The sequence below is a fragment of the Nitrosomonas sp. genome, assembly GCF_019752095.1.
Lineage (GTDB): Bacteria > Pseudomonadota > Gammaproteobacteria > Burkholderiales > Nitrosomonadaceae > Nitrosomonas.
Genome location: NZ_JAIEMO010000014.1, coordinates 57,672 through 101,795 on the forward strand (window position 1 = coordinate 57,672; position 44,124 = coordinate 101,795).

Annotated in this window: 47 protein-coding genes (1 of these 47 cut by a window edge); 38 read left to right on the forward strand and 9 right to left on the reverse strand. The window is 45.1% G+C overall.

Going from position 1 to position 44,124, the window contains the following annotated elements:
* From atpB to cyoE, 25 genes are all read left to right on the forward strand, one after another.
* Positions 1-255 carry the end of a F0F1 ATP synthase subunit A gene (gene atpB / locus K2Q13_RS06010; RefSeq protein ID WP_292919967.1) on the forward strand. Its footprint begins 558 nt before the window's first position, so only the last 255 of its 813 coding nucleotides appear in the window; the start codon falls outside the window, past its left edge; it ends in the stop codon at positions 253-255.
* Between the two features lie 52 nt (positions 256-307).
* On the forward strand, positions 308-580 hold the full coding sequence (gene atpE / locus K2Q13_RS06015; RefSeq protein ID WP_013646518.1) for a F0F1 ATP synthase subunit C: 273 nt from the start codon (positions 308-310) through the stop codon (positions 578-580).
* Positions 581-620: 40 nt separating this feature from the next.
* Positions 621-1,094 carry a F0F1 ATP synthase subunit B gene (locus tag K2Q13_RS06020; protein WP_292919969.1) on the forward strand — a complete coding sequence of 158 codons (474 nt, stop codon included), beginning with the start codon at positions 621-623 and terminating at the stop codon, positions 1,092-1,094.
* Complete coding sequence (locus K2Q13_RS06025; RefSeq protein WP_292919971.1) at positions 1,094-1,630, forward strand: F0F1 ATP synthase subunit delta; 537 nt, start codon at positions 1,094-1,096, stop codon at positions 1,628-1,630. Before K2Q13_RS06020 ends, K2Q13_RS06025 begins: the two co-directional genes overlap by 1 nt.
* A gap of 12 nt (positions 1,631-1,642) precedes the next feature.
* Entirely contained in the window at positions 1,643-3,184 is a 1,542-nt protein-coding gene (gene atpA / locus K2Q13_RS06030; RefSeq protein ID WP_292919973.1) for a F0F1 ATP synthase subunit alpha, read from the forward strand.
* Positions 3,185-3,188: 4 nt separating this feature from the next.
* On the forward strand, positions 3,189-4,073 hold the full coding sequence (atpG, locus tag K2Q13_RS06035; RefSeq protein WP_292919975.1) for a F0F1 ATP synthase subunit gamma: 885 nt from the start codon (positions 3,189-3,191) through the stop codon (positions 4,071-4,073).
* Between the two features lie 30 nt (positions 4,074-4,103).
* Positions 4,104-5,483, forward strand: a complete 1,380-nt coding sequence (atpD, locus tag K2Q13_RS06040) for a F0F1 ATP synthase subunit beta (protein WP_292919976.1) — start codon at positions 4,104-4,106, stop codon at positions 5,481-5,483.
* A gap of 17 nt (positions 5,484-5,500) precedes the next feature.
* Positions 5,501-5,923, forward strand: coding sequence for a F0F1 ATP synthase subunit epsilon (locus tag K2Q13_RS06045; protein WP_292919978.1), 423 nt, complete (start codon positions 5,501-5,503; stop codon positions 5,921-5,923).
* Positions 5,924-6,229: 306 nt separating this feature from the next.
* Positions 6,230-7,603 carry a bifunctional UDP-N-acetylglucosamine diphosphorylase/glucosamine-1-phosphate N-acetyltransferase GlmU gene (gene glmU, locus K2Q13_RS06050; protein ID WP_292919980.1) on the forward strand — a complete coding sequence of 458 codons (1,374 nt, stop codon included), beginning with the start codon at positions 6,230-6,232 and terminating at the stop codon, positions 7,601-7,603.
* Positions 7,604-7,662: 59 nt separating this feature from the next.
* Entirely contained in the window at positions 7,663-9,519 is a 1,857-nt protein-coding gene (glmS, locus tag K2Q13_RS06055) for a glutamine--fructose-6-phosphate transaminase (isomerizing) (RefSeq protein ID WP_292919982.1), read from the forward strand.
* Between the two features lie 146 nt (positions 9,520-9,665).
* Complete coding sequence (locus K2Q13_RS06060) at positions 9,666-10,394, forward strand: YebC/PmpR family DNA-binding transcriptional regulator (protein WP_292919984.1); 729 nt, start codon at positions 9,666-9,668, stop codon at positions 10,392-10,394.
* 24 nt (positions 10,395-10,418) lie between these two features.
* On the forward strand, positions 10,419-10,937 hold the full coding sequence (gene ruvC, locus K2Q13_RS06065) for a crossover junction endodeoxyribonuclease RuvC (protein WP_292920052.1): 519 nt from the start codon (positions 10,419-10,421) through the stop codon (positions 10,935-10,937).
* Complete coding sequence (ruvA, locus tag K2Q13_RS06070; protein WP_292920054.1) at positions 10,934-11,515, forward strand: Holliday junction branch migration protein RuvA; 582 nt, start codon at positions 10,934-10,936, stop codon at positions 11,513-11,515. Before ruvC ends, ruvA begins: the two co-directional genes overlap by 4 nt.
* Before the next feature lie 22 nt (positions 11,516-11,537).
* The gene (ruvB, locus tag K2Q13_RS06075; RefSeq protein WP_292919986.1) at positions 11,538-12,584 is read left to right on the forward strand and encodes a Holliday junction branch migration DNA helicase RuvB; all 1,047 of its coding nucleotides are present in this window, start codon (positions 11,538-11,540) and stop codon (positions 12,582-12,584) included.
* 22 nt (positions 12,585-12,606) lie between these two features.
* Positions 12,607-13,047, forward strand: coding sequence for a hypothetical protein (locus tag K2Q13_RS06080; protein ID WP_292919987.1), 441 nt, complete (start codon positions 12,607-12,609; stop codon positions 13,045-13,047).
* Positions 13,048-13,164: 117 nt separating this feature from the next.
* The gene (locus K2Q13_RS06085) at positions 13,165-13,836 is read left to right on the forward strand and encodes a Bax inhibitor-1/YccA family protein (protein ID WP_292919989.1); all 672 of its coding nucleotides are present in this window, start codon (positions 13,165-13,167) and stop codon (positions 13,834-13,836) included.
* Positions 13,837-13,921: 85 nt separating this feature from the next.
* Entirely contained in the window at positions 13,922-14,101 is a 180-nt protein-coding gene (locus K2Q13_RS06090) for a hypothetical protein (protein WP_292919991.1), read from the forward strand.
* 468 nt (positions 14,102-14,569) lie between these two features.
* Positions 14,570-15,400: a cytochrome c oxidase subunit II gene (coxB, locus tag K2Q13_RS06095; protein ID WP_292919993.1), complete on the forward strand. Its 831-nt coding sequence runs from the start codon at positions 14,570-14,572 to the stop codon at positions 15,398-15,400.
* Between the two features lie 13 nt (positions 15,401-15,413).
* The gene (gene ctaD / locus K2Q13_RS06100) at positions 15,414-17,000 is read left to right on the forward strand and encodes a cytochrome c oxidase subunit I (RefSeq protein ID WP_292919995.1); all 1,587 of its coding nucleotides are present in this window, start codon (positions 15,414-15,416) and stop codon (positions 16,998-17,000) included.
* Positions 17,001-17,112: 112 nt separating this feature from the next.
* On the forward strand, positions 17,113-17,640 hold the full coding sequence (locus K2Q13_RS06105) for a cytochrome c oxidase assembly protein (protein ID WP_292919997.1): 528 nt from the start codon (positions 17,113-17,115) through the stop codon (positions 17,638-17,640).
* A gap of 30 nt (positions 17,641-17,670) precedes the next feature.
* The gene (locus K2Q13_RS06110; protein WP_292919999.1) at positions 17,671-17,880 is read left to right on the forward strand and encodes a DUF2970 domain-containing protein; all 210 of its coding nucleotides are present in this window, start codon (positions 17,671-17,673) and stop codon (positions 17,878-17,880) included.
* 35 nt (positions 17,881-17,915) lie between these two features.
* Positions 17,916-18,773: a cytochrome c oxidase subunit 3 gene (locus K2Q13_RS06115; RefSeq protein ID WP_292920001.1), complete on the forward strand. Its 858-nt coding sequence runs from the start codon at positions 17,916-17,918 to the stop codon at positions 18,771-18,773.
* Positions 18,774-18,973: 200 nt separating this feature from the next.
* The gene (locus K2Q13_RS06120) at positions 18,974-19,696 is read left to right on the forward strand and encodes an SURF1 family protein (protein ID WP_292920003.1); all 723 of its coding nucleotides are present in this window, start codon (positions 18,974-18,976) and stop codon (positions 19,694-19,696) included.
* A 28-nt stretch (positions 19,697-19,724) separates the two neighbouring features.
* Positions 19,725-20,246: a hypothetical protein gene (locus K2Q13_RS06125; RefSeq protein WP_292920005.1), complete on the forward strand. Its 522-nt coding sequence runs from the start codon at positions 19,725-19,727 to the stop codon at positions 20,244-20,246.
* Between the two features lie 76 nt (positions 20,247-20,322).
* Entirely contained in the window at positions 20,323-21,216 is an 894-nt protein-coding gene (cyoE, locus tag K2Q13_RS06130; RefSeq protein ID WP_292920006.1) for a heme o synthase, read from the forward strand.
* Between the two features lie 95 nt (positions 21,217-21,311).
* On the opposite strand, the gene K2Q13_RS06135 is transcribed toward cyoE, so the two are convergent.
* Both K2Q13_RS06135 and K2Q13_RS06140 read right to left on the reverse strand, forming a co-directional pair.
* On the reverse strand, positions 21,312-22,688 hold the full coding sequence (locus K2Q13_RS06135) for an FAD-linked oxidase C-terminal domain-containing protein (RefSeq protein ID WP_292920008.1): 1,377 nt from the start codon (positions 22,686-22,688) through the stop codon (positions 21,312-21,314).
* A 22-nt stretch (positions 22,689-22,710) separates the two neighbouring features.
* Positions 22,711-23,286, reverse strand: coding sequence for a BON domain-containing protein (locus K2Q13_RS06140; RefSeq protein WP_292920010.1), 576 nt, complete (start codon positions 23,284-23,286; stop codon positions 22,711-22,713).
* A gap of 100 nt (positions 23,287-23,386) precedes the next feature.
* On the opposite strand from K2Q13_RS06140, the gene K2Q13_RS06145 reads away from it, so the two are divergent.
* Positions 23,387-23,893 (forward strand): chemotaxis protein CheW, encoded by a 507-nt coding sequence (locus K2Q13_RS06145; protein WP_292920012.1) that lies wholly within the window; start codon positions 23,387-23,389, stop codon positions 23,891-23,893.
* 65 nt (positions 23,894-23,958) lie between these two features.
* Positions 23,959-24,861 (forward strand): acetylglutamate kinase, encoded by a 903-nt coding sequence (gene argB, locus K2Q13_RS06150; protein ID WP_292920014.1) that lies wholly within the window; start codon positions 23,959-23,961, stop codon positions 24,859-24,861.
* 104 nt (positions 24,862-24,965) lie between these two features.
* On the opposite strand, the gene K2Q13_RS06155 is transcribed toward argB, so the two are convergent.
* Entirely contained in the window at positions 24,966-25,691 is a 726-nt protein-coding gene (locus K2Q13_RS06155) for an RNA methyltransferase (RefSeq protein ID WP_292920056.1), read from the reverse strand.
* Positions 25,692-25,989: 298 nt separating this feature from the next.
* Here K2Q13_RS06155 and K2Q13_RS06160 point away from each other — a divergent pair, with 298 nt between their 5' ends.
* Both K2Q13_RS06160 and K2Q13_RS06165 read left to right on the forward strand, forming a co-directional pair.
* Complete coding sequence (locus tag K2Q13_RS06160; RefSeq protein ID WP_292920016.1) at positions 25,990-29,070, forward strand: site-specific DNA-methyltransferase; 3,081 nt, start codon at positions 25,990-25,992, stop codon at positions 29,068-29,070.
* A gap of 9 nt (positions 29,071-29,079) precedes the next feature.
* On the forward strand, positions 29,080-31,926 hold the full coding sequence (locus K2Q13_RS06165; RefSeq protein WP_292920018.1) for a BPTD_3080 family restriction endonuclease: 2,847 nt from the start codon (positions 29,080-29,082) through the stop codon (positions 31,924-31,926).
* Between the two features lie 66 nt (positions 31,927-31,992).
* Here the strand turns inward: K2Q13_RS06165 and trpE are convergent, their stop codons facing one another.
* From trpE to rpe, 3 genes are read right to left on the reverse strand one after another with little or no spacing between them, the layout of a single operon-like run.
* A complete protein-coding gene (gene trpE / locus K2Q13_RS06170) occupies positions 31,993-33,465 on the reverse strand; it encodes an anthranilate synthase component I (RefSeq protein WP_292920020.1) in 1,473 nt (490 codons plus the stop codon).
* A gap of 8 nt (positions 33,466-33,473) precedes the next feature.
* Positions 33,474-34,199: a phosphoglycolate phosphatase gene (locus K2Q13_RS06175; protein WP_292920022.1), complete on the reverse strand. Its 726-nt coding sequence runs from the start codon at positions 34,197-34,199 to the stop codon at positions 33,474-33,476.
* A gap of 41 nt (positions 34,200-34,240) precedes the next feature.
* Positions 34,241-34,918: a ribulose-phosphate 3-epimerase gene (gene rpe, locus K2Q13_RS06180; protein WP_292920024.1), complete on the reverse strand. Its 678-nt coding sequence runs from the start codon at positions 34,916-34,918 to the stop codon at positions 34,241-34,243.
* 155 nt (positions 34,919-35,073) lie between these two features.
* Between rpe and apaG the strand changes: the two genes are divergently transcribed.
* The gene (gene apaG / locus K2Q13_RS06185; RefSeq protein WP_292920026.1) at positions 35,074-35,457 is read left to right on the forward strand and encodes a Co2+/Mg2+ efflux protein ApaG; all 384 of its coding nucleotides are present in this window, start codon (positions 35,074-35,076) and stop codon (positions 35,455-35,457) included.
* 57 nt (positions 35,458-35,514) lie between these two features.
* Positions 35,515-36,219, forward strand: a complete 705-nt coding sequence (locus K2Q13_RS06190) for an SAM-dependent methyltransferase (protein WP_292920028.1) — start codon at positions 35,515-35,517, stop codon at positions 36,217-36,219.
* Positions 36,220-36,257: 38 nt separating this feature from the next.
* Here K2Q13_RS06190 and gloA read toward each other — a convergent pair whose 3' ends face one another.
* A complete protein-coding gene (gene gloA / locus K2Q13_RS06195; protein ID WP_292920030.1) occupies positions 36,258-36,653 on the reverse strand; it encodes a lactoylglutathione lyase in 396 nt (131 codons plus the stop codon).
* Positions 36,654-36,842: a rubredoxin gene (locus K2Q13_RS06200; RefSeq protein ID WP_292920032.1), complete on the reverse strand. Its 189-nt coding sequence runs from the start codon at positions 36,840-36,842 to the stop codon at positions 36,654-36,656.
* A 52-nt stretch (positions 36,843-36,894) separates the two neighbouring features.
* Here K2Q13_RS06200 and K2Q13_RS06205 point away from each other — a divergent pair, with 52 nt between their 5' ends.
* From K2Q13_RS06205 to hemL, 3 genes are read left to right on the forward strand one after another with little or no spacing between them, the layout of a single operon-like run.
* Positions 36,895-37,758 (forward strand): hydroxymethylpyrimidine/phosphomethylpyrimidine kinase, encoded by an 864-nt coding sequence (locus tag K2Q13_RS06205; RefSeq protein ID WP_292920034.1) that lies wholly within the window; start codon positions 36,895-36,897, stop codon positions 37,756-37,758.
* A gap of 4 nt (positions 37,759-37,762) precedes the next feature.
* Positions 37,763-38,374, forward strand: coding sequence for a thiamine phosphate synthase (thiE, locus tag K2Q13_RS06210; protein WP_365725397.1), 612 nt, complete (start codon positions 37,763-37,765; stop codon positions 38,372-38,374).
* 49 nt (positions 38,375-38,423) lie between these two features.
* Positions 38,424-39,704: a glutamate-1-semialdehyde 2,1-aminomutase gene (gene hemL, locus K2Q13_RS06215; protein ID WP_292920038.1), complete on the forward strand. Its 1,281-nt coding sequence runs from the start codon at positions 38,424-38,426 to the stop codon at positions 39,702-39,704.
* 124 nt (positions 39,705-39,828) lie between these two features.
* Here the strand turns inward: hemL and K2Q13_RS06220 are convergent, their stop codons facing one another.
* On the reverse strand, positions 39,829-40,506 hold the full coding sequence (locus tag K2Q13_RS06220; protein ID WP_292920040.1) for a c-type cytochrome: 678 nt from the start codon (positions 40,504-40,506) through the stop codon (positions 39,829-39,831).
* A 139-nt stretch (positions 40,507-40,645) separates the two neighbouring features.
* Here K2Q13_RS06220 and K2Q13_RS06225 point away from each other — a divergent pair, with 139 nt between their 5' ends.
* The 4 genes from K2Q13_RS06225 (at position 40,646) to rdgB (ending at position 43,471) form a co-directional block, all read left to right on the forward strand.
* Positions 40,646-41,239, forward strand: coding sequence for an SPOR domain-containing protein (locus K2Q13_RS06225; protein WP_292920042.1), 594 nt, complete (start codon positions 40,646-40,648; stop codon positions 41,237-41,239).
* A gap of 62 nt (positions 41,240-41,301) precedes the next feature.
* Complete coding sequence (map, locus tag K2Q13_RS06230) at positions 41,302-42,108, forward strand: type I methionyl aminopeptidase (RefSeq protein ID WP_292920044.1); 807 nt, start codon at positions 41,302-41,304, stop codon at positions 42,106-42,108.
* 27 nt (positions 42,109-42,135) lie between these two features.
* Complete coding sequence (gene rph / locus K2Q13_RS06235; protein WP_292920046.1) at positions 42,136-42,858, forward strand: ribonuclease PH; 723 nt, start codon at positions 42,136-42,138, stop codon at positions 42,856-42,858.
* A 7-nt stretch (positions 42,859-42,865) separates the two neighbouring features.
* Complete coding sequence (gene rdgB / locus K2Q13_RS06240) at positions 42,866-43,471, forward strand: RdgB/HAM1 family non-canonical purine NTP pyrophosphatase (protein WP_292920048.1); 606 nt, start codon at positions 42,866-42,868, stop codon at positions 43,469-43,471.
* Positions 43,472-44,124: the final 653 nt, after the last annotated feature.

Consider the following 44,124-nt stretch of genomic DNA (forward strand, 5'->3'; position numbering starts at 1 on the left):
TTACTATTCAATTTTATTGAATATGTATCAAAACCTTTGTCTCATTCTCTGCGGCTTTTCGGAAATATATATGCTGGCGAGATTATTTTCCTATTGTTGGGCATGTGGGCGGCAACCGGCGTATCTGGTACAATCTTTGGCGCGATATTGGGGGCGGGTTGGGCGATATTCCATATCTTGATTGTAACTTTGCAAGCTTTTATCTTCATGATGTTGACGGTTGTATATTTATCGATGGCGCATGAGTCGCATTAAATTCTAGATCTTTTTTTGTTGCATATTTTTAATCTTACAGAAGGAAATTAAAATGGAGAATTTGCAGTATTTAGCAATGATTCAGGCATATACTGGAATAGGTATTGGTTTGATGATCGGTCTTGGGGCAGCTGGTGCGTGTATAGGGGTTGGGGTTATGTGTAGCCGCTTTCTTGAAGGCGCTGCGCGTCAACCCGAGATGATTCCAACTTTGCAGGGTAAGGTATTTCTTTTGTTAGGTTTGACGGACGCATCATTTATTATTGCTGTTGGCTTGGCGATGTTATTTGCATTTGGTAACCCATTGCTGGCAGTAATTCAGTAATAATGTTTTTGCTGTTTAGATCAGATAATACAGGCTTGTCATGAATATTAACTTTACTTTAATTTCTCAGGCGATAGCCTTTTCAGTCTTCATTTGGTTTACTATTAAGTATGTATGGCCGCCCTTGCTGCGCGCGATAGAAGAGCGGCAAAAGACGATCGCTGACGGCTTGGCTGCTGGTGAGCGTGGTCGTCATGAATTGGAGATTGCAAGTCAACGTTCTTCGGATGTGCTGAAGGATGCCAAGCAGCGAGCTTCGGAAATAATTACGCAAGCTGAAAAACGCGCTACGGAAGTTATTGAAGAGGCGAAAAAAACGGCAAGAGAAGAGGGCGACCGAATCGTAGCTGGCGCAAAAGCAGATATTGAGCATGAAATTTTTAGTGCAAAAGAAGTGCTAAGACAGCAGGTTGCTGAATTGGCGGTCGCGGGAGCAGCGAAAATATTGCGTCGCGAAGTGGATTCCAAGGCGCATAATGATCTGCTTGTGGCAATACGGGAAGATTTAAAATAATGGCGGAAGCAATTACTGTTGCAAGGCCGTATGCAGAAGCGGCATATAAGTTTGCTGTTGAAAGCAAGGAGTTGTCTAAATGGTCGAAAATTTTGCAGCTTGCAGCTGCAATAGCGCAAGACGATCAAGTGAAACTCCTTATTGGAAATCCGCTGATATCAGTTAAGCAGTTAGGTGAGTTGATTCAAGAGATTGGTGGAAATAAATTCACGACTGAAGCGCGAAATCTTATTATACTGATGGCTGAAAATAAACGGGTGTTGGTGTTGCCTCAAGTAAGTCAACTATTTGAGCAATTGAAAGCACAGCATGAAGGTGTTTTGGAAGCTAAAATCATCAGTGCATTCAAAATGCAAGGCGATCAGATTAATAAATTAGTTGATAAATTAGAGCAAAAATTTAATCGAAAAATAGAAGCTCAAGTGAGTGTTGATCCTGAACTGATAGGTGGCATCAAAGTGGAAATTGGTGATGAAACTTTAGATGCATCAGTTCGCGGGAAACTAGAAGCTATGGCTGTTGCCCTTAAAAGCTAGGAGTTAAAATAAATGCAGTTAAATCCATCCGAAATCAGCGAATTGATTAAAAAAAGGATTGAGGGACTTGCGGATACGGCAGAGGTTCGTACGCAAGGAACTATTGTCTCTGTAACAGACGGTATTGTACGTATACATGGATTGTCAGATGTGATGCAAGGGGAAATGCTGGAATTTCCAGGCAATACTTTTGGTTTGGCGTTGAATCTTGAGAGAGATTCCGTAGGTGCAGTTATTATGGGTGCATACGAACATATCTGTGAAGGCGATATAGTCAAATGTACCGGTCGTATTCTAGAGGTTCCAGTCGGGGAAGGCTTGTTAGGACGCGTTGTAAATGCACTAGGTCAACCGATAGACGGTAAAGGGCCTATTACAGCTGTAAGGTCGGAGCCGATTGAGAAAATCGCACCAGGTGTGATCTGGCGTCAATCTGTTGATCAGCCAGTGCAAACTGGATTGAAGTCTGTGGATTCTATGGTGCCGATTGGTCGCGGCCAGCGCGAATTGATCATTGGCGACCGTCAAACAGGAAAGACCGCTGTGGCAATCGATGCGATACTTAATCAGAAAGGCCAAAACATGTTTTGTATTTATGTCGCGGTCGGTCAAAAAGCATCATCAATTGCAAACGTAGTGCGTAAACTCGAAGAGCATGGCGCAATGGAATATACCATTGTAGTGGCAGCAACAGCTTCAGAATCAGCAGCGATGCAATTTATTGCACCCTATTCAGGCTGCACTATGGGCGAATATTTTCGAGATAAAGGACAGGATGCATTAATTGTTTATGACGATTTAACTAAGCAAGCATGGGCATATCGGCAAATTTCACTGCTCTTGAGGCGTCCTCCAGGTCGTGAGGCATATCCGGGTGACGTTTTTTATCTTCATTCGCGTTTACTGGAAAGAGCGGCGCGAGTAAGTGCGGCTTATGTTGAAAAGGCGACAAATGGAGAGGTTAAAGGTAAGACAGGCTCTTTAACTGCTCTCCCAATCATCGAAACACAAGCTGGTGACGTAACTGCTTTCGTACCTACCAATGTGATTTCTATCACTGATGGACAAATTTTTCTTGAGTCTGATTTGTTTAACGCTGGTATACGTCCGGCAATTAACGCCGGTGTTTCCGTTTCTCGTGTAGGTGGTGCGGCACAAACTAAGGTGATTAAAAAGTTAGGCGGTGGTATACGTTTGGCTCTGGCGCAGTATCGCGAATTAGCTGCATTTGCTCAATTTGCGTCTGATTTAGATGAAGCAACACGAAAACAGCTAGAGCGTGGGAAAATGGCGACCGAGCTTATGAAACAATCTCAGTATGCAACCCTCAGTGTTTCAGAAATGGCGCTTACTTTATTTGCCATTAATAATGGTTATTTCGATGATGTGGAAGTTGGTCGTGCTTTAGCATTCGAATCAGCGCTGAAAAGCTACATTCGCAACCAACATGGAAAGATTCTTGACAATATAGAGAAAAACAAAGAGCTTGATGCTGGAACTGAAAAGGAATTGACAGCAGCAATTATAGAATTTAAGCAAAGCGGAACTTATTAAACAAATGGCCGGCAGCAGAGAAATACGCAATAAGATCAAGAGTGTAAAGAATACGCAAAAAATTACACGCGCCATGGAAATGGTGGCGGCATCAAAAATGCGTAAAGCTCAAGAACGTATGAAAAAAGCGCGACCTTACGGAGAAAAGATTAGAAATGTTGCCGCGCATATGAGCCGTGCAAATACCGAGTATAGACACCCATTCTTGATCGAACGGGATACGGTCAAAAAGATTGGAATTATTGTTATAACTTCAGACAAAGGCCTGTGCGGTGGATTGAACACGAATGTGTTGCGTAAGACTTTGAGTCAGATGAAGATATGGAATAACGAGGGAGAGCAGATAGAAGCCTGTTGTATCGGTAACAAAGGCTTGGGCTTTATGAGTCGGATTGGTGCGAATATTACCTCACAAGTTATAGGGCTTGGTGATACACCAGATATAGCGAGACTCATTGGCGCAGTTAAAGTGGTACTGGACGGTTATACACAAGATCAGTTTGATCGAGTGTTTATTTTTTATAATCGTTTCATCAATACCATGAAGCAACAGCCGGTTATGGAACAGTTGCTCCCTTTAACTGATGAAGTTATGCAAAGCGAAAATCAAATCGATGCAAAGGCAAAAACGTCATGGGACTATATTTATGAGCCAGAGGCGAAGTCCGTCATCGATGATATTATGGTTCGGTATGTTGAAGCTTTAATATACCAAGCTGTAGCTGAAAATATGGCGTCAGAGCAATCGGCAAGGATGGTTGCAATGAAAGCTGCATCGGACAACGCTGGTAATGTTATTGATGAATTGACATTGATTTATAACAAATCCAGGCAAGCGGCAATTACGAAGGAATTGTCTGAAATTGTCGGCGGCGCGGCAGCTGTTTAAAAATTTTTTGTATTTGTTTAGGGAACAACAATGAGTCAAGGAAAAATTGTTCAGTGTATTGGTGCAGTGATTGATGTGGAGTTTCCGCGCGAATCTCTCCCAAAAGTATATGATGCGTTAGTAATGGAAGGTTCTGAGCTTACACTCGAAGTGCAACAGCAGTTGGGTGATGGTGTGGTTCGCACAATTGCACTGGGTTCCTCAGATGGATTGCGTCGTGGAATGATGGTGCAAAATAGCGGAAAACAGATTCATGTGCCTGTTGGAATCAAAACGTTAGGACGTATCATGGATGTTTTGGGTCGCCCAATTGATGAAATGGGTGATATCGGTGCCGAGCAGCATATGTCAATACATCGTGAAGCTCCTGCTTTTGATGAACTTTCGGCATCAACAGAGCTGTTGGAAACTGGTATCAAAGTGATTGACTTGATTTGTCCGTTTGCTAAAGGTGGTAAAGTCGGATTATTTGGCGGTGCGGGTGTGGGCAAAACGGTTAATATGATGGAATTGATTCGTAATATTGCGATTGAGCACAGTGGATATTCAGTATTCGCAGGTGTGGGAGAGCGTACTCGCGAGGGAAATGACTTTTATCATGAAATGAAAGATTCTAAGGTTCTGGATAAGGTGGCTCTTGTTTATGGGCAGATGAATGAACCGCCTGGGAATCGTTTGCGTGTGGCATTAACTGGGTTGACAATGGCGGAATCTTTCCGTGACGAAGGTCGTGACGTATTGTTTTTTGTAGATAATATATATCGCTATACTTTGGCTGGAACAGAAGTTTCTGCTTTGCTTGGGCGTATGCCGTCAGCAGTTGGATATCAGCCAACTCTCGCTGAAGAAATGGGGCGACTACAAGAGCGTATTACATCTACTAAAACTGGGTCGATTACTTCGATACAAGCTGTGTATGTACCAGCTGACGATTTAACTGATCCATCACCAGCAACAACTTTTGGTCATTTGGATGCCACGGTGGTTTTGTCTCGCGATATTGCTTCACTAGGTATTTACCCGGCTGTGGATCCTCTTGATTCAACTTCACGTCAGCTTGATCCACAAGTTGTAGGGGAAGAGCATTACAATACTGCTCGCGCAGTGCAGCAGACCTTACAGCGCTATAAAGAATTAAGAGATATTATTGCAATTTTGGGTATGGATGAGTTGTCTCCTGAAGATAAACTTGCTGTGAGTCGTGCTCGTAAAATTCAACGATTTTTGTCTCAACCGTTCAATGTTGCGGAAGTATTTACCGGTTCTCCAGGGAAATATGTGTCTCTAAAAGATACTATCAAAGGTTTTAAAGGTATTGTTGGAGGTGAATATGATGATTTACCAGAACAAGCGTTTTATATGGTCGGCAGCATCGAAGAAGCAATCGAAAAATCGAAAACACTTCAATAAACTCTGAGAAAATAGCGATGGGTACCATTTTTCATCTTGATATAGTTAGTGCTGAGGAATCAATTTATTCTGGGCCTGTGGAATTTATGGTTGCACCGGCACAAATGGGCGAGGTAGGTATTTATCCGCGTCACACACCGATGTTGACAAAGATAAAATCTGGAATGGTGCGTATAAAAGCTCAGCTCAAGGAGGAGGAATTAATATACGTGTCTGGAGGTATGCTAGAAGTACAGCCAGATATTGTTACCATATTAGCTGATACTGCTGTACGCAGCCACGATCTAGATGAAGCCAAAGCGCTTGAAGCGAAGCGGGCCGCTGAAGAAGCGATGAAAAATAAGGAATCAGAATTGGATTATGTTAGAGCACAGGCTGAATTGATAGAAGCGATGGCACAGCTTGCGGCAATTGATAAACTAAGAAAACGTGGACATTAGTCAATATAAAAGATTGAGTTCCGATTATTTGTTGAAAGATAACTGAATACAAGTGAATCGAAGTATGCAATTGTTACTTTATTAGCTTGCCGTAACATTCTTTAAAATAAAGAAAGCACAAAAAAGGCGACATATGTCGCCTTTTTTGTGCTTTCTTTCTAAGCTTCTGCTAGTTTTAACCACTTGTAAAATTATAAATATTAAAATCAGCGATGAGTTAACTTACAAAGGCTATTATAAGAAAATACTGGAAATTATTGTTCATTCAATTAAATCGCAATATTTATTTCGAAATCATTCAGAATTATGCTGAAGCTAAATGTAGTAATTCTCGCAGCAGGTGCTGGAAAGCGTATGCACTCTTCTCTTCCAAAAGTATTGCATACTTTGGCGGGTCGACCATTACTGACGCATGTAATTAATACAGCGCGAAAGCTATCGCCTAATAAAATTTGCGTGGTTATTGGTCATGGCGGAGAGACAATAAGGCAAACGATCATTGGAGATGATTTGACGTGGGTGATACAGGAGCAACAACTGGGTACCGGACACGCGCTAATGCAAGCACTATCTCAGCTTAGTGATGATGGCTTGACACTTATTCTTTATGGAGATGTTCCATTAGTAAGTATGCAAACATTGCGTCAATTATTGGTCGTGGCAGATGGGAGAAACTGCGCTGTGTTGTCCACAATAATTGTAAATCCTTTTGGTTACGGAAGAATCGTGCGTGATATCGAAACCGGGGCAGTTACTGCGATTGTTGAACAAAAAGACGCGAGCGCTGAACAACAAGATATACATGAAATAAACACAGGTATTATGCTTATACCCAATGTTTATTTACATAAATGGCTGCCTACGATCAAAAATGAAAACACTCAACAGGAATATTATTTAACAGATCTCATTGAGATGGCTGTTAAAAATGGGATACATGTCGCATCGTCACAGGTCGAGAGTTTCTGGGAAGTAATGGGAGTTAATAACAAGCTCCAATTGGCAGAACTTGAAAGGCACTTTCAAAAATACTGTGCTAATAAGTTGTTGGATGAAGGTGTTAGTTTGATTGATCCGTTGCGAATTGATATACGAGGTGAACTCATTTGTGGAGCAGATGTTGAAATTGATATTAATTGTATTTTTGAAGGAACTGTTAAGCTAGGTAATCATGTGCAGGTAGGCGCTCATTGCATACTCAGGAATGCAACGGTAGCGACGGGAAGTATTATTCGCCCTTATAGCATGATGGAGGATGTAGAAATTGGTGAGAATTGCAAGATAGGTCCTTATGCGCGCATTCGCCCGGGTACTCGACTTGCCAGTGAAGTACAGATTGGTAATTTCGTTGAAGTTAAAAATAGCCAGATGGGTGTGGGGAGCAAAACGAATCATTTAAGCTATATTGGCGACTCTTGCGTAGGGAAGAATGTCAATATCGGCGCTGGAACAATTACTTGTAATTACGATGGCGCTAATAAGCACGCTACTATCATCGAGGATGATGTTTTTATCGGATCTGACACGCAGCTTGTCGCGCCTGTTAAGATATCAAAAGGGTCAACAATTGGCGCTGGATCAACGATTACCAAAGAAACGCCAGCGAATCAACTTACTTTGTCCAGATCGAAACAAGTCAGCATTGTTGGGTGGAGACGCCCTCCAAAAATCAAAAAATAGAGTAGCATTTATCATCCCGGTAGTATTTTTTGACAGTTTGAGTAGCAGGAAAATGCGATATGTGTGGAATAGTGGGTGCAGTAGCAAATAATAATATCGTTCCAGTGTTATTAGATGGATTATTGCATTTAGAATACCGAGGATATGATTCCGCTGGCCTCGTAGTGGCTTGTAATGGTTTGCAAAGATTGCGCACAACAAGCCGTGTAACCGAGCTACAAAAGCTTGCCTGTGAAAAGAATTTACAGGGCTCTGCTGGTATTGCACATACTCGCTGGGCGACGCATGGAGCCCCTTCCGAGCGTAATGCGCATCCTCATTTTTCTGAAACACCAGAATCTCTTGCCCGAATCGCCATCGCCCATAATGGAATAATTGAAAATCATGAAATAATGCGCAAACGCTTGCAGGTAGAGGGGTTTGAATTTATTTCCGATACTGATTCTGAGGTAATTGCGCATTTGATTGCTTTTAATCTTAAGCATACCGGTGATTTGGTGGCAGCGGTTTGCGCATCAATTGCTGAGCTACACGGCGCTTATGCGATCGCAGTTATAGAGGAAGCCCGGCCAGAAAGAATTGTTGTGGCGCGTAATGGAGCGCCATTATTATTGGGAATAGGTGAAAGCGGTAATTATGCGGCTTCTGATGCATCCGCGTTGCTAAAGGCAACTAGAAAGATGATTTATTTGGAAGAAGGTGATGTGGCTGAGCTTACCTGCAGCGAATATCGTATTGTTAACTGCCTAAATACGAACTTTGTAAAAGAAGTCAAACGTCCTGTTCACGAAAGTAATCTATCATGTGAGTCAATTGAATTGGGACCTTACGCGCATTTCATGCAGAAAGAAATTTTCGAGCAACCCAGCGCTGTGGCTAATACCCTGGAGATGGTTTTTAATGCACAATCAATTTCACCCAATTTATTTGGTAGCGAGGCTGAGAAAGTATTTTCCAAAACTAACGATATTCTAATTCTAGCTTGTGGAACAAGCTATCATGCAGGCTTAGTTGCAAGGCACTGGTTGGAAACTGTTGCCGGAATTCCCTGCAATGTTGAAATTGCCAGCGAATACCGTTACCGTAACCCCTTGGCAGATCAAGCTACCTTAGTAGTTGGCATTTCTCAATCTGGTGAAACTGCCGATACTCTGGCGGCAATAAGTTACGCTAAAAAGTTAGGTCATCAATACAGTCTTGCTATTTGTAATGTGCCAGAAAGTGCATTGATACGGCAAGCTGATTTATGCTTTCTCACACGTGCAGGCCCAGAGATTGGAGTAGCCTCGACGAAAGCATTTACTACACAATTGGCTTCACTATTGTTATTGACAGTGACATTGGCAAAGATGCGTCATAAATTATCCGCTCAGGATGAACAACGAATGATTATGGCGCTTCGCCATTTGCCGGTGGCTCTGCAACACGCATTGCAAATCGAGCCGCAGGTGAAGATCTGGGCAAGAAATTTTGCACAAAAACGTCATGCACTATTTCTTGGACGCGGAGTTCATTATCCTATCGCGATGGAAGGAGCGCTTAAGCTCAAAGAAATTTCTTACATTCATGCTGAGGCTTATGCAGCAGGAGAGTTGAAGCATGGGCCACTGGCTTTGGTTGATAATGAGATGCCTGTCGTAGCCATTGCGCCCAATGATCAGTTGATTGGCAAGCTTAAATCAAATTTGCAAGAAGTGCATGCTCGGGGTGGTGAGCTTTATGTATTTGCAGATGCAGATTCTCAAATGACGCAGAGTAAAAATCTGCATATCATCCGTTTATCTGAGCATGCAGGCTTGCTGAGCCCGATTCTACATACCATACCACTACAGTTATTGGCTTATCATGTGGCCTTAGTGAAAGGCACGGATGTTGATAAACCACGGAATCTAGCGAAAGCTGTGACTGTTGAATAACATTAATGGAGAATGGATTGTATGCAGCTGAAATTATTACATACCATTGAATAATCTATTTTATCTGTATTGCTACGAAGCTAGATACTTTATCCATAGAATATAGGGTGGTAATATCAACTTACTTTAGTTAAGGGTGTTAATAAATGGCTGGTCATAGCAAGTGGGCAAATATTAAGCATAAGAAAGCAGCGCAAGATGCCAAGCGCGGTAAAGTATTTACCCGACTTATCAAGGAAATTACGGTGGCTGCTCGGATGGGGGGGGGAGACCCAGATAGTAATCCGCGTTTGCGCTTGGCGGTGGATAAAGCATACGACCAGAATATGCCAAAAGATAACGTTGAGCGTGCGATTAAACGGGGCTGCGGTGCGCTGGATGGCGCTGATTATGAAGAAATTCGCTATGAAGGGTATGGAATAGCAGGTGCTGCGGTGATGGTGGATTGCATGACGGATAATCGTGTTCGAACCGTGGCTGATGTGCGCCATGCGTTTACCAAATTTGGCGGGAACTTGGGAACGGATGGCTCAGTTAGTTTTCTGTTCGAACACTGTGGTCAGTTAATTTTCGCGCCTGGAACGAATGAGGATAAAATCATAGAAGCGGCAGTGGACAATGGAGCTGAGGACGTGATTAATAACGAGGACGGTAGCATAGAAGTAATTACTGCCCCTTATGAATTCATAAATATAAAGGATGCTTTGGAGAAAGCGGGTTTTAAGGCAGAATTGGCCGAGGTAACTATGAAGCCAGGTAATGAAACAGTACTTTCGGGTGATGATGCGGTAAAAATGCAGAAATTATTAGACGCGCTGGAAAATTTGGACGATGTGCAGAATGTATATACTACAGTTGTACTTGAAGAGTCATAAACAAAGCTGCCATGAGGTGAGAAAATCCGTATTCTTGGTATAGATCCAGGATTACGCATTACTGGTTTTGGCGTGATAGACAAGAATGGAAGCGATTTAACCTACGTCAGCAGTGGCAGCGTTAAGACCTCGGAAGGTGAGTTGTCATTCCGTCTTAAGTTGATTTTAGATAATTTAACCGAAATTATTGCCTTATATCGTCCACAACACGTTTCCATAGAGCAGGTTTTTGTCAATATCAACCCTAGATCAACATTATTGTTGGGGCAAGCGCGTGGTGCGGCAATTTGTGCAGCAGTCATGAATAATCTAATGGTGGCTGAATATACTGCATTGCAAATTAAGCAAGCGGTTGTTGGAAATGGTCATGCAAAAAAAGATCAAGTACAAGAAATGGTGATGCGATTACTTAAACTGACCGGAAGTCCAGGTGCCGATGCGGCTGATGCTTTGGCTTGTGCCATTTGCCATGCGAATGGCGGGCTTGGCTTGGGAAGAATCGCGACAACTGGCTACCGAATGAAGCGTGGACGGTTAGTTTGATTGGGCGATTAACTGGTGCATTGTTAGAAAAACATCCGCCCCAGGTGTTGCTGGAAGTGCACGGAGTTGGTTATGAGATTGATGTGCCGATGAGTACTTTTTATGATCTTCCCGTGCTCGGAACGCAAGTTACTTTGTATACCCACCTTGTAATACGTGAAGATATGCACTTGCTGTTTGGCTTTGCGACAGAACTGGAGCGCCGGACATTTCGAATGTTAGTAAAAATTTCCGGTATAGGTGCAAGAACAGCATTAGCACTTCTATCTGGCTTGAGCGTAGCTGATTTGCATCGTGCGGTGGGTTCTCAAGATAGTGCGCGATTAGTAAAAGTGCCTGGTATTGGAAAAAAGACGGCCGAGCGTTTATTACTTGAATTGCGAGATAAATTGGACTTGGCAGTGTTCAATTCTGATCATGCTGCGTCGTCAACCAGTGAGAGTGACATTCTCAATGCATTGTTATCATTAGGCTATAGCGATCGTGAAGCCAGTTGGGCTATTAAGCAGATTTCTTCGAATACGATGGTGTCCGATGGCATACGCCAGGCGTTGCAATTATTATCTAAAGAGAGATAGTAGAAAATCACGAGGGTAATGAATGATTGAAACCGATCGGCTTATAACTGCTATTTCCTCATCTTCGCAAGAAGAAATATTAGAGCGGGCATTACGTCCTAAACAACTTGAGGAGTATGTCGGTCAGGAAAAAATTCGTGGGCAACTGCAGATATTTATAGAAGCTGCCAGGAATCGACACGAAGCGCTAGATCACGTTTTATTATTCGGGCCGCCCGGATTAGGTAAGACGACACTTGCGCATATTATTGCCAGAGAAATGGGTGTTAATTTGCGGCAAACTTCTGGTCCGGTACTGGAGCGTCCGGGCGATTTGGCGGCTTTATTGACTAATCTGGAGCCTAATGATGTTCTGTTTATCGATGAAATTCATCGCCTTTCACCCGTAGTAGAAGAAATTCTTTATCCGGCGCTGGAAGATTATCAATTAGATATTATGATAGGAGAGGGGCCGGCAGCGCGATCTGTGAAGCTCGACTTGCCTTCATTTACTTTGGTGGGAGCAACGACGCGTGCTGGCATGCTTACGAATCCACTGCGTGATCGTTTCGGTATTGTGTCACGCCTGGAATTTTATACGCCGGAAGAACTTGGCAAGATAGTTATTCGTTCTGCCGGGTTATTGAAAGTACAAATTTCATCCGATGGTGCGCTAGAAATTGCTCGCCGTTCGCGTGGCACGCCACGAATTGTTAACCGGTTGCTGCGCCGCGTGCGTGATTATGCCCAGGTGAAGGCAGATGGGCATATTACTCACCTTGTGGCGGATGCTGCTTTGAGCATGTTGGACGTTGATGCGATCGGGCTGGATGTCATGGACCGGAAATTGCTATTAGCCGTATTGGAAAAATTTAGTGGTGGCCCGGTCGGTGTTGATAATCTCGCTGCTGCGATTAGTGAAGAGCGCGACACGATTGAAGATGTGTTAGAGCCATACTTAATTCAGCAAGGATTCTTGAAACGCACATCAAGAGGACGTATGGCAACGACAGCGGCTTATCAGCATTTTGGTATCGCTCAGTTAAATGGTGGATTAAGCGGTGAACTTTGGGAAGAAAAAAATTTATAACTAACTCTATTGCTTACAGCCTATGCAGATTCAAACATTGCGATTCATTGTAGCCGTATTGCTGACACTAGTGGCTATGTTGTATTTTTATACCGGTCGTGAAAAAGATTTTTACAGTAAAAGTGCAGAACCTGCAATTGCCCAAATATTAACTGAAATTTCAAGCTGGGAAAAACAAGCGCTGCTGCTTCACTTGGCGCCAGAGGCAAGGCAAACAATAAGCGACGAACAGCTTGATCAGCTGATGGATCTGTATCGCAGTTTCGGTCGATTTCAATCTATCGAAGAACTTAATTTTTCTCGTACTGTTAGTGCATTCTCATTGGTCGGAGAAAAGCGCATTAATTATTCAGGTGCTGCTAATTTTGACGCAGGGCTAATTAGTCTGAATATTACATTAATCGAACGAGGAGGTTTTTTTCTTGTGTATAATTTCACATTGGCAAAAACTTCAAACGAGTAGGGCCTAAAAATACGGCATAATTCATGATATTATGCTTTGAACTATATTCTTCATATAGTAGTCTTATCGATCGTTAGAATAGTTTGTTATAAATTTCACAGTGGAGGCTATTTAATAATGAATCAAAATTTATCAACCGTTTCGCAAAGATCACCTTCTGCGATAGCAACGAATAAAGTATTACGTAACACATATATGCTTTTGTCTTTAACATTGTTATTCAGCGGATTTACTGCTGCCATATCAATGATGATGAACATGCCGCCTATGACTTATTTGATATCAATTATTGGTGGGATGGTTATTGCGATGTTTGTATTGCCCCGTTTTGCAAATTCGCCAGCTGGAATCGGAATTGTATTTTTGATTACTGGTTTGCTGGGATTTGGACTGGGACCGATATTAACTATGTATGCATCTCTTCCTAATGGTGGAAATATCATTATGCTGTCGTTCGCTGGAACAGGAGCTATTTTCATGGGACTGTCTGCTTATGTGCTGACTACTCGGAAAGATTTCAGCTTCCTAGGTGGGTTCTTGATGGTAGGGTTTTTGTTAGTACTATTAGCTGCCCTAGCTAACATATTCCTGCAAATACCGGCTATGTCATTGATGATATCTGCTGTTGTCATTATGATCATGAGTGGCTTTATTCTGCATGACACCAGTCGCATTATTCATGGTGGTGAAACCAATTACGTGCTGGCTACTATTGGTTTATATATGACAATTTTTAATATCTTCATTAGCCTGCTGCAAATACTGGGTATTATGGGCAATGACGATTAATTTCTGGATTTTAGAATAATCCATAAAACCCCGGTTAAACCGGGGTTTTTTTTGGATAAAAGAATTTCAAAGAGAGGAATTAATCATGGATTGGATGCAAATTATTGCTGCTTTGGCGCTAGTGATGTTTATTGTTGTCTTGTTTCCAAGAGCTCGGCATATGATAAAGAATAGTCCCAAAGGGACATCTTCCGATTGGATGAGTTTCGTCATTCCAATTGCTGCGGTAGTCCTGTTTGTCATGTTGCTGATTAAATTAGTTTGATCTGCTTGCCTTGGATGGCGATTAATTTCAGGTGCTGAGGTTCCAGGATTTAAATTCGTTTGAGATGAATTTAAGAAAAAGCAGTAAGCTGCATTGCGAATTGAGATAATTTTTTTACTTTACGCAATGTTTTTTAGCTGTCCTCTTATAGCAATACCATATTATAAGTATGGGAATATTCCTATAAAAATCATGAATTTTCCTTGTTTGAGCAACAGTGACATGCTAGAATTTCCACTTGATTAATTAGCATGTAGAAGGTATCTATAACTAAGAAAATCTAAGTTGCGGATAATAAGGAAATTCGGCCAAAGAAATATGATTATCGTCAATCATGGTGTGGTGTTAATAAAATTAGATTGTAACGTATGAAATTCATAAACTGGCTGAACAAGAAAATGGTTCAGGTTTGTAGCGTTCATAGTCGTACCTGAAGTCTGTAAAATTTGTAATCATGTAGGGGGAAATATGGGAAGTAAATCAGTAGTAACCCTGGCGGGGGTGTCCGCTCTTGCTTTGTACTCGAGCATGGCGGTGGGATCTCTGGGATCTAGATATAATTTTCCAGAGCCGCAAAGTATCATCGCAAAAGAAACATATGATATGCATATTTGGCTTATGTGGGTATGTTTGGTCATTTTTATCGGTGTATTTAGTGTTATGTTTTATTCCATCCTTAAGCACCGAAAGTCTGTGGGTCACAAGGCAGCAAATTTTCATCACAGTACTGCAGCAGAAGTTATCTGGACTATAATACCTTGTATTATTCTTGTAGTTATGGCATGGCCTGCAACCAAGACTGTTATTGCGATGAAGGATACTTCGAGTCCAGATATGACAATCAAAGCAACGGGCTACCAGTGGATGTGGGGTTATGATTATTTGCAAGGCGAAGGTGAAGGCATTAGCTTTTTTAGTAGAATCTCGACACCGCGGGCGCAAATTGAGAATAAAGAACCTAAGGGCGAACACTATTTGTTGGAGGTTGATAATCATGTGGTCGTTCCAGTCGGTAAAAAAGTACGCGTTGTGATAACTGCGAATGATGTGCTTCATGCTTGGTCGGTACCAGCGTTGGGTGTTAAGCAGGATGCGATTCCGGGTTTTATTCGCGATACATGGTTTACAGCAGATAAGGCTGGAATATATCGCGGGATGTGTTCCGAACTGTGTGGTAAGGATCACGCATTTATGCCGATCGTGGTAGAAGTCATGGAAGCAGATGATTATGCACAATGGGTGGCAACTCAATTAAGCGCGTCTGCAGTCAAGACATCAATGCATGTAGAAAATAAGTAAAAAGGAGATAGCTATGGCAGCAGTACACGGTGACACACATGGTCACGGACATGATGATCATCATCCCAGTGGGATAATGCGTTGGGTTACAACGACTAATCACAAAGATATTGGTACGATGTATCTTTGGTTTAGTTTTACGATGTTTTTGGTAGGTGGTTTTTTGGCTATGGGTATTCGGGCTGAATTATATCAGCCAGGTATTCAGATACTAGAACCTGAGTTATTTAATCAATTTACTACGTTGCATGGGCTAATCATGGTGTTCGGTGCCATTATGCCGGCCTTTGTGGGGTTTGCTAATTGGCAGGTACCATTGATGATTGGTGCGCCCGATATGGCTTTTGCGCGGATGAATAACTGGAGTTTCTGGTTATTGCCGGTGGCAGCTACTTTACTAATTGGATCATTTTTTGTTCCAGGTGGTGCCGCAGCGGGAGGATGGACATTCTATCCACCACTTTCGACACAGGGTGGCTTGGGCGTGGATTTGATGATTTTCTCTGTTCATATTTTAGGTGCTTCCTCTATTATGGGCTCAATTAATATCATCACAACCATCTTAAATATGCGTGCGCCTGGCATGACGTTGATGAAGATGCCTATGTTTGTATGGACATGGTTGATTACTGCCTATTTGCTGGTTCTGGTTATGCCTGTTCTGGCTGGTGTAGTAACTATGCTACTCACAGATCGCCATTTTGGAACAAGTTTCTTTAATGCAGCCGGTGGTGGAGATCCAGTTTTATTTCAGCACATTTTCTGGTTCTTTGGGCATCCGGAAGTCTATATTATGATTTTGCCTGCATTCGGAATTATTTCTGAGATAATTCCAACTTTCTCGCGCAAGCCGTTATTTGGTTATTCATCAATGGTTTATGCGACTGCATCGATCGCAATTTTATCTTGCGTTGTGTGGGCACATCATATGTTCACAGCAGGTATGCCGGCAGTCGGTCAATTGTTCTTCATGTATGCAACGATGTTGATCGCTGTTCCAACCGCAGTGAAAGTATTTAATTGGACGGCAACCATGTGGCGTGGCTCAATGACATTTGAAACACCGATGCTGTTTTCAATCGGCTTTATCTTCCTGTTCGTGATTGGCGGATTTAGCGGTGTGATTTGTGCGATTGTTCCAATTGATATTCAAGTTCAGGATACTTATTATGTGATTGCGCATTTCCATTATGTCTTAGTATCAGGCGCATTGTTTGCACTGTTTGCTGGCGCTTATTACTGGATACCGAAATGGACCGGTCGTATGTACAATGAAACGTTAGGTAAGTGGCACTTCTGGTTGTCCATGTTCTTCTTTAACTTAACTTTCTTTGTTCAGCATTTCTTGGGCTTGGCAGGTATGCCACGTAGAGTTCCTGATTATAATTTGCAATTTGCAGATTTTAATATGATTTCTAGCCTTGGCGCATTTGGGTTTGGACTGACGCAACTGCTTTTCCTTTACATTATGATTAGTTGTATCCGTAGTGGAGAAAAAGCACCGCAGATGCCATGGGAAGGTGCGAAAACATTGGAATGGACGCATTTGCCTACTCCGGCGCCATACCATAGTTTTGAGAAACCACCTGTTGTTAATTAAAGGTAGCAAAACGTATGTCACAAGACCCAGAATTAAAACGTAAGAAGCTTAGAACAGGAATTATTCTGTTAATTATGGTGCTAGCCATTTATTTAATGGTTATTTTCAAACAATGATAACTAGTAAATCAAAAGCTAATGTATTAATGCTGAAAAAATTATTAATTTTCACGTTAGTTATGTTTGTTTTTGGTTATGCTTTGGTACCGTTCTATGAAAAATTTTGCGAAGTAACCGGAATTAACAATCTGCTACAAGCGGACGTACGGGTGAAGGATAACTGGGTGGACGAGGAGCGCTGGATAACAGTTCAGTTCGATGCCAATACAAGAGGATTACCTTGGCAGTTTAAACCGCTGCAAACTAGTGCTCGCATTCACCCAGGTGAGCCAGTTAATGTGATGTACGAAATTACAAATGATTCAGATCGAGAAATTAATGGGCAAGCAATACCCAGTTATAGCCCACGTTTTCTAGATAAGTATCTGAAGAAATTTGAGTGTTTTTGTTTTACAAAACAGGTTCTTAAGCCAAATGAAACCAGGCAAATGCCAGTGCAATTCGTGATTGAGCCAAACCTGCCTACAGATATAGATACGGTGACTATTTCATATACTTTTTTTGAATTACCCGGTAGCTGAAGTTTTGTTGCAGAATAAGGAAGCTAAGGTATGGATAAAGTTACTGAAAAACAAACTAGCGTAAGTATTTGGCAAATTGCTAAGGCAGTATTTTCTGCCTTTATAGGAATTCGCAAAAAGAGTGGTCTTGAGAATGATGCGGCAATATTGAAACCAATTCATGTCGTCGTAGGTGGAATTATTGGAGGATTGCTTTTTGTGCTGGGTGTGATGTTGTTGGTGAAATTGGTTCTTAGTTAGAAATTGAATAAATCATAAAGTTGGAGGAGATAAGAATGAGTCAAGAGTCTGGACACTATTATGTCCCAGCGCCGTCGATGTATCCGATCATTGGATCGACCGCGGTATTATTTTTGGGATCAGGTGCCGCCCTAACCATGAATAAAATTGAGCTTGGTTACGGCTTGTTAGGAATCGGTTTTGCTATCCTGATTTATATGTTATTTGGATGGTTCGGTACTGTCGCCAGAGAAAGTGAAGGTGGACGATATAATCAACAAGTCGATAAATCATTTCGATGGGGAATGAGCTGGTTTATTTTGACGGAAGTGATGTTTTTTTGTGCATTTTTTGGTGCACTATGGTACATGCGAAATTTGTCCATACCATGGTTGGAAGCTGAAAGTTCTGCGTTAGGAAATGAATTCTGGACTACTTATGATGGTGCATGGCCAACCTCCGGCCCTGGTGAACATGAAGCCTTTACACCGATGGGAGCATGGGGATTGCCTGCTTTCAATACGTTGTTACTTTTAACTTCAGGTGTTACATGTACGATAGCGCATTGGAGATTGAAGGAAAATAGACGTGACGGGTTAAAACTGTGGCTGTTGGCAACGATAGCTTTGGGTACATTATTTATTGGCTGCCAAGCTTATGAATATGTGCACGCTTATAATGATCTTAATCTGAAAATGACTAGCGGCGCATACGGTTCTACATTCTTTATGCTGACAGGGTTTCATGGCTTCCATGTGACAATTGGTACAATCATGCTGATCGTGATTTATTTCCGCAGTGCCGCAGGACATTTTACACCGGAGAATCATTTTGGTTTTGAAGGCGTGGCATGGTACTGGCACTTTGTTGACGTGGTATGGTTGGGGTTGTTTATATTTGTTTACCTGATGTAAGTAGCCGATACCGCAGAATCAAGATTCCAGCTTTACGAAACTTAGGAAATATAGGTTTATCGTCCAAGTTGCCAGCGAAGCTGGAATCAATTAAAGGTTCAAGTGAATTATTAAGAATTTTACCCTAATTTCAGAAGCTTATTCGTTGCAAGAACCTAATCAGACAAAGCAGTACATCTCAAGTACTTAAGTAGATAAAAATGATTGTAATGGGATACCGCTTTAAACCAAAATTATGGTCAATTGTACTGACTATTTTGTTTGTAACAATTTTTGTCGAGTTAGGTAAGTGGCAATTGTCTCGAGCTGATGAGAAAAGTATGCAGCATGAGCAACTAGAAAAGTATGCGACGCAACCTGTGGTTACTTTGCCGGGAAGCCCAGTTAAATTAGCTGATTATCAATATCGCGATGTTGAAATACGCGGTGAATATCTCGCAGATCATATGATATTTCTGGACAATAAAACCTATCAGGGGCGCGCTGGATATCACGTTCTTAGCCCATTGAAAATCAAGAATAGCTCACTGCACGTGGTGATCAATAGAGGTTGGATAGCAACTGGGAATGACAGATCCGTTTTACCTCTGATTACAACAGATCCGGGAGATGTCATAATTACTGGCACGGTGATATCACCAGAGATAAGAACTTTTGAAATTTCTGGCGCAATAGAGGAAGGGCCAGTTTGGAACAGATTTAGTCTGGATAGATATCAAGAAATAACGGGCTTGAGAATGCAACCCATTATGATCTTACAAAAAGATGCAATTGAAGACGGTTTGAAGCGATCATGGGATAAGCCAGACTCCGGCGCATCGAAAAATATTGGCTATGCAGTACAATGGTTTTCATTAGCAATTACAACAATAGTTATTTTCATAATATTGAATGTCAAACGTACAACTACAGAAGTCAAATAGACGTAAGTTCTTATTATTGCTGGCTTTAATGTCTGCTCCGGTAATTGTGTCATATGTCTTGTTTTTTACGGAATATAGGCCAAAAAGCACACACTATGGCGATTTGATACCTATTGTCAAAGTCGCAGGAATAGGCACTAATCAGAATGATAATACTATCCTTCGCATGAAAGATCTTCATGGTAAATGGGTTCTGGTAACGGTGGATTCTGGGCAATGTGACGAAGCTTGCATTAAAAAACTTTATTTCATGCGTCAAGTGCGCTTAGTACAAGGTAAGGAAAAGCATAGAATTGAGCGTCTCTGGTTAATCAATGACGATGTTAGACCAGACGATGAATTGATTAAGCAATATGAAGGCACTTACTTTGTCAGTGCAAAAGATAGCGAAATACTCGGGTATATAGAGACTCAAGAAACGCAAACAAAGCATATCTATTTAATTGATCCAATCGGAAATTTAATGATGCGTTTCCCTGAGGATGTGGATGGCACCAAAATGGGCCACGATTTGAAGCGGTTGCTACACGTTTCACAAATCGAACACTAACACTTAATGCGTCCTGCGCTAGCAGGGTGCTACAAGACAATGAAAATATTTAAGAATAAACATAGGAGATAATGACATGGCTACCAGTATAGCTTGGCATGAAACGGCTTCGCGAATTAATCAATTTTATCGATTGACAAAACCTCGCGTAGTATCGTTGATTGTTTTTACAGCGGTAATCGGAATGTTTTTGGCTGTTCCAGGCGCCGTACCAGTCGATATTTTGTTATTAGCTACTCTAGGCATAGCATTAGTGGCAGGTGCTGCTGCCGCTTTGAATTGTCTTGTAGAGCAAAAAATGGATGCTGTAATGGCACGTACTAAAGGTAGGCCATTGCCACAAGGGAAAGTAAGCGTTCCCGAAACTTTGTTCTTTCTGCTACTGGTTGGCGGATTAGGTCTATTCATTCTGTACTACTGGGTAAACGAACTAACAATGTGGCTAACATTGGCAACATTTGTGGGGTATGCCATTATTTACACAGTGATCCTGAAACCTCTAACGCCACAAAATATTGTTATTGGAGGCGCATCAGGCGCAATGCCTCCGGTATTGGGATGGGCTGCAGTAACCGGAGATGTTACTAGTGATGCACTGTTGTTATTTCTAATTATTTTTGCTTGGACACCGCCGCATTTTTGGGCCCTTGCACTCTATAGAAAAAAAGAGTACGCCTCAATTGGCATGCCTATGTTGCCAGTTACCCACGGTGATCAATTTACAAAATTGCATGTAGTGCTATATACCATTATCTTGTGTTTGGTAACTACGTTGCCTTATATTACGCAAATGAGTGGCTTGATTTATTTAGTCAGTTCTATTCTGCTTAATGGTGTTTTTATGTACTACGCGATAGAAATTTATCGTAACTACAGTGATCAGCTGGCACGAGATGCATTCCGTTATTCAATCCTTTATCTGGCGCTACTGTTTGTCGCGTTATTGGTAGATCACTACTTCTTTTTCTAGATTAATGTAATAAGAAGCTGATGCTGCGTTTACAATACTTGCTCGGGAAATTGGAATAATCCAGGTATTGTAAACGCAGAAATAAAAGTCAAAGTTTAAGTCTTAGTTGGGAATAATTTTCCCGGATTCAAAATGTTGTTTGGATCGAATAGCTGTTTAATATTTCTCATTAAGTCCAACGTTACACCATCAATCTCTTTCGTCACAAAAGCACGCTTCTCGCTGCCGATACCATGTTCGCCCGATAGTGTGCCGCGCAGTCTGATCACTAAATCAAATATTTCATCCAGGCAGTGCTCAGCACGAGCCACTTCTTCTGCATCGTCAGGATTGATTAACAGATTGACATGAATGTTCCCATTGCCTGCATGGCCAAAATTGACATTATGTAATTGATACTGATCGTTAAGTTTTGTCAGGCCTGCTAGAAATTGCGGCAAGGTGTTTACCGGTACTACTACATCTTCGTTAATTTTCTTCGGGGCAATTTCCTTCAACAACGGTGATAAGGCTTTGCGTGCTTGCCACAGTGCTGCCGTATCGTTGGCTTGCTGTGCGCGAATTAATCCATCGCTGCGACATGCTTCCAGGATGGCGGCAATTGAAGTGGTAATGTCTTCGCCAAAGCCATCGACTTCAATCATCAGCATGGCATGGGTATTCATCGGCAACATATCCGGATAGCGGCCACGAATGAGATTGAGTGATCCAGCATCCAGAAATTCAAGTGCGCTTGGTAGTTGCGGAAGTGCCATAATATTGACAATGGCATGGGTACAACTTGAGAGATCGCTGAAATGTGCTGTAATACCAGCGACAGCACTGGGAAGTGCTGCGAGTTTGAGAGTAGCCTCGGTAATAACAGCCAGCGTTCCTTCGGAACCAATCAATAGCCGAGTTAAATCATAGCCGACTACGCCTTTGGTAGTGTAACAGCCGGTTGTAATTAAATCTCCCGTACCGGTCACGGCTTTCAAGCCCAAAACATGCTCACGTGTGGTGCCGTATTTCACGGCATGCGGCCCACCTGCACTGGTGGCAATATTACCGCCAATACTCGAAAATTGCGCGCTTGAAGGATCCGGTGGCCAGAAAAAACCATGCGGCTTGGCAGCATCTTGCACGGTTTGATTCAAAACGCCAGGCTCCGCCACGATTACTCGATTGGCGGGATCAACCGAGATGATGTTCAGCATGCGTTCCAGCGATAAGGCGATACCGCCAAACTCTGGTAAGCTGCCGCCTGCTGTGCCGGTACCGCGGCCACGGGGAATCAATGGGACATGATACTGATTGCACAAGGATACAATATGGCACACTTCTTCCGTGGTTAAGGGAAATAGCACAGCGTCTGGCGGAAAAATCTTGCGACTATTGTCATAGGCATAAGAATAGCAATCCACCGGATCGGTATAGAAGCGATCGGATGGAAACGCGCGTTGTAGCTCGGCGACCAAGTTAGCGGGCAGCATGGAAAAAACTAACTTGGAAGCATTAATTAAGGTATTCGAATGCTTTAACAACCTTGCGTACACCAGAAGTAGAACTGGCAATCTGGGCGGCGTTATCGCCTTCTTCGCGCGTCACCATTCCGAGCAAGTACACAACGCCATTTTCAGTAACAATTTTGACGTGATTGATCTGGAACTTACGTTGAGCCAGGAAACGCGCTTTCACTTTGGAAGTCAGTAGCGTGTCATGACTGCGGGATGACAATGCAGTGTTACCGGCAATGGCAATTTCATTGTGGATGCGACGCACATTATCAACACCCATGGCTAGTCTTTCAATATTCGTCTTGATAGCTTCGGTAGGTGCTTCTCCGGTTAATAGCACGATCCGGTTGTAGCTGGTCACATTAATGTGGACGCTATTACCAAATTGTTGATGAATACGCCGTGAAGCTTTGAGTTCGATACCTTCATCCTCAATAAAAATACCGCTGGTTCTACGATCTTCAGAGATATACGAATTCGATCCTGAAGCCGTGCTTACTGAATACAAAGGACAGCCTGTTAAAAATGGAAAGCATAGTAAAAGAGGCAGCCACTGCCAATTGAGATATTTCATTTGATTAACTCCACAGAATTCAAATTTTCATGCCTGATAATACAGTAAAATAGCCTGATGACGAACAATCCGTTAGCCAAAGCACGGGTTAACAAACAACATGAGTACAAAAGAATCGCAGCAAACAATCAACCAAACTAGAGTAACCACGGGTAACGGCGAAACCTCATCAGCGGTGCTCGGCGTTGCAGTGGGTGAGGAGCGCTATTTGATATCGATGGCAGAGGTCAGTGAAGTCATACCGATACCAAAATTGGCACATGTTCCGCTGACGCAACCCTGGTTCCTGGGTGTGGCTAATGTACGCGGTAATCTTTACGGGATTACAGATTTAGGTGTATATCTGGGAAAAGATTCCATGCCGTTCAATCAAAAATCGCGAATATTATTGGCGTCGCCCGGTGATAAGCTGTATGGCGGATTCATCGTAAACAGCATGCTAGGAATCAGAAATTTATCTGAATTTACCTCTACCAGAACTGCCAAGAAGAAACTGCCCAAAGGCGTTATTAAACAGTACAAGGATACGGAAGGCCGTTTATGGCAGGAATTGAGCTTATTTGCTTTAATCCGTGAGGAGAAATTTTTGCAGATCGCTCGTGAGTGATAGCTGCCTGATCCCGTGCCAATACGTTTTTATTTGAAATTTTTTGAATAGAGATCTAAAGAAACATGACGATTTCCCAATCAACAGCAAAAAACAAAGCTAAAATTCTGGCCGAAGCCTTGCCGTATATCCAGCGTTTTCATGGCAAAACCATTGTGATTAAATACGGTGGCAATGCGATGGTGGAAGAAAATCTCAAACACGGATTTGCGCGTGACGTCGTGCTGTTGAAACTGGTCGGTATGAACCCGGTGATCGTGCATGGTGGTGGTCCACAAATTAACGATATGCTCAAGCGCGTCGGCAAGCAGGGCGAATTTATCCAGGGCATGCGCGTAACCGATGACGAAACCATGAATGTGGTTGAAATGGTACTGGGCGGATCGGTCAATAAGGATATCGTGAATCTGATCAATCGTCATGGTGGCAAAGCCGTCGGCTTGACGGGCAAAGACGGCGCTTTTATCCGTGCCAAAAAAATGCTGATGGCGGATCGCGAAACCGCAGGCAAATGGATTAACATCGGGCAGGTCGGTGAAATTGAATCGATTGATCCGACGCTCATCGCGCTACTCGACACGCAGGATTTTATCCCAGTTATCGCGCCGATTGGCGTGGGTGCCGAAGGTGAATCGTATAATATCAATGCCGATATGGTCGCGGGTAAATTGGCGGAAATTCTCAGAGCGGAAAAACTGATTCTGTTATCCAACATACCCGGCGTGCTGGATAAGGATGGCAACCTGCTGACAGGTTTGACAGCGCAGCGAGTCGATGAATTATTCGCTGATGGCACCATTTCAGGTGGCATGCTGCCAAAAATTGGGTCGGCGCTGGATGCCGTCAAGAAAGGCGTTAGATCCTGCCATATTATTGACGGGCGCGTGGAACATGCGCTGCTGCTGGAAATTCTGACCGATCAGGGCGTCGGCACGTTGATCAAAGAAAACCAGGAAGAATTCACTTAACTGTCATTCCGAGCAGCGCCAAAAATCTACACAAATTCCTCATCTTGTCCGGAATGACAATCGTGCATTAACGGGATTTTCTTCAAGCGCAACACACATCACACTTACCAACGCTTACCTAAAGCGGTCAAAATACCCCGCAGAATCTGCACTTCCTCTTTCTCCAACCGCGCGCGGCCAAATAATCGGCGAATGCGCTGCATCAATAGCCTGGGCTTTTGCGGATCGAGGAAATCACTGGCAATCATAACTTGCTCAAGATGCGCATAGAATAATTCCAGCTCATTGAAATTGGCCGGTGATCCAATTGGGGGGATAGGCTCCTCATGTTCAATCAGCGCCATGCGCAACTCATACGCCATCACCTGCACAGCGCTTGCCAGGTTTAAAGAAGAAAATTCCGGATTGGCGGGAATGTGGATGATCATCTGGCATTTGCTCACCTCCGCTGTGGTCAGGCCGGAAGTTTCCGCGCCGAATAGCAAAGCCACCGGCTGCTGTCGCGCATAGCGCAATAGTTCCCGCGCACCCTGCCGCGCATTGAAAATATCATGCGATAGACCGCGCGGACGCGCGGTGATTGCGGCACTCAGCACGGTGCTTTCCAGCGCTTCATCTAGTTCAGAGCAGACCTTTATTTTTTCCAGAATATCGCGTGCACTGACCGCACGGTCATCGGCTGCTTTATCCGGGAAAAGCCGGGGATTAATCAGATAAAGCGAACTCAACCCCATCGTTTTCATCGCCCGCGCCGCCGCACCAATATTGCCGGGATGGCTGGTGTGGCTGAGGATGATGCGAACGTTATCAAGTGGGGAAAGTGTATTCATGTGGGTGAATCTAATTGAAAAGAAACGTATAACATCTGAGAGTAATCCATGCGGCAATGAGCCTGATTCTAACAGAACCATCCAGCCAAAGGAGCTAAGGCACCTTTCAATACCGGTCATTTCGAGCATAGCGAGAAATCTTATTGCTCACGCGCAAAGGTTCTTCACCTTGCTCGGAATGACAGAAGACGGTTAATTGGCTCAATAAAACGCTGACGCTAAGCGTTTGTTCACTGGTAGAATCCATGGGGTCAATGGCGGTGCGCCTTACTTCATATCAGGAAATTAATACGCAATCATGGCAGAGAACCAAGACAAGAAGGCAGGCAATGGCGCAAACCAAAAGCCACAGCAAGAAACCATGCTCGATGATGAATTTTCGCTTGAATTGCAGCAGGCACCACAAGGCTCGGCGACCGCTAAAAAACCATCAGCCGCAAAACCGGCGCCGGATCGCACAAATGCCAAGAATCAGGAATCGGAAGTGCTCAGTTACCGCCATGACGACAAACGCACCAACAATCCGCATGTCGGCATGGTCGATACGCACTCGGATGGCGTGGAAGGCAAAACGCTCTGGCAATACGATCCGCACATCGATCCTGCGCTCAATTTCGACAGTCACCGTTCCACGATTGAGAACCTGATTGACGACGCTTTGGCATCGGGTGACAAAGACCGGATGCAATCGGCGCTGGAGCAACTCAAGCGCATGCAGTCACCGTATCTGAACTGGGCCGGCAAAGCCGAGCGCACAAGCTTTGCTGTCGATACCGTGTCGCTGCATGTGCATGAACGGATCGACCCGGCGACCATTCTGGCGGCAGTGCAGAAAAAGATGAAAGAAGGCAAAGGAAAAAGCGGCGCCGCTATTCAGCCGGATTTGTTTCATGCGCCGTTTGAGAACTTGCCGTTACGCGAGGCGATCGACTTTTACAAACACGAGCGCGACTGGTCAAACCGGCTCATCGCCGGAGATTCCCTGCTGGTGATGAATTCGCTGTTGCAGAAGGAAGGCATGGCCGGGCAGGTGCAGATGATCTATATCGACCCGCCCTACGGCATCAAATACGGCTCCAACTTTCAGCCGTTTGTAAGTGAAAAAAGAGTGGAAGACAGAAAAGATGAAGATTTGACTCAAGAACCGGAAATGATCAAGGCGTTTCGCGATACCTGGGAATTGGGCATCCACTCGTATCTGACTTATCTGCGCGACCGGTTGTTATTGGCGAAGGAACTGTTGCACGAATCGGGAAGTGTGTTTGTGCAGATTTCAGATGAAAATTTGCATTTGACTAGAAATCTTCTTGACGAAGCGTTTGGGATCAAAGGATTTGTGAGCGTTATTACTGTTAAGAAAACTGGGGCTCAGACAAGTAACCTTTTATCACCTGTTAGTGATTACTTGGTTTGGTATACAAAAAATCGAGAAGGACTTGTGAAAAAATTCAAACCTTTACTAAAGGATTTTGATGATGTGGATAACAATATTTCTGATTCTTACGAGAAAGAGCATGTGAGATTTGGTTCAGACCAGAAGTTTCAAGATGTTTCGTTGACCTCAAATCGGCCAGCTAGAGAACATGAAATGTTTTCCCTTGAGTTTGAAGGAAAGCATTATGAGCTATCAAGAAACCGCACATGGTCAACATCGCAAATTGGCTATCGTAGATTAGTGTTGGCTAACCGTATCTTGGCTCGTAAAACAAGTATCAGATATGTCAAGTTTTCTAAAGATTTCCCTGCTTCAGTTGTCGGTAATCTATGGGCAGATGTCGCTGGTGCAAAGGATAAAATATATGTTGTTCAGACGAATCAGAAAGTAATTGAACGCTGCCTCTTAATGACCACCGATCCCGGTGATCTGGTACTCGACCCCACCTGCGGTTCCGGTACTACTGCTTACGTTGCCGAAAAGTGGGGACGTCGCTGGATTACCTGTGACACGTCGCGCGTAGCCGTGACGCTGGCCAAGCAGCGACTGATGACCGCAAGCTATGACTATTATGCCCTGAAATTTCCACAGGAAGGCTTGCGCAGCGGCTTCATCTACAAAACCGTGCCGCACGTCACGCTAAAATCCATCGCCAATAATCCCGATATCGACGAGATTTATGCGCGCATGCATCCGGCGGTTGAAAGTGCGCTGGCGGCGTTGAATGTCGCCCTTTCCGATGCGCCGTCATTCCCGCGCAGGCGGGAATCCAGTGATTCGGCAAAGGGTGTGGATGCCCGTCTGCGCGGGCATGACGATCAGGGGAAAAGTGGGCGAGACGATCAAGATCAAAGTGGAAATGATGACGGCTTGAAAGAGTGGCAAGTGCCGTTCGAGTTTCCCGCTGATTGGTCGGAAGCTGCCAGAAAACCCTTCGATGCCTTCCACGCTGCGCGACAGACGATGCAAAAGCAAATGGATGATTCAATCGCCGCGCATGCGGATTCTGAAATTCTGTATGACCAGCCTGCCGTATCCAAAAACAAACTGCGCATTACCGGCCCGTTCACGGTGGAGGCGGTGCCGTTTGCCACAGTGCTTGGGCTGGATGAAGTCGAGCAATCGAAACAAGCGGATGTGGCGGTGGCGCGCTCAGGTGCGACGTCACGGCATGCGCAATGGCGCGATGAATTGCTCAAGGCGGGAATTCGCGGCAAAGGCGGGCAGAAAATTCAGTTGGTCGATTTGACGCCGTTGCCGGGAGCGAAATATATCCATGCCGTCGGCACGGTGGACGAGAGCGGCGACAAAGTGGCGGTGAGCTTTGGGCCGGAACATGCGGCATTGGAACAGCGCCAGGTGGAAATCGCCATGCGCGAAGCGGGTGGATTGTTTCCATTACCGAAGATGTTGGTGTTCTGCGCCTTTACCTTTGATCCGGAGGCCGCCAAGGATATCGACAACATCAAGGGCATCATGGCGTTGAAAGTGCAGATGAATACTGATTTGCTGACCGAAGATCTGAAGAAGGGGCGCGCCAGCAATGAGTCGTTCTGGTTGATGGGGCAACCGGATGTGCTAGTCAGGCAAGTCAAGGACGATTGCTATCAAGTTGAAGTGCGCGGTTTTGATTATTTTGATACTAAAACCGGTGAACTGAAATCCGGCGGCCAAAAGAATATCGCGATGTGGGCGCTGGATACCGATTACGACAATCGCTCGCTGTTTCCGCGTCAGGTGTTTTTCCCGATGGCGGGGGCCAAGGACGGGTGGCACAAATTGCGCAAGGATATCCGTGCCGAACTCAACGGAGAATTGCTGGAACAGTTTCACGGCACCGTGTCGCTGCCGTTTGCCGCCGGGGAGAACGAATGTATCGCGGTGAAGATCGTCGATGATCGCGGCATCGAATCGCTCAAAGTGATTCATCTGGATCGGGAGTAACACACGGTCATGCGTGACAAACCTCAATCTTCGCTGATTATCAATTCGCCGTATCACAAGCCGGATCGCTACTGGGATCAGGATGAAAACGGCAAACTGCTCAGTATCCAGCCAGGGCGCCGTCCGGCGGCGTATGAATTGTATGACACGCGTACCAACACGCGGCGCGTGGAAAAACTGGAACGCGTCAATGCCATTCGAGAGCGCCTGGATAGCTGGCGTGATGCCGGCTGGCCCGGCGTGACCAGCGTCACGCGGCAATTACTGGAGCATTGGTTTGATCGCGGCGAATGGGACAGTGACGAGAAACGCTGGAGCGGCGGGCCACGGCAATATCCTTTTTATTTTTGCCAGCTGGAAGCGATTGAGGCGCTGATCTGGTGGCTGGAAGCACCGCAAGACTATAAGCAGGGAATTTTCCTGCCGGGCGACGGCGGGCCGTGGGAGCGCATTTGCAACAAAATGGCGACGGGTTCGGGCAAGACCTCGCTGATGGCATTGATCATCACCTGGCAAGTGTTAAATGCGCTGCACTACCCCGAGAATCCTCGTTTTTCCAAAGCCGTACTGATTGTGACGCCGGGGCTGACGGTCAAAAGCCGTTTGCAGGTGCTGTACCCAGGGCATGACAAGAATGTCTATGACGAATTCCGCCTGTGCCCGAACGAAGCCATGCGGCAGCGGCTCAATCAGACCGAGTTGCTGATTGAAAACTGGCATACCTTGATGGCGCTGAAAGAACAGGATCGATCGGTGGTTAAAAAAGGCCGGGAAAGCGATGAAGCGTTTACCCGCCGTGTGCTGGGCAAGCTGGCGGCGTACAAGGATCTGATCGTGATAAACGATGAAGCGCATCATGCTTACCGTAAACCGGCGGAATTGAAAGTCAGCAAGAAAGAAGCGGAAGAATTGGGGATTGATCTGGACGAGGCGACGCGCTGGATTGACGGTCTGGATCGCATCCATAAAACCCGACGCATTCGCCGCTGCTTTGATCTGTCGGCGACACCATTCGCACCCACAGGCAAGACCAATACCGAGGCCGGTTTGTTCGAGTGGATTATTTCGGACTTTGGCTTGAATGATGCGATTGAGGCGGGGTTGGTTAAAACGCCGCGCATTGTGGTGCGCGATGATGCATTGCCGAATGCCAGAAGCTATCGCAGCAAGCTGTACCATTTGTATCGTGAAGTTGAAGTCAGTCAGGATTTAAATCGTAAAGCAGCCGTTACTGATCCTTTACCGGACCTGGTGCAAAAAGCCTATGCCATCCTGACGTATGACTGGCGCGAGACAGCGCAGGCCTGGGCGGATAGCGGGCATACCATCCCGCCCGTGTTGCTGACTGTTTGCAATCGTACCGAAACGGCGGCGCGTATCGAAAAATTCTTCAACAGTGGCGATTGTTTGATCAAAAGTACGCAAGCACCGGAGAGAACGTTAAGGGTCGATTCGCGCGTGCTGGAAAAAGCCGAACGGGGTGAGTCGGTGACTAAAGATGCCGACTACGAGCAGCGATTGACGGCGATTATTCAAGCTGCCGGCTTGCCGTCCGACAAGACTGAGGCTTTGCTGGTTCTCAAGCAACAGGAGCAGTTGCGGGCTTTGGTTGATACTGTAGGTAAACGCGGACAACCGGGGCAGCAATTGCAGAATGTAATTTCGGTGGCCATGCTGTCAGAGGGGTGGGATGCTGCGAATGTCACCCACATCATGGGGTTGCGCGCGTTTACCAGTCAACTGCTGTGCGAGCAGGTGATCGGGCGCGGTTTGCGACGCGTGGCGTATGACATGGACCAAGATGGTTTGTTGCTGCCGGAGTACGTTAATATTTTTGGCGTGCCATTATCAATATTTCAGGAAATCAGTGATAACAGTGAAATCGAGTTGCGTCCACCCAAACCAAGTGTGCGCGTCGAGGTGGAGCCGGATCGCAATCACCTGGAAATCCGCTGGCCCAATATTCAGCGCATTGATCATGTGTTGAAGCAGGAACTGACGCTGGATTGGGAGAAAACTGAGTCGTTAACGTTAGATCCCATGCAAACACCGTTGAATGCCGAAGTGGCGCCATCATTGACCGGATTTGCCAATCTGGCGATGGCATCGGAGATTGATCTGGAACAAGCCGTGGAGGATTTTCGTTTACAAAATATAATCTTCCGCGCAGCGAGAAAATTGTATTTGCAAAGCGCGGACAGTTTCAGTGGTGATAAGCAGTTTCTTGCGATCCAGTTGATTCATATCGTTGAAGCATTTCTGCAAAGCGAGAAGCTCAATATTCCAAGTCTGTGGCATCAAGACCCCACACGTAAGCAGATATTGTTTGCATTGAACATGGATACCGTGGTCGGACATGTGAACCGATTTATCAGCGCGCAGAATGTCGAAAAGCTTGAAGCGATATTTGATGAAACGTATCCGATTGGTTCTACAGCGCAGATGCGGCCCTGGATGACAACCAGACCTTGTCTGGCTACTGATAAATCACAAATTAGTCATGCGGTATACGATAGTGCATGGGAAAAAGTTGTGGCGGATCTTTGTGAGAAAGCTCCACAAGTGGTGGCGTGGGCTAAAAATGATCACTTGGATTTTGTCATTCGCTATTTATGGCGCGGTTCTTCACGCAATTTTGTACCGGATTATCTGATCCGGCTAAATAATGGCAAAACACTGGTGCTGGAAGTCAAAGGCGTGGACAACGAGCAAAACAAAGTCAAGCGTGCAGCAATGGCAATCTGGATCAAAACAGTGAATGAGCAGGGCGGTTTTGGTCAGTGGTGCTTTGATGTGGTGTTTGAGCCTTCAAGAACGCGGGATGTGTTGCTCACGCATGCGGGTATTGACCTTTAGCGATGAGAGCACTCATCTAAAAAACGAGTTTATACTGAGTTAGCAGCAAGTAATCGCGAGGTGCTTTCAGATTTTACTATCCAATCCATTCTCGGCCAGTTCTGCCGCGCGCAAAATAGCTTTGGCTTTATTCTGCGTTTCTATCCATTCGTTTTGAGGGATTGAATCAGCAACGATGCCCGCACCTGCCTGCACGTGCAGTTGGCCATCCTTGATCACAGCGGTGCGAATCGCAATGGCCAGATCCATATCACCGTTAAATCCAAGATAGCCGACTGCTCCGGCATACACGCCGCGTTTGGAGACTTCCAGTTCGTCAATGATTTCCATCGCGCGCACTTTGGGTGCGCCGCTTACAGTGCCGGCCGGGAACGTGGCGCGCAGCACGTCAATCGCGCTGAGTTCCGGTTTTAGTTTGCCATCCACATTGGATACGATGTGCATGACATGGGAATAATTTTCAATTTGCATTTTTTCCGTGACTTTGACGGTTCCGGTTTGTGCCACACGACCGATATCATTGCGGCCCAGATCCATCAGCATGACGTGTTCGGCTATTTCTTTCGGGTCGGCTAGCAGATCGGCTGCCAATGCGGCGTCCTCCTGGGGGGTTTTGCCCCGCGGACGCGTGCCGGCAATCGGGCGCACAGTGACCGTGTCGCCTTCCAGGCGCACCAATATTTCAGGCGATGCGCCGACAACATGAAAATCATCAAAATGGTAGAAAAACATATAGGGAGAAGGGTTGAGGCTGCGTAGTGCGCGATAGAGCGCCAGCGGCGATGCGGTGTAGGGTTTGCTGGTGCGTTGCGATAACACCACTTGCATGATATCGCCATCATAAATATAGCGCTTGGCCCGCTCAACAGCGGCTTTGAACGCTGCTTCAGGAAATTCCGCAATGGCAGCGCCGGAAGTAACGCCTTGTTCGGTTGGGATCGTTACCGGCTGGCGTAACTTTGCCAGCAGAGCCTTGAGCCGCTGACGTCCGGTTTGATAAGCATTTTCCTGCGCCGGATCGGCATAAACAATCAGATAGAGTTTGCCGGAGAGGTTGTCTACCACGGCCAGTTCTTCCGACAATAACAACAAGATATCCGGTGTATTCAAGCTATCCGGCTTGGTGTGGCCTTTAAGTTTGTGCTCGATGTAGCGCACAGTATCGTATGAGAAGTAGCCAGCCAGTCCACCACAGAAGCGGGAATTTCCGGCCGGGCACGGAGCGGCTTTAAATCGCGCCAGATAGGATTCGATATAGGCCAGGGTGTCGCTAACCGTGACGGTTTCGACTGCGTCGTGATTTATTATGGTGATCGTGTCTTCGTGCACCACCATGCGCGTTGTTGCCGGTAGCCCGATAATCGAAAACCGGCCAAAGCGCTCGCCACCCTGTACCGATTCCAATAAATAGGAATAGGGTTGGTTGGCCAGTTTCAGGTAAATCGATAAAGGGGTATCAAGATCCGCATAAGTTTCCAGAACTATGGGAATACGATTGTATCCCTGCTGCGCGAGCTGATTGAATTCGGCTTCGGTCATTCTTGTTTCTAAGCGATTCTTTTAACCAGTTTTGATGCATCCAGCAGCGTCTCGACGATCGCGTCGCAATCCAGTTCGTACACATCGCGCCCCTCATTGTAACCATAGGGTACACAGAATACAGGGCAACCGGCTGCTCGGGCGGCGATCGCATCATTCAATGAGTCGCCGATCAGCAACACTTCATGCGGTTGCGCATCGAAGTGCTTGCAAATATGTATGAGCGGCATGGGGTCCGGCTTTTTCTTGGGGAGGCTATCGCCTGACAGAACGATCTCAAATTTTTCAAATAATCCTGTCGCATGCAGCAGCGGTATGGTGAATGCTTCAGCTTTGTTAGTGATGCAGGCCAATTTATAGCCGGCTTGCTGCAAGGCTTGTATGCCCTCGACAACACCGGGATAGGGGCGCGTATTTACACTCAAATTGTTGGCGTAATGTTGTTCGTAAATCGGCAATGCTTTGGCAAACAAAGCGGCATCGGGTTCTGCATCCAGTTGCCCGGTTAATGTGCGTTTGACCAGTTTTTGTATGCCTTTCCCGATATAGGAGCGAATCGTTGCTGTCGATTGTTCTGGCATGCCCAGATCCTTCAGCATCAGGTTTGCGGATAAGGCGAGGTCTTCAGCGGTATCGAGCAATGTGCCGTCCAGATCAATCATGATGACCTTGATCGCTATTGGAGATGTTATTTTTTTAGCTGAAGCTGTGTTGCCAGAAGAGATATGATTCATTGGAATAGTGGAAAGCGATATTTTCGTAAAGTTGTGGTTGATTAAGCTTTGGCTAACTCAGCCCGGAATGCAGCAACGACGCTGTCATATCGATGTGGATCAGAGTCATTGCGAGCCTGATAAATCGCAGAACCAGCGACGAAAGTATCGGCACCGGCACGAGCGATTTCGGCAATGTTGTCCACTTTCACGCCACCGTCGATTTCCAGCATAATGTCTTTGCCACTCGCATCGATAAGCTTTCTGACGGCGCGTAGTTTGTTCAGTGCTTCAGGTATGAATTTCTGTCCGCCAAACCCTGGATTGACCGACATGATCAAAATTAGATCCAGTTTGTCGAGCACGTGATCCAAATAGTGCAATGGTGTGGCAGGATTAAACACTAATCCTGCTTTGCAGCCTTGTTCTTTAATTAATCCGATGGTGCGATCAATGTGATTTGAGGCTTCCGGATGAAATGAGATGATATTGGCGCCAGCCTTGGCAAAATCAGGAATAATGCGATCTACAGGCTGTACCATCAGATGCACGTCGATAATTGCATCAGTGACTGGGCGAAGAGCTTCGCAAACCAAGGGGCCAATGGTTAGATTGGGGACATAATGATTGTCCATTACATCAAAATGAATAATATCTGCGCCTGAATCAATCACATCGGTGACTTCTTGACCCAATTTGGCGAAATTAGCAGAAAGAATGCTGGGTGCTAGACGGTACATGGAAATAACCTCTTAATATTCAAATCCGTTATTTTAACCGCAAATGACAGGCTGCGCGTAAAAGAGTGATTGTTAATGGATAATATTTCCAATAATCATACAGCTGTTTCTTGGTAAACTACTGTTGAAAACGTAAAACAGTTTGGAACAAAAAGATGACCGAAGAGAAGAAGTATGAAATTGATATCAATGTTCGTACCATATATTTGCCCGATCAGTCGGATGAAGAATCGGATCGGCATGTGTTTGCTTATACCATTACCATTGCGAATAAGGGGTCAGTGGCAACTCAGCTTATCAGCAGGCATTGGATTATCGATAACGGTGATGGCACTACTCAGGAAGTGCGCGGGTTGGGCGTTGTGGGCGAACAGCCATTGCTCAAGCCGGGTGATAGCTTTGAATATACCAGTGGAACGGTGATTTCTACTTCAGTTGGATCAATGAAAGGAAGCTACCAGATGGCGGCTGAAGATGGTTTTCATTTTGATGTGGCCATACCGGAGTTTATCCTGAGTGTTCCCAGAACGCTGCATTAGTGTGGCTGATTTTAGTTCTGGTGTTACGTGTGATGCTTCAAAGCTTTCATCATTTCAATGACAGGTAAGCTCTATTTGATTCCGGCGCCAATCAGTCAAACCGATATCGCTTGGGTGTTGCCGGCGGCAGTGCAACAATGTGTTGCGGAAATTTCTCATTTTATCGTTGAGCATCCTAAGACGGCGAGGCAATTTCTGAAACAGTTGCATTGCAAATGTCCTCTGCAGGAATTAAATATGCAGACCCTGAATGAGCATACGCAGGCAAAAGATTTGTTGTCTTTGCTGGATCCAATTTTGGCTGGGCATGATGTGGGCTTGCTGTCCGAAGCGGGTTGCCCGGCAGTGGCGGATCCTGGAGCCGGACTTGTCAGGCTGGCACATAAAAAAAATATTCCTGTCGTGCCTTTGGTCGGGCCATCATCTATATTACTAGCGTTGATGGCATCAGGCTTAAATGGGCAACGATTTGCCTTTCATGGTTATTTGCCGGTTGAGAGCGTAGCCAGAGCGAGTAAAATATTAGAACTGGAAAAAGTATCGATCAATCTGCAGCAAACGCAGATCTTCATTGAAACCCCTTACCGTAACCAGAAATTGCTCGAGCAACTCGTCAAAGTGTGCAATGACAATACCGACTTGTGCGTTGCAACCGACCTGACATTTGTCCGTGAAAGGATTGCAACTAAATCGATCAAAGAATGGCGACGCTCTCTGCCAGACATCAATAAAATACCGGCAATTTTTTTATTGCAGGGATAGCTGATTTCAGTATGGATGTTACCCGGCAATCTGAGTGATTATTGATCTGGATGTTTTTTCTGAATAAATTCTATTTTGTAGCCGTCGGGATCTTCGATAAATGCAATGACTGTCGTGCCATGCTTCATCGGGCCAGCTTCACGGGTTACTTTGCCACCCATTTTTTTGGTGTTCTCGCAGGCTTGATAAGCATCCTCAACCTCAATAGCAATATGACCAAAACCTTCGCCCAGGTTGTAAGAAGGTGTATCCCAATTGTGCGTCAGTTCCAGTACGGTACCATTAGCTTCATCCTGGTAACCTACAAAAGCGAGAGTGAATTTGCCATCCGGGTAATCTTTGCGGCGGAGTAATTTCATTCCTAAAACTTGTAAATAAAACGCCAGTGATTGTTCGAGATTTCCGACTCGCAGCATCGTATGTAGGATACGCATTTAAATTTTTACCATTTCAAAATCTTCTTTACGCGCGCCGCATTCCGGGCAGGTCCAATTGATTGGCACATCTTCCCAGCGCGTACCCGGTTCAATGCCCTCATCTGGGGAACCTAAGGCTTCATCATAGATGTAGCCGCAAATTAAGCACATATAACGATTATATTGACCATTTTCTTCGGTAGGCATGATAGATAGCAGTGTCCTTTTAGGTTAAAATGATATTTTACGGTATTAATGCATGTTACAGCCACCCCCAATCGTACTTTCTTTTGCTGCCAATGACCCTAGTGGCGGGGCAGGTCTGCAGGCGGATATGTTGACTATCGCCAGTTTGGGTTGTCATCCATTGTCCGTCATGACGGCTATAACTGTCCAGGATACAGCAGGCGTAGATGAAGTAATGCCGCTGGATTCCGAATGGGTTGTAGACCAAGCGCGAGCCGTGTTGGAAGACATGCCGGTTCACGCGTTTAAGATTGGTTTGTTGGGTAGCGTTGAAAATATTGCTGCTATCGCGGAAGTCATTTCTGATTACCCTCATATCCCTTTAGTGATGGATCCCATACTGACCTCCGGACGCGGGGATGAGCTCGCTAACGAAGAAATGATTGATGCGATGCGTGATTTATTGTTGCCGCAGGTTACGATATTAACGCCCAATAGTTTGGAGGCAAGACATCTAGCGCAGCTGGATAGTGACGGTAATGAAAGCAGATTGGATTTGAATGTTTGTGCGCATCGATTGTTGGATATGGGATGTGGATATGTATTGATAACCGGCACGCACGAGAATACAGCGAAGGTGACGAATACCTTGTTTGACATTGATGGCATGGTGCGATCAGATCAGTGGAATCGGCTTGAACATACTTATCATGGTTCGGGTTGTACGCTGGCATCGGCGATCGCCGCATCGTTAGCCAATGGATTATCCATTAGTGAAAGTGTAATAGAAGCGCAGGATTATACCTGGCATGCACTGCAAGCTGGGTTCCGTCCCGGTATGGGGCAATATATTCCCAACCGGCTTTTCTGGGTTAAAGATATTGCAGATAGTGAAGACGAAAATGTCGGTGCGGTCGTTGAAAAGCCGGAGGATTAGAGGGTTGTATGCGATAACTCCTGATTCTGAGGATACCCATGATCTGTTGGATAAGACGCAACAAGCTCTAGCGGGTGGGGCGGGGTGTATTCAATATCGCAATAAATCAGCAGATAACGTTTTACGTAAGAAGCAAGCCAGCTTATTGTTGCAGTTGTGCAGCAAGTATGAAATTCCTCTAGTTATCAACGATCATATTGATCTTGCAATAGAGATTGATGCGGACGGAGTGCATGTGGGGCGGGACGATACATCAGTATCCGATGCGCGAAAATTGTTGAAGCAAGGAAAAATTGTTGGCGCATCATGTTATAACAATCTGAATCTGGCGATTGAAGCAGAAAAACAAGGGGCTGATTATGTCGCCTTCGGCGCTTTTTTTCCTTCAGTGACCAAACCGGATGCGACACCGGTTTCGATGAGTCTGATCAATCAAGCAAGGCGAACGGTAACAACGTCAATTGTCGGGATTGGCGGAATCCAGTTGACCAATGCGGCTGCAATGGTGATTGATAACGGATGTGATGCCATTGCCGTTTGTAGCGATTTGTATCAGGCTAAAAATATTAAGCTTAGAGCAGCGCAATATGCGCACTTATTTACACAAAATCTGTAATACATTTGAATCCGGGTTATCTTTATCAATTCTTTTTATGAGTAACTAAATGACTTCACGTAATCATCAATTATTTGAACAATCTCAGCAATATATTCCCGGCGGCGTTAATTCTCCAGTTCGTGCGTTTAAATCGGTGGGTGGTGAGCCGGTTTTTTTTCAACGCGGCGAAGGTGCCTATTTCTGGGATGCAGACGGTAAATCGTACATCGATTATGTCGGCTCATGGGGTCCTTTGATTTTGGGTCATGCGCATCCGGAAGTCGTTAAGGCGGTTCAGACTGCGGCACAGAATGGTTTAACTTTTGGCGCACCTACTGAGGCGGAACTGGAAATCGCGCAATTGATTTGTCAATTGGTTCCATCCATTGAACAGGTGCGATTAGTGAGCTCCGGTACCGAAGCAGGCATGAGCGTTATCCGCTTGGCGCGGGGATTTACCGGCAGAAGTAAAATCATTAAATTTGAAGGTTGCTACCATGGTCACGATGACTCCTTGTTAGTTAAAGCGGGTTCGGGTGCATTAACCTTCGGTAATCCTAGTTCCGCCGGGGTGCCGGCGGAAACAGCCGGTCATACGATTGTTCTGGACTACAACGACATAGCAGGCATTGAAGCCGCATTCAACCAATGGGGCAAAGAGATCGCTGCGGTGATTGTCGAGCCGGTTGCCGGCAATATGAATCTGATAGCGCCACAAGCTGATTTTCTGACCAAGCTTCGGACATTTTGTACGCAAAATGGCAGTGTATTAATATTTGATGAAGTGATGACGGGATTTCGTGTCGGGCTAGGGGGCGCGCAAGGATTGTACCAGATCAAACCTGATCTGACTGCATTGGGCAAAGTCATCGGTGGTGGCATGCCGATGGCGGCATTTGGCGGACGTCGCGATATCATGCAGTGCCTGGCGCCACTGGGTCCGGTTTATCAGGCGGGTACTTTGTCCGGTAATCCGGTGGCCGTTGCAGCGGGATTGGCTACGTTAAAGTTGATTCAAGCGCCTGGTTTTTACGATCAATTATTCAACAGAACGAAGCAATTGGTCGATGGTGTTACCTCTATAGCTAAAAATCATGGGGTTGATTTTTGTGCGCAATCTATTGGCGGTATGTTTGGATTGTATTTTAATAAAAATATACCCGGCAGCTTTGCCGAGGTGATGCAATGCGACAAATCAGCCTTTAACCGATTCTTTCATGCCATGCTGGAGGAAGGTATTTATTTTGCTCCGTCGGCATTTGAAGCAGGTTTTGTGTCGTCGGTGCATGGAGACGATGAATTGGAAAAAACATTATCTGCGGCAGAGAAAATATTTAAGGACTGGTAATGTTTAATCTTTGCCGGATTTAATTCCTCGTCGCTTGCGGCGTGGTGCTTTATTGATTTGTATAAAGTGAAAGTTAAAAAAGGTGGCGAATGCCACCTTTTAATCGATACTCTCGATAATTAAATTAACGAATCGTAGAAATATAAGCTGATACAGCTCGTTTCTCGTTTGCACTCATGCGGCTGACTACTTGTAACATGACTTCATTGTCATTGGCGCGCTCACTTTTGTTAAACAGATCCAGTTGCGTCAGTGTGTATTCGGCGTGTTGTCCTGCTAGTGCAGGGTAATGTGGCGGAATTCCGGAGCCATTGGGACCATGGCAGCTAGCGCAGGCTGGGATGCCGTTCTCAATGTTTCCACCGAGGTAAATAATTTTGCCTGCTTCAAGCAGTCTTTCACTGGCTGTTATTTGGCTTGGAATGGTTTTTTGTTTGGCATAATAGGCGCCAAGCTCTTTCATGTCTTCCTGTGACAGCGCTGCTACCATGGCGGACATGACAGGACTATTGCGTTTGGGCGGTTCATCGCCGGTTGCTTTAAAATCCATCAGCTGCTTGGTGATATACTCGGCATGCTGACCGGCCAAGATAGGATTCATTGGAATAACGCTGTTACCATCTGCATTGTGGCAACCTGCGCATACACCCGCTGCAATTTCTTCAATTGTGGCAGGAGCGGCCGGAGCATCAGCAGGAGTAACTGGAGCATCAGCCGGAGCAGCATCTTCTGTGGTTTCAGCCGAAATTGGCGCAACCATAGCAAATGCTGCGAGCATTATCATCATTTTAATCATTTTCATATTTCTTATTCCGTTTTTTAAAAGGTCTTTCAAAAGTTGCTAGACATGTTAGAAAAATAACAGCGTATTTTAACAAGGCATAACCACGTTAACAACAAAATTAAGCTGATCTTTGTTAATTATAATATTTTATTTTTCAATGAAAATAATCTTTATTATTTTACTGTTAGTGAATATAACCTATGTGATAGGCAATCAGCTCTTTTCTGAAGAGCGAAATAGACTCATGCCGAGCCAAGTAAATCCTGAAAAGATAGTATTAGTTTCGGCACATGAAAGTTGCTTGATTTGGAGTGATTTTTACGAAGAGCAAATACAATATGCTCTGACAGTTTTATCGGAATTATTCCCTGAGCTGCTTTATAGCCTGGAGGAATCGGGTAATACCACTATGTTTTGGTTATATATTTCACCATTCCCGAATAAAGAAGCTGCCAATCGTGAAATTAACAAATTAAGAAATCTTGGTGTTGTTAGTTTTCGTGTCAAAGATGAAACGCAATGGAAGAATGCAATTTCTTTGGGTATGTTTTATGATCAAAAAGATGCGTTGAAACAGTTAAGAGAGACCGAGAAAAAAGGTGTTGCCAATGCTAAGATAGAAGATCGTAGTGTTTTGCTAAGGAAAATAATCATTCATAATCCGACGCAAACGATCAAGGAGCAGATGCAAAAATTAGTTGAGCAATTTGATGACACGCAATTAGTTCAAGGCAAGTGTGAGCGCTTATAATATACCCAGCAAGAATTAATGATATTTCAGAATTTATCACTCAATAATCAAATAATTTAATAATGACGGTACTGATAAAAACACCGCAAGAAATAGAAAAAATGCGCGTTGCAGGACGACTGGCAGCGGAAGTGCTTGATTACATCACACCTCATGTCGTGGCAGGCGTTGCCACTGAGGAGCTGGATACGCTGTGTCATCAGTATATGGTCGATGTGCAAAAAACAATCCCTGCGCCCTTGAATTACGCGCCTGCAGGGCATACGCCTTATCCAAAATCGATTTGTACGTCGGTGAATAATCAGATTTGTCACGGTGTTCCTGGACAAAAGAAGTTAAAAAATGGAGATATTATTAATATTGATATTACCGTGATTTATGAGGGATATCATGGGGACACCAGCCGGATGTTTTACGTTGGAGAACCTTCTATCCAAGCGAAGCGTTTATGTGAGGTTACTTTTGAAGCGATGTGGCGAGGTATCGATGAAATAAAGCCGGGTAAGCATCTGGGCGATATTGGGCATGCCATTCAGAAACTGGCGGAAGGCGTGGGATATAGTGTGGTCAGGGAATTTTGCGGGCATGGAATCGGCGCCAAGTTTCATGAAAATCCCCAAGTGCTTCATTATGGCCGGCCCGGAACCGGAATGGAATTGAAGCCAGGCATGATCTTTACGGTAGAGCCGATGATTAATGCAGGTAAAGCGGCCATTCGCCATCTGCCGGATGGCTGGACCGTTACCACCAAAGATGGCAGCTTGTCAGCACAGTGGGAACATACCATTTTGGTAACTGCAGAGGGTTATGACGTTCTAACCGTATCTGCAGGCACTCCGGGTAAACCCGCTTATCGTTTTTCTAACTAGATTCTCATTCGGGATAAAATGCCAGCCATGATACGAAGCCATCAACGTACACCGGCGAAAATCCGTCCGGTCAGAATAATTCGCCATTACACCAAGCACGCCGATGGTTCGGTATTGGTTGAGTTCGGTGATACCAAAGTGATCTGCACCGCCAGTATCAGCGAGCAAGTCCCTCCTTTTCTCAGAGGCCGGGCACAAGGTTGGTTGACTGCCGAATACGGCATGTTGCCGGGTTCGACGAATACCCGGATGCAGCGCGAAGCGGCAAAAGGCAAGCAATCTGGGCGCACCATGGAAATTCAGCGACTGATTGGACGTTCGTTGCGAGCCGTGGTGGATCTAGAAAAATTGGGAGAACGTACCATTCAAATTGATTGTGATGTAATCCAGGCCGATGGCGGCACGCGCACGGCCAGTATCACCGGGGCGTTTGTAGCGCTGCACGATGCGGTCGAGAAATTGATTTATCAGCAACTCATTGAAACCTCGCCGATCACGGATCATGTCGCGGCGATTTCGGTTGGCATTCATCTAGGCGTGCCAATGCTGGATCTGGATTATGCCGAAGATTCCTCGTGTGATACGGATATGAATGTGGTGATGACCGGGAATCTAGGTATCGTCGAAGTGCAAGGCACTGCGGAAGGAAACGCTTTCAGTCGCAAAGAGCTGGATACGATGTTGGATATGGCGCAACAGGGTATTCAGGAGTTGATTGCGCTGCAAAGAGAAGTTTTGCTGCCAAAATAATCTCCTAATGATAGATACACTGAAGCGGCTGGTGATCGCGAGCAATAATCAGGGCAAGTTGCGTGAAATTAGCGCATTACTTGAGCCGTTGGCCATTGCAGTGGTGCCGCAATCTAATTTTGATGCAGGCGAAGTGGATGAACCCTACGGCACGTTTGTTGAAAACGCTTTGACCAAAGCGCGTCATGCCAGCCGCTACTCCGGGTTGCCAGCCTTGGCGGATGATTCAGGGATTTGTGTCAGTGCGTTGAATGGTGCGCCCGGTGTTTCTTCGGCGCGTTATGCCGGGGAGCCGAAGTCGGATGAACGCAATAACCGGAAATTGGTCGAAGCGCTGAAAAATCAATCCGATCGGCGTGCTTATTATTATTGCGTGATCGTTCTGCTGCGCCATGCCGATGATCCGCAGCCGATCATCGTCGACGGATCGTGGCACGGTGAAATCGTTGATCAACCCAGAGGTGAGGGCGGGTTTGGTTACGATCCGTATTTTTTTGTGCCGGATTTTGGCAAAACTGCCGCTGAATTAACCGCGGAACAAAAGAACCACATTAGCCATCGCGGCCAAGCGCTGGCACAGCTGGTTGCCATTTTACGCGCCGGGAAATTTTAAATAACTATCATCCTACAAAATTTCCTCGATCCCGCAGAGTGATTCTTTGCAAAAACAAAAAACTCTTAGTTATGGACCTGATCCCGTTAAGTCTGGACATTGAGCGAAGGACTGACCCACAATGAACCGATGGAATATCCCAGATTGGTTAGAGAGTGAAGTTATTGCAAGAGACATATGCTGTGTTTATTGCGGTATTCAATTTGGTTGGTGTAGTACCAGAAAGTCAAAGGCCTCGTGGGAGCACATCACTAACGATGCACGGATCGTGACAAGAGAAAACATTGCTCTGTGTTGCGTTTCCTGCAATGCAAGCAAAGGGGCAAAGCTGCTGTCTGACTGGATTGCGTCGTCCTATTGTCGAAACAAAAGCATTGCCCCGCAATCGGTCGCTGACATTGTCAAACGTGCTCTTCTACAACCGCCGGAATATCCAAAATGAATCACCTAATTTAGTTTGTCTCAGCACCAATGCCTGAAATCCGCAAGCGGAGTTAGGCCGCTTGGAATCCTCTGGCTGTGATGGTTTCTCAGTTATAATTTCTGTTTGATGTTGCGAAACATGGATGCGAAGAAAGAGGTGGCCGCACTTGATTGGACAGTTTTACCCATATCTTAAGTGGAAATCTCGCGTTAATGCCTACGCTGTATTT

Coding starts and splice junctions, on each gene's coding strand:
- K2Q13_RS06225 (WP_292920042.1), top strand. CDS start 40,646: ATGAAAATAATCTTTATTATTTTACTGTTAGTGAATATAACCTATGTG.
- K2Q13_RS06120 (WP_292920003.1), top strand. CDS start 18,974: ATGATTGTAATGGGATACCGCTTTAAACCAAAATTATGGTCAATTGTA.
- K2Q13_RS06205 (WP_292920034.1), top strand. CDS start 36,895: ATGTTACAGCCACCCCCAATCGTACTTTCTTTTGCTGCCAATGACCCT.
- K2Q13_RS06165 (WP_292920018.1), top strand. CDS start 29,080: ATGCGTGACAAACCTCAATCTTCGCTGATTATCAATTCGCCGTATCAC.
- apaG (WP_292920026.1), top strand. CDS start 35,074: ATGACCGAAGAGAAGAAGTATGAAATTGATATCAATGTTCGTACCATA.
- rph (WP_292920046.1), top strand. CDS start 42,136: ATGATACGAAGCCATCAACGTACACCGGCGAAAATCCGTCCGGTCAGA.
- K2Q13_RS06135 (WP_292920008.1), bottom strand. CDS start 22,688: ATGCTGCCCGCTAACTTGGTCGCCGAGCTACAACGCGCGTTTCCATCC.
- K2Q13_RS06080 (WP_292919987.1), top strand. CDS start 12,607: ATGCAGATTCAAACATTGCGATTCATTGTAGCCGTATTGCTGACACTA.
- rdgB (WP_292920048.1), top strand. CDS start 42,866: ATGATAGATACACTGAAGCGGCTGGTGATCGCGAGCAATAATCAGGGC.
- K2Q13_RS06160 (WP_292920016.1), top strand. CDS start 25,990: ATGGCAGAGAACCAAGACAAGAAGGCAGGCAATGGCGCAAACCAAAAG.
- K2Q13_RS06020 (WP_292919969.1), top strand. CDS start 621: ATGAATATTAACTTTACTTTAATTTCTCAGGCGATAGCCTTTTCAGTC.
- cyoE (WP_292920006.1), top strand. CDS start 20,323: ATGGCTACCAGTATAGCTTGGCATGAAACGGCTTCGCGAATTAATCAA.
- K2Q13_RS06115 (WP_292920001.1), top strand. CDS start 17,916: ATGAGTCAAGAGTCTGGACACTATTATGTCCCAGCGCCGTCGATGTAT.
- hemL (WP_292920038.1), top strand. CDS start 38,424: ATGACTTCACGTAATCATCAATTATTTGAACAATCTCAGCAATATATT.
- atpA (WP_292919973.1), top strand. CDS start 1,643: ATGCAGTTAAATCCATCCGAAATCAGCGAATTGATTAAAAAAAGGATT.
- glmU (WP_292919980.1), top strand. CDS start 6,230: ATGCTGAAGCTAAATGTAGTAATTCTCGCAGCAGGTGCTGGAAAGCGT.
- K2Q13_RS06060 (WP_292919984.1), top strand. CDS start 9,666: ATGGCTGGTCATAGCAAGTGGGCAAATATTAAGCATAAGAAAGCAGCG.
- K2Q13_RS06090 (WP_292919991.1), top strand. CDS start 13,922: ATGGATTGGATGCAAATTATTGCTGCTTTGGCGCTAGTGATGTTTATT.
- trpE (WP_292920020.1), bottom strand. CDS start 33,465: ATGACCGAAGCCGAATTCAATCAGCTCGCGCAGCAGGGATACAATCGT.
- K2Q13_RS06145 (WP_292920012.1), top strand. CDS start 23,387: ATGAGTACAAAAGAATCGCAGCAAACAATCAACCAAACTAGAGTAACC.
- K2Q13_RS06220 (WP_292920040.1), bottom strand. CDS start 40,506: ATGAAAATGATTAAAATGATGATAATGCTCGCAGCATTTGCTATGGTT.
- atpE (WP_013646518.1), top strand. CDS start 308: ATGGAGAATTTGCAGTATTTAGCAATGATTCAGGCATATACTGGAATA.
- gloA (WP_292920030.1), bottom strand. CDS start 36,653: ATGCGTATCCTACATACGATGCTGCGAGTCGGAAATCTCGAACAATCA.
- K2Q13_RS06125 (WP_292920005.1), top strand. CDS start 19,725: ATGTCTGCTCCGGTAATTGTGTCATATGTCTTGTTTTTTACGGAATAT.
- atpG (WP_292919975.1), top strand. CDS start 3,189: ATGGCCGGCAGCAGAGAAATACGCAATAAGATCAAGAGTGTAAAGAAT.
- K2Q13_RS06175 (WP_292920022.1), bottom strand. CDS start 34,199: ATGAATCATATCTCTTCTGGCAACACAGCTTCAGCTAAAAAAATAACA.
- K2Q13_RS06200 (WP_292920032.1), bottom strand. CDS start 36,842: ATGCCTACCGAAGAAAATGGTCAATATAATCGTTATATGTGCTTAATT.
- rpe (WP_292920024.1), bottom strand. CDS start 34,918: ATGTACCGTCTAGCACCCAGCATTCTTTCTGCTAATTTCGCCAAATTG.
- K2Q13_RS06190 (WP_292920028.1), top strand. CDS start 35,515: ATGACAGGTAAGCTCTATTTGATTCCGGCGCCAATCAGTCAAACCGAT.
- glmS (WP_292919982.1), top strand. CDS start 7,663: ATGTGTGGAATAGTGGGTGCAGTAGCAAATAATAATATCGTTCCAGTG.
- ctaD (WP_292919995.1), top strand. CDS start 15,414: ATGGCAGCAGTACACGGTGACACACATGGTCACGGACATGATGATCAT.
- map (WP_292920044.1), top strand. CDS start 41,302: ATGACGGTACTGATAAAAACACCGCAAGAAATAGAAAAAATGCGCGTT.
- coxB (WP_292919993.1), top strand. CDS start 14,570: ATGGGAAGTAAATCAGTAGTAACCCTGGCGGGGGTGTCCGCTCTTGCT.
- K2Q13_RS06045 (WP_292919978.1), top strand. CDS start 5,501: ATGGGTACCATTTTTCATCTTGATATAGTTAGTGCTGAGGAATCAATT.
- K2Q13_RS06110 (WP_292919999.1), top strand. CDS start 17,671: ATGGATAAAGTTACTGAAAAACAAACTAGCGTAAGTATTTGGCAAATT.
- K2Q13_RS06085 (WP_292919989.1), top strand. CDS start 13,165: ATGAATCAAAATTTATCAACCGTTTCGCAAAGATCACCTTCTGCGATA.
- argB (WP_292920014.1), top strand. CDS start 23,959: ATGACGATTTCCCAATCAACAGCAAAAAACAAAGCTAAAATTCTGGCC.
- K2Q13_RS06140 (WP_292920010.1), bottom strand. CDS start 23,286: ATGAAATATCTCAATTGGCAGTGGCTGCCTCTTTTACTATGCTTTCCA.
- K2Q13_RS06155 (WP_292920056.1), bottom strand. CDS start 25,691: ATGAATACACTTTCCCCACTTGATAACGTTCGCATCATCCTCAGCCAC.
- atpD (WP_292919976.1), top strand. CDS start 4,104: ATGAGTCAAGGAAAAATTGTTCAGTGTATTGGTGCAGTGATTGATGTG.
- K2Q13_RS06025 (WP_292919971.1), top strand. CDS start 1,094: ATGGCGGAAGCAATTACTGTTGCAAGGCCGTATGCAGAAGCGGCATAT.
- ruvB (WP_292919986.1), top strand. CDS start 11,538: ATGATTGAAACCGATCGGCTTATAACTGCTATTTCCTCATCTTCGCAA.
- K2Q13_RS06105 (WP_292919997.1), top strand. CDS start 17,113: ATGATAACTAGTAAATCAAAAGCTAATGTATTAATGCTGAAAAAATTA.